Origin of the sequence: Asaccharospora irregularis DSM 2635, assembly GCF_900129815.1 — a bacterium.
GTDB classification, from domain to species: domain Bacteria; phylum Bacillota; class Clostridia; order Peptostreptococcales; family Peptostreptococcaceae; genus Asaccharospora; species Asaccharospora irregularis.
This window is the reverse complement of sequence record NZ_FQWX01000002.1, coordinates 1-57,671: the sequence shown is the minus strand read 5'-3', so window position 1 is coordinate 57,671 and position 57,671 is coordinate 1. Positions and strand designations below refer to the sequence as shown.

Below are 57,671 nucleotides of genomic sequence, written 5' to 3'. Positions count from 1 at the left end.
ATAGATCTTAGAAGCATCATAATACCTAAATCTTTTGGGCAAGTCTCTATTATATCCGTTTTTATTCCAACATCCATTTGCGGAACTCCTAGGTATGATCCTGCTATTTCATTACGTTCATCTATTAATCCTACCTTTATTCCTCTAAACTTATAATTTCTATTTCCATTGCTCAAATTTCTAACTATATCCCTAATTAAAGTAGTCTTTCCGCATTGTGGAGGAGAAATTATTAATGTGTTGTTTACCTGATTATTCTCTCCTAATATATGTCTTAAAATTTTATCTGAACATCCAATTATTTGTCTTGAAATCCTAATATTTAAAGATGATATATTTTTTATATTTTTTATTTGCTCATCTTCTGCTATAACCTTTCCAACTAATCCCACTCTATGACCGCCTCTTAAAGTTATAAATCCCTTTTTTATATCGTCCATAAATGAGTGTATTGAGTACTTACATATTATTTGAAATGTCTGTTCTACATCTTCTCGTGACACTATATATGGGTTGTCTATTTTTAAGTCCAATTTATCCAAACTCTCATTATAAAAGTAATCTCTATTTCCTGCATTTATTATCAATGGCTTTTCTGATCTTATTCTTATTTCTTCTATATTTGTATGTTCATCAGAAATTCTTTTTACTCTTTCCCTTATATTTACACTAAGAGAATTTAATACTTCATCACAAAGTTTATTCATACCCTGTCCTCCTCTCTTGTTTATATAAGCTTATTTAAATAATTTATAAAATATTACATATTTTTTTGCACAAAAAATGCCTACTATTTAATCTGTAAATAGTAGGCATTTTATTTTTTTGATATTATTACTTTATAACTATTGCAATTCCTTTATCAGACCTTTTTTGTAAGCCATTAAAAGTAATTTTAAGTCATCTATTTCTTCTTGAATTTTTATTCCATTATCTGTATCTCTTACTCTTTTTCTCTCAGCTTTATGTTCAACTACTACTGTCGTAGATAAAATATCACTCTCATTTACAATAGCTTCCTCTGCACAATTAAACGGTTCATGCGACACTAATTGCAAACTATAAGAATTATATATCAGAGTATACCCTGCTATCCCCGTCTTATTTTGATAAGCCCTAGAGAATCCTCCGTCGATTACAAGTATTTTACCATTTGCCTTTATAGGGCTTTCTCCCTTTTTACTTTCAACTGGAACGTGCCCATTTATTATATGAGAACCCTCTACCTCAAGTCCAAATTCCTCGAATATCTTTTCACATATACTCTCGTCTTCTCTAAATTTAAAATATGGATTCTTATTTTCCTTGTGTGTTTCTTTTTCATTTATAAAATATCTTTCAAATGTTGTCATATCGTCTTTTCCAAACAGAGATGAACATTTCCCAGTCCATAAATACCACATAATATCCATTCCATATTGTTTTTGATTAGATTTACTTTCAAAGAAATACCCCTCTCTAGATAAGGCTTCCATCTTATCCATCAAGGCTTTTCCACTGTATTCTTTTCCTTTTATTTTCATGGACATAAAGCTTCCATCTTCATTTAGTGGGATACAGCCGTGTATTAAAAGATTTGAATTGGCTTTTAAGTATATACTTCCTTTTGAAAATAAAAATGAAACATGCTTTTGTAGCTTCTCACTTCTCTTAAATGAAATTACCAGCTTATCAATTATATTTTTTTCTTCATTTGTGAGTTTATATGGATTGTTTTTATCTATAGTAGGGAAATACGTATCCTTTAATTTATACTCTTTTCCCTTTATATTTATTGTTCCATTATCGTAGTTTATATTATTTAAAAGAAGTCTATGATCCATCTCAAATTCAGGTCTTCTATTTATTACTTCCCCTTCTAATTTAAACTGAATTATACTTATTGCCTTATGCATCTTAGCTATTAATGATTTTTCTCTACTTGTAAAGCTCTGGTCATTAGTTTTCGGCATAAAATCCTTGCAAGGATCGTCTTTGTACATATCCATTGCAAATGTAGCAAGCGGAAGTAAGTTTATTCCATAAATATCCTCTATTATATCTAAATTTGCGTATCTAGCTGATATCCTAAGTGCATTTGCTATACAAGTTTTTTCTCCAGAAGCAGCACCCATCCATAATATATCATGGTTTCCCCATTGTATATCTACACAGTGGTGTTCTATTAATTTATCTACTATTATATCTGGTCTCGGTCCTCTATCATAAATATCTCCAATAATGTGAAGCTTATCTACAACTAGTTTCTGTATCGCTGTGGATATAGCTATTATAAATTCTTTTGCTCTATCTATTTGTATTATTGTTTCTACAATGCTTTTGTAGTACTCTTTTTTGTGTTGGCTGTTCATATGCTCGTGTAGTAGCTCTTCTATTATATACTTAAAATCATCCGGTAAAAGCTTTCTTACCTTAGATCTTGTATACTTACTAGATGCATACCTACAAAGCTCTATAAGCCTATATATATTTTTTCTATAAAAATCCTCTATATTATCTTCTTGTTTAGTAATTAACTCTATTTTTTCTTCTGGATAATAAACAAGGGTAGCCAACATTTTCTTTTCACTTTCATCTAATGTGTCTGAAAATAATTCTTCTATCTTTCTTTTTATTACACCAGATCCATTTTTAAGCACATGAACAAATGGTTCGTACTCCCCATGTATATCTGTTATAAAATGCTCTGTTCCCTTTGGAAGATTTAGTATTGCCTCTAAATTTATAATTTCAGTACTTGCCTTTGATATGCTAGGATACTGTTTTGCGAGTAATTTTAAATATTTAATTTTATTTTCTAAATATCCATCTGATACTTTAGATAGATTCTTCATAACTGTTCCTCCAAATCTATATTTCTAATCTCAAGTACAATTATACCACACTTGAAATGTTATTTTTTACATTAAAGGGCTTTATCTAATGAAGATACAATCATATATTATAACACAATAAACTTGTATGTACTCTAATACTACTTTATTGAATGCTACTATATCTAATAGTACTCTATTTCAACAATTTTTCCTAAATCAACAAGAACATCTTTTAGTGAATTTAATACATACACCTTTATATTTAACTCTCTAGGAAAATCTGGGTTTTGGTGAGCAGGATTTATAGCTCTACCAACCAACATTTTTATATGAGTACAATCTTCGTACAACATTTTAGCCAATCTAGATGCCCCATCCTCACCATCTAATATTTTTAAATCCGTAGATGATTTTAACATTTTTAATTTTTCTGTCGCCTTTCTTATTGTCAATACTCCCTCTGTCAATAAGTCTATTCCTTCTAGATACCCCATAGGAGGTACTTCTTTATCTACTATTCTAAAATTTGTTTTTATATCTCTTCCTAACTCTCTAGCTACAATATTTCCTGCAGATCCTCCACAAACTATTTTTTTACCTTTAGTGTTCATTATTTTCTCAACTATTAACTTATCCATATCCTTATCTATAGGTGGCCCTGAAAATAAAACGGCCTTTTGTGATTTAGTAATTTTTATAACAGCTACTGTAGTATCATCTTGTGGTTTTTGCATATAAAGCTGATCACACACACCTAATAACTCGTTGGCCACTGACCTTGCCGACATATCATTATTGGTAAATCTCTTTAAATACCTTGCAATATCATCCCATCTCCAATCTAAATTTAATGTGGGTCCTGTTCCCGCATAAATAGCTCCATCACTCACAGATACTATTATGTCTTTTTCCTGTAATTTAAAATTAGTTTCTCTTATTTTTTGTCCATTAATCTCTTTATAAATCCAGTCTAATTTTTTTATTGCATTATTTCTCATAAAAAATACACTCGGATTATCAAACTCTGCTATATATGCCATTCCATCCTTTGCTATTTTTATAATTGTAAAGGTTGAATAAGCTACATTTCTTATAGAACACACTGGAAGAGTTTTTAATATTGTGTCCACTACTTCTTCAATTAATAGTCCATCTCTCAGCATTGTTACAGCTATCTTAGCCGTTAGAGTGGCTAGAATATTTGCTTTTACACCACTACCTAATCCATCAGACAGTACGACAATAAAATCGCCATCTTTGTTATAAAATTCTACTTTGTCACCACATAATTCTTCTGTATATTTATTTAAACTACCACTTGCAAAGTCGACAAAAATTCCACTATTCATCCACCTGTTCCTCTTCTTCCTCTAAAATAAGTTTTTTAAGATTAGTTAATGTTACTTTTGTTTCGGCAGTCGTTTCACCTAGAAGACTTGCAATTTCTTGTGCAACAGTCATCTGCTTATTTATAACATGCTGTGCCATATCCATTGCATCTATTTTCATTTTTTGAACTTTCTTCTCCTTTTTTTCATTTTCCGTAATATCATCTGCTATCCACAACATAAGCTGCTCTTTTTCTAACCATATTACACTTTGGATAACCGTTGCCATCTTATTCTTAATGACAACCTTTTCTCTAAATATGTTTTTTCTAGTCATCCTTACTTTACTGAAAATTTTGTCATCTAAAAACATTACTATAGGCATACCTTTTTCTATTCCCTCTTCTATTCCTAAAAATTCTCTAGCAGATGGATTTAGCTGTAAAATATCAAGTTCCTTGTTTAAAATAACAATCATATTGGGAGTTGTCTCAAAAATTATATTAGCTAAATTTTCCGCTTTCTCTCTCATAAAAGGAAGGCACATATTTACCTCCGCCATATTGTTATACACAGCTATGGCTTTTTCCTTGCAAGTATGATACCCACAACTCCCACAATTTAGTTCATCTTTAAGTGTATATTTGCCCATTGTGTTTAGGATTTTTTTTATTTCTATATCAGTTGGTATTTTAAGAGGTATATTTAGCGATGTAAACAATTTGTAAGTATCTATATTGCAATCCTCTTTTAACAATCTCTTAGACTTATCATCTAGTTTTTTTGGTATATTGACCTGACTACTAGAATATTTTCTAATCCTTTGTTCTCTCTCATAGCAGCTTACATTATCCCTCGGCATACCAAATCCGCCCAGGCAACTATGTCTGCAACAGCTCATATCAATAAAAGTATTTTTTAGTCTTCCTTTTTGAATAGATTTTAATACCTCCATACATTCCTCTAGTCCGTCTACTTCTATAACATCTTTTTTAGGATTTCTATGTGATATTGACTGCCCTAATCCACCTAATATAGGAAATACTCTTTTATCCTCACTAAAATATCCAAATGGTTCTTCGTCTAAACTATCCAGTTCTATATTTTCCTCTCTTATCCATCTAATCAATTCTTTAAAGGTAATCACTGCATCAATAGAATATTCCTCTTGGCACTCAGTTTTTTTGGATATACAAGGCCCTATGAAAACAACTTTAACATTTTCCCCATACTTTTCTTTAAGAACCCTTCCATGATAAACAGCAGGAGATACTACTGGTACTAAGTTTTTAATTAAATCAGGGTAATGCTTTTGAACAAGTAAGTTTACAGATGGACAAAAACTAGTTATATATGTATCCTCATCATCTTTGTTAGCATAATTCTCATATTCATCTATAATAGGATCTATTCCAGCCAAAGTCTCCTCGAAATAGTCAAATCCTAGCATTTTAAGAACTCTTGGAAGCTTATCGCTGTTTTTCCCAAAAACTGCAGGAAAGCTAGGTGATACAGACGCAACTACTGTATCCTTATTTTCCAAATACCTCTTAACAAGCCTAAGTTCAGACCTTATTATCTTTATCCCTTGAGGACATGCCTTAGAACATCTCCCGCATAATATGCATCTATCTCGCATTATCTGTGCCTGTTCATTTTTAACTTCTATAGCATGAATTGGGCAGGATCTTATACATGCATAACAATTCTTGCAAGTTGTCTTCTTTAAATTCATAAACCACATTATCTTATCCCCCTTAGAAGTAAGATTATAAAAAGTCCACCACAGTATAAACTTAAATTAAAATTTATAATATGCTGAACTTAATAAATCTAAAAATCCTATATATCCTTTTTACATAATTTTATATAACTTTTATATCATTTTTATACAACTTTATTTTTTCCAATTTTTTTAGCCATATATAAATTTTTGTCTGCTATCTCTACTACGTTTTTATCTCCTTTAAATTCTGCTACCCCTAGACTTATAGTCACAACGATGTCCTCTTTCCACACTTTAGATTCAACTGCACTTCTTATTTTTTCTGCTATCTTAAATACCTGCTCTATAGGTTTGTCTTTTATTAATATAATAAATTCTTCTCCACCATACCTAAATTCCTTATCCTCTTCATCTAATAGATTTCCTATAGTCTCAGTTATCCCTTTTATTACAGTATCGCCAAACTCATGACCATAGGTATCGTTGATGGCCTTAAAATTATCAATATCTACCATCATAACAGAAAACTTTTCTTTTCTCTCTATGTATTTATTATAAATTATATCAAAATAATGTCTATTATAAACACCCGTTAAACCATCTATACAGCTTTGTTTTTGGGATTTTCTCAGTTGCATACCTAAAAATACAAATATTAGTGTAGCAAGAAAAACAATTATCGAAGCTACTTTATAAAATGCCAACTCTTTTTTAGCCCTTTCTAGCATTTTCTCTTCACTATCTACCTTCTCTAAAATATAAGAAACATTTTCTTCATTTCTTGTATTTTTATTATTTTTGTATTCTGCGATTAAAAGCTTCTGATATTTATCTTCTTGTTCTCTGTCGCCTTGTTTGTCATATAGTGAAAATAAACGCTCAAGCACATCTAATTTCTTTATGCTAACTTCTTTTTCATTGCTCTCTTTTAGCGCCTTTTCATAATTTTTTATTGCATTTTCATAATTTCCAATTGCTTCATCGTACTGACCTAATGCCTCGTAGTAATATATCTCTTTATCCCAGAAAAATATATATTCATCTGTTTTGAAAATCTCCTCTACCTCATCTAAGCATTGCTTAGCTCTATTAAGGTCCCCCTTATGCATATAAGATTGTGCCATAAAAATATTTCCGAGTATAGATATATCATTGTATATATCCCAGTCTACATCATCTTCGTACTGGGGTAATTGTTTTCCATACTTTAGTACATCATCATATTGTTCTAATTTTACATATGCCTCCATCAAACTCGATATTGCATATACCTTAGATTCTGCATTAGCTCCTACACCCTCAATATTGACTTGTAGTGCTTCTTTGATAAGCTTTTCTGCACGGGCATATTCATCGAATTGAAATATCATAGATGCCAAATCTATTTTTAAAACAGATTCTTTAAAGTCATCACCCTGATCTTTGGCTAGTGCAATAGCCTTTGCAGTCAAATATACCGCTTGAGAATAATTTCTCTTTAACCTATGTACAGAAGACAATCGTTCATATATATATAATTGCTGCTCTTTTCCTAGATTACGATCTATGCTCATAATATCATTTAAGGCATATATTATTAAATCATAACCGCCCTCTAAATACCCAATCGGATAAAGTAACCCCCATATATGTTCTAATAGTTCTTCATAACTGCCTTTTGGTATTGAGTCAAATGTATTTTTCACCACATTAATAGCCTCTTTATCATTTCCTTCTTCAATGTTTATTTGTGCTAAAAATTTACCTGTATATATTTTTATCAAAGGGTCTGTACTTCTACTGAACTCTTTACTGACTAATTTAAAATACTTTTTTGCCTCTTTGTTATTTCCATTTGCATAATTACTAAATCCAACTAAAAATTCTTTGTCCACTCCATCACTCATATGTCGGATAGTCTCATTTAATTTTTTTAAGTCTTTACTGTCGAGTTTATTTTCTCTAAGGTATGTTTGATAAATTTTGTCTAATGTAATTCGTGGATCTGAGTTATTCGGATTGTATTTAATAAATATAGCAATAGAACCTATAATTACAGATATGCTAGCCATCACTATTAACAGTTTTTTACTCACAGACTATTTCCCCCTTAAGTCTTAGAAATAATAAGGTACTTAAATTGCCAATTTATTTTAAATTTTAATCTATTTTAAAGAAAGTTTATCACATATTTGGTTCATTTTTCAAGTATTTAAGCTATATTTGCATAATATGATTAATTGCCTAAATACAGGTAATATTAAAAGGAGTAAAACCTCCCATTTTTGTAGGAAATCTTACTCCTTTTAATATTTTTTAACTACATATTATCTTTTATACATATTTTTTTAATATTATAGTAGCATTATGACCACCAAATCCTAAAGAATTTGACATTGCATATCTAATCTCTCTATCTCTTCCATTATCTAATACATAATCTAAGTCTAACTCTTCATCTAAGTTTTGTACATTTATAGTAGGGGGAACAAATCCATCCTTTACACTCATAGCACAAATAATAGCCTCTACTGCACCTGACGCTCCAAGTAAATGACCTGTCATAGATTTTGTTGAAGATACGCACAAATCATATGCTTTTTCTTTGAACACATTTTTTATTGCCAATGTTTCTAATCTATCATTATACGGTGTTGAAGTACCGTGGGCATTTATATAATCTACTTCATCAATAGATACATCCCCATCTCTCAGTGCCATTTCCATAGCCCTTGTTGCACCTTCACCATCTTCTGCTGGAGTAGTCATGTGGTAAGCATCTGCTGTCAAACCATATCCTACAACCTCAGCATATATCTTAGCTCCTCTTTTTAAAGCATGTTCAAGTTCTTCTAGTATAACTATACCCGCACCTTCTCCCATTACAAAACCATCTCTATCTTTGTCAAAAGGACGAGAAGCAGTTTTAGGATCATCATTTCTAACTGACATAGCCTTCATATTACAAAATCCTGCAAATGAAAGTGGTGTTATTCCTGCTTCAGAGCCTCCCGCTACCATTATAGTAGCATCTCCTCTTTGAACAATTTTAAAAGCATCTCCTATTGAATGAGTACCTGATGCACAAGCTGTACATACATTTGTGTTTGGTCCTTTTGCACCCAGAAATATTGAAACTTGACCTGCAGCCATATTTCCTATCATCATAGGTACAAGAAACGGAGTTACCCTTTTATTTCCTTTTTTCATAAGTACTTCATGTTGTTCTTCCATAGTCCCAACTCCACCTATACCAGAACCAACGATAACTCCCATATTATTTTTATCTACCTTATCTAGATCTAAATCTGCATCCTCTACCGCCATTTTAGAGGCAGCTATTGCATATTGAGCAAATCTATCTAATCTTTTTAATTCTTTTTTACTTATATATTCTTCTCCATTAAAATCTTTAACTTCTGCTGCTATCTGAGTTTGGAAAGTGCTAGCATCAAATCTAGTAATCTTTTCAATACCACATACTCCTGATTTTATATTGTTCCAGAACTCTTGTTTTCCTATCCCAACAGGAGTTACACATCCTAATCCAGTTATAACTACTCTCTTTTTCATAGAGATACCTCCACTATTTATTAGCTTCTATATATTTAACTATATCACCTATAGACTTAAATTTTTCAGCCTCTGTATCAGGTATTTCTATATCAAATTCATCTTCTAAGGCCATTATTATTTCTACTGCATCTAATGAGTCTGCCTCTAAATCTTTCATTAAAGAAGTTTCCATAGTTATTTCTTTATCTTCAACTCCTAATTGATCCTTTATTATTTCTACAACTTTATTAAACATACAATTACCTCCTGATTTTTTTAATAACTTATATTAATATTTTTATTACATAACCATTCCACCATCTACATTTATAACTTGACCTGTTACATACCTAGACATTGAACTCGCTAAAAATGCCACTACATTTGCAACATCTTCTGGTTTACCAAATTCATTTTTAGGAATACTTTTTAACATAGTATTTTTTAAATCATCACTTAATACATTTGTCATATCAGTATCTATAAATCCTGGTGCAATAGCATTTATATTTATATTTCTTGATGCTAGTTCTTTTGCCGTAGCCTTAGTAAAACCTATAACTCCTGCCTTTGATGCACAGTAATTAGCCTGACCTGGGTTTCCTACTATACCAACTACAGATGACATATTAATTATTTTTCCAAACTTCTTTTTCATCATAGGCTTAGATACAGCCTTTGTACAATTAAAGACTCCTTTAAGATTTATATCTATTACCTTGTCGAAATCCTCTTCTTTCATCCTCATAAGAAGCCCATCTCTTGTTATACCAGCATTGTTTACCAGTATATCTATTTGGCCAAATTCCTTTATTACATCATCTACCATCAAGTTAACTTCTTCTGACTTTGATACATCACATTTTACAACCATGCATTTCACACCAAAATCTTCTATTTCTTTTTTTGTTTCTAGTGCAGATTCCTCTCTAGATGTGTAGTTTATTATAAGGTTTGCTCCAAAAGATGCTAGTTTTTTTGCTACTTCTTTTCCTATTCCTCTAGATCCTCCAGTTACTAAAGCTACTTTTCCTTTAATATCTAACATTTTATTTCCCCATTTCTATAAATTTCTATAAACTCGTTTAAAGAGTTTAAACTATCTATGTTGAAAATATTTACATCTACATTTTTATTAGAAGCTATTTTTTTAATAAAAGATTTCAATGTTTTTCCTGGTCCTATTTCCACAAAATTGTCATATCCTTCTTCTAATAACTTTTCTATAGAATTCTCCCAAAGTACAGATGAACTCACCTGCTTTATAAGTAAATCTCTAACTTCTTCTTGATAATAATCTGCATTTACGTTTGCTACTACATCTATTTTAGGTTTTGATATATCTATCTTATCTAATTCTTTGGATAACCTAACTCCTGCATCTTTTAGCATGGATGAGTGAAAAGCTCCACTTACTTTTAGCTTGACTGCTCTTTTGGCTCCTCTTTCTTTACACTTTATAATTGCGTCATCTATTAACATAGTTTCACCAGATATTACTATTTGACCTGGTGAATTGTAATTTGCTACTTCTATAATTCCATCATCTATATTATTTATAATTCCTTGTAATATTTCTCTATCTAGCCCTAATATAGCTGCCATAGCGCCTTTTCCTAAAGGAACTGCATCTTGCATAAACTTTCCTCTTTTTTTAACTAGTTTTACAGCCTCCAAAAAATCTATGCTTCCTGCGGCTACTAATGCACTATACTCTCCTAAAGACAAACCTAAACACCCATCAAACTTAAAATCTACCTCTGCCTTTAATGCTTCTAATGCAGCTATACTGTGTGTAAGTATGGCTGGTTGGGTATTCTCTGTTTTGCTTAACTCTTCATCACTGCCTTCAAACATAATATTCCTTAAATCTACTCCTAGAGATTCACAGGCGTCATCTATAACTTTTTTTGATATACTATTTTTTTCATATAAATCCTTAGCCATGCCCACATATTGAGCTCCTTGCCCAGGAAATACTAATGCTAATTTTCCCATTGCTTACCTCCTGAATTATAACTCTATGTTAGGCATAATAGCCTTGGCTTGACTTACCATATCTTCTATAATTTCTTTGCATGGTTTTATATCTTTTATAATTGAAGCTATTTGACCAGCCATAAATGACCCTCTTTCAAGATCTCCATCCACAGTTGCAAGTCTAAGTGCTCCACTTCCTTTTTTATCTAACTCCTCAATAGAAGCTCCTTCTTTTTCCATCTTTAAAAATTCTTTTGATAGTTTATTTTTTAGTGTTCTTACAGGATGACCTGTACTTCTTCCTGTAACTACAGCATCTCTATCCTTAGCCTTTATAACTAAATTTTTATAGTTTTCATGCACACTACATTCTTCACTACATATAAATCTAGTTCCAATTTGTACAGCACTAGCCCCTAGTGCAAATGATGCTACTATACCTCTTCCATCGGCTACTCCTCCGGCCGCAATTACAGGTATACCAACTTCATCTACAATCTGAGGTACCAATACCATTGTAGTTAAATCACCTATATGTCCTCCAGCTTCTGTTCCCTCTGCTATTATGGCATCTGCTCCTAACTTTTCCATTCTTTTTGCAAGTGATATAGTTGGAACTACTGGTATTATTTTTACTCCAGCGCCTTTAAGTTTTTCTATATACTTTGCAGGGTTTCCCGCTCCAGTAGTTATTACCTCTATTTTTTCTTCTATTACCAAATCGATTATTTCTTCAACAAATGGAGACATCAACATTACATTGACCCCAAAAGGTTTATCTGTTAACTTCTTACATTTATTTATTTCACTTTTTATAATATCCTTTGGTGCATTTCCAGCAGCTATTATTCCTAACCCTCCAGCATTCGATACAGCACTAGCTAAAGAAGCATTTGCTACCCATGCCATTCCACCTTGAATTATAGGATATTTTATATTTAGTAATTTACAAATTTGATTCATACTCTCCTCCTTATAAACTCCAATTAACAACAGAGGAACCCCAGGTTAATCCTCCTCCAAAGCCTACTAGAACTATATTGTCACCTTTTTTGATTTTTCCACTTCTATATGCTTCATCTAGAGCGATTGGTACAGATGCCGCTGATACATTACCGTATTTGTCTAGGTTTATGTATACCTTGTCTAAGTCTAACTTAAGCCTCTTGGCTGAAGCCTCTATTATCCTTATATTAGCTTGATGAGGAATAAGGCAGTCTATATCATCTGTAGTCATATTTGCCTTTTCAAGTGCCCTTAAAGAGGCCTCTCCCATTATTCTAACTGCAAATTTGTATACATCGCTTCCAGACATCTTTATCGTGTGTAGTTTTTTGTCTACACTTTCGTGGGTAGCCGGATTTCTAGAACCTCCTCCTGGTATCCCCAAGAAGTCCTTGCCACTTCCATCTGATCCCAGGTAGGTAGATAATATTCCTCCTTCTTTAACCCTTCCTATTATAGCTGCTCCTGCACCATCGCCAAATAGTATTGATGTTGTTCTGTCACTATAGTCTAAAGCCCTTGAAAGGGTCTCTGCACCAATTACCAGTACATTGTTATATGTATTGTTATCAACAAATTGCTTAGCTATTGTTAGTGCATATATAAATCCTGAGCATGCCGCTGATATATCAAAAGCAACTGCATTTGATGCCTTTAGATTTTCTTGTACCAGACAAGCTGTTGACGGAAAAAACATATCTGGTGTAGCTGATGCCACTATTATAAGTTCAATGTCTTTTGGGTTTAATTTAGCACATTCAATAGCCTTTCTTGCGGCCTCAGTTGCTAAATCGGAAGTTGCCTGACTGTCATCTGCTATTCTTCTTTCTCTTATACCTGTTCTTTCTCTTATCCACTTATCTGATGTGTCCATAATTTTTTCAAGATGGAAATTATCTAGTATCTTGTCTGGCAGATAACTTCCAACACCTAATATACCAGCTTTTGTGTTCATATATATAACCCTCCAAAAGGAATATATCTAAAGAGTGAGTAATATCAATCAAATATGCTTATACTAATCTAATTATTATTCTTTATCATTTTTATTGTCATCATTTTCTTTGCCATAACTTTCTATAAATTCTTTTATAGACTCAATGACATTGCCCTCTGAAAATCTTATACCTTGTCTTATGGCATTCTTTATAGCTAATGAGTTAGAACTGCCATGAGCTTTTATGACACCTCCATTAACTCCTAAAAGCGGTGCACCTCCATACTCTGAGTAATCCATAAAACTCTTTAATTTTTTCAAATCTTCTTTTAAAAGTAATGCTCCCATCTTTCCTTTCGTACTAGACATGAATGTTTCTTTTAAAAGTCCCATAACTGACATGGCCACACCTTCGGCAGACTTTAATAATATATTTCCTGTAAATCCATCACATACAATTATATCTGTATAAGCATTGATAACATCTCTAGCTTCGATATTTCCTATAAAATTTAAATCTAATTTCTTAAGTTCTTCATAAGACTTTTTAACTAAGTCATTTCCTTTTCCTTCTTCTATACCTACATTTGCAAGTGCTAACTTAGGATTTTTATGACCTAGTACTTTTCTAGCATAAATATCACTCATGGCTGCAAATTCCACTAAGTTCTTAGGTTTGCAGTCTGCATTTGCTCCACCATCTGCTATTATTGTCATACCACGTTTTACATTTGGTATTGCAGGGCATAGACAAGGTCTGTCAATTCCCTTTATTCTACCTACGATAAATAGTCCTCCAGCAAGTAATGCTCCTGTATTTCCAGCAGATATCACTGCATCTGCTCTACCTTCTTTCACAAGATTTAGTGCAACAACCATAGATGAATCTTTTTTAGATCTTATTGCCTTTACTGGCTTATCTTCATTTTCTATTATCTCTGTAGTATTCACTATTTCCAATTTACTTCTATCAAATTCATATTTTGAAAATTCTTCCTCTAATAGTTTTTTATCTCCAGTTATTATTAAATCAACATTGTATTCCTTTATAGCATTTACTACACCCTCTACATTAGACTTTGGTGCATTATCTCCACCCATTCCATCTATTACTATTCTCATGACATTTCCTCCTAATCTAATTCCTCAAATATAAATTTTCCTCTAAATATCTGCTCTTGAGACTTGTTATTTACAATAACTTTTACATAGTGCTTTCTGTCTACTTTTCTATAGACCTCTGCCTTAGCTATTAGTCTATCTTTTTGCTCTATTAACTTTAAGCACTTTATGTTGGCAACCCTCATTATAACTTTAGGTGCATCTATTGTTGCCATTGCTAATGAATTAGCTAAAGAAAATATATAAGTATCTCTCAGAGTATTAGTCTTAGAATAAATCATGTCCTCAGTAATCTCTAACATAGATATTCCTAAGCTACCTACTGATAAATCAATTATTTCTCCTGTAATCTCCTTTACACCCAGAGTTTTTACCTTTGATGTCTCTGTTTCTGCTATTAGTTTTACCCTTTCTCTTAACTCAGGTATATTCAAACTCATTCTATCGAGCCTTATAGTTTGAATACTAACACCAAACAAATTTGCCAACTCCTCATCTGTGTAAAAAGGATCTGTTTTTAACATATCAATAAGTTCCTTCTGTCTTTGGGCTCTGCTTTTCTTTTTCATGTTCCCTCCAAAAATTTATAGCTGTAATTAGTACCAGCTACTAATAGTAGTATATAATACGAATTATTTTTTTTCAATACCTATATTATTTATTTTTTATATTTTTATATAATACAGGCTTTATATCTATATCCTTTGCTTCTGTAAAATCCTTTATACCCTAATATCTAGTGTATATATTAATTTGTATACATAAAGATATATATACAAAAAAAACATGTAGAGTATTCTACATGTTTTTAAAAGTTATTACTTAGATACAACTTCTTTACCTTTATAATATCCACAGTCTGGACATACTCTATGTGGTAATACTGGCTCATGACATTGTGGGCAACTTACAAATCCTGTTGCTACCATCTTTGAGTTAGCTGCTCTTCTCATTTTAGTTTTTGATTTAGACGTTTTACGCTTTGGTACTGCCATTTACGCCACCTCCTTAGTCAGTTTTAAACAAATCTTTTAATTTAGCAAAACGGGGATCTATATTCTCCTCGTCGTTCGTATGTTCATTGCATGAGCATCCTTCTATATTTAAGTTGGCTCCGCATCCTTGACAAAGACCTTTACATTCTTGACTACATGTAACTGCACTTGGTGCATTAAATTCTAGTGTTTGTCCTATTATTTCAATCAAATCGACCTCTTGGTCATCGATTATAAATGCATCAAAGTCTTCGAACTCATCTTCGTCATAATTATCTTCTTTTACTAAAAAACCTTCGATAGAATATTCTAATGGTACTTCTACCTGATCTAAACATCTTGCACAATGGTCAAGAATTGTAAAATCAACATCTACTTTAAGGTATAAACCTTTATTTGTATTTGCTATTTTACCTTTTATATTTACAGGTGAAGCTAATTCATAAATCTTATCACAATAACTAATAGTATCAATTTTCTCAAAAAAACTCAAGTCTATTTTATCGGTTTCTCTTCTAATTAGTTTATCTAGACTAACTTTCATTAATTTCACCTCAATATATCACCAAATTTATTATACAAATCTAGCATTTGTTTGTCAAGTATTTTTACTTGATAGATATAGCGGTAAATTGAAATACCTTTAAAAAACTTAAGGTAGGTGTTACCCTACCTTAAAATATATTATGTCCAATTAAGACTATTTTACTAAATTTAAAGTGTCTCTAGCTATCATTAACTCTTCGTTAGTTGGTATTAATAACATCTTAACTTTAGAGTCTGTTGTAGATATTACTCTTTCTTTTCCTCTAACCTTGTTAGATTCTTCATCTAACTTCATTCCTAAGAATTCCATGTTAGAAGCTATTCTTCCTCTTAGGTCTATACCATTTTCTCCAACACCTGCAGTAAATACTACAACATCTACTCCGTTCATTTCAGCAGCATATGAACCTATGTATTTTTGAACTTTTTTAACGTAAGCATCTAAAGCTACTTGTGCTTTTTCATCACCTTTTTCAGCTGCTCCTTCTATATCTCTGAAGTCACTTGATATTCCAGTCATACCGTATACTCCAGATTGTTTGTTCATTAGGTTACTTAATCCATCTGCATCTAGACCTTCTTTTTGCATTAAAAATGGTAATATAGCAGAGTCTATATCTCCACATCTAGTTCCCATTATTAAACCTTCTAATGGAGTGAATCCCATTGAAGTATCTATACATTTACCACCATCTACAGCTGCTATTGAAGCACCGTTTCCTAAGTGACAAGTTATTATTTTTAAGTCTTTTATATCTTTTCCTAACATCTCAGCTGCTCTTTGAGATACATATTTGTGAGAAGTTCCATGGAATCCGTATCTTCTTACACCGTATTTAGTGTATAATTCATGAGGTAATCCATATAAATAAGAAGATTTAGGCATTGTTTGATGGAAAGCTGTATCAAACACTGCAACCATAGGAACATTTGGAAGTATAGCTTTACAAGCGTCTATTCCCATTATGTTAGCTGGGTTATGAAGTGGTGCTAAATCTACACATTCTTTTATAGCTTTTTCAACTTCTTCAGTTATTAATACTGATGAAGCGAATTTTTCTCCACCGTGAACAACTCTGTGTCCTACAGCTTCTATTTCACTCATTTCTTTAACTCCACCGAACTCTGGGTGTAAAACAGCTTCTAATACTAATTTGATAGCATCTTGATGGTTTTTCATAGGTTCTTCTTTTATTAATTTACCTTCTACTCCATCTTTTTCTTGTTTTAATATAGATCCATCTATACCTATTCTTTCAACTAATCCTATACATAAAACTTCTTCATTGTTCATATCGATTAATTGATATTTTAATGAAGAACTACCACAGTTTAATACTAATATTTTCATTAGTATACCTCCTTAAATTTTTATCAATAATATGTAATAAGCTCTTAAACTCCAAAAAATCAGCTAAAAACTTAATTTTTTACAATATCTTTAATTTGTATACATTGAACATAAATAATATACCACTTTTTTTTATAAAAGTATATAGTGTTTGTACAATAATTTACATAGATTATTTTTATCGATTTGCTATAATAATATAATATAATTGCTTAATTTTTATATTATCCAATATATACTATTATATTACTTTTTTTGTATTTTTATAATACCTAATAGCTATATTGTCTTTTATTTTTTAAATTTTGATTAAAAAGGAGGGTTTTTATGAATTTAACAGGACTTATTGTTGAGTATAATCCCTTTCACAATGGTCATTTATACCATTTACATAAATCCAAACAAATAACTAATGCCACACATACTATCGCTATTATGAGCGGAAACTTTTTGCAAAGGGGTGAACCTGCTTTATTCGATAAATATACAAGGGCAAAGATGGCCGTTGAAAATGGAGTTGATTTGGTTGTTGAACTTCCAACACTATTTGCATGCCAAAGTGCAGAAATATTTGCCCAAGGAGCAGTTACTCTTCTAAATTCTTTAAATTGTGTAAACTCTATTTGCTTTGGCAGTGAAGAGGGAGATACAGATATTCTCTATACCTTAGCAAAAATACTAGTTGAAGAACCAGAAGAATTTAAACTGTATCTTAAGAATTTTCTAGATGATGGCATGCTGTTTCCTGTTGCAAGAGGACAGGCCTTGTATTCATATATTGAAAATAATAATTTAATAAACAATATATCTAGTGATAGGCTTTTTGATATTTTAAACTCCTCAAATAACATATTAGGTCTAGAATACCTAAAAAGCCTAATAAAATTGAAAAGTCCTATAAAACCTTATACAATTACTAGAATTCAATCACAATATAATTCAGATACTATAGATGGTAGTATATGTTCTGCTACGGCAATAAGGAAATTACTAAAAGAAAGTAGCGATATATCTCAAATTCAATCTGTAGTTCCAAAACCTACTTTTGATAATCTAGTAGACAAATTAAATAACAAATTTAGACCTGTGTTCGAAGATTTATTTTTTGATAATTTGTCCTCAATTGTGATTAGAGACAAAAATAACCTTAAAAAATACTTCGAAGTAAACGAGGGAATTGAAAATAAAATATACCAAAATATTTTTACCTCTTCTTCTACAGATGAGCTTCAATTTTCCATAAAGTCCAAAAGATATACTCTGACAAAAATAAAGCGTACTCTTAATAATATCTTGCTTGGAATAACAAAAGATGATATTAATCTTGTAAAAGATATTTCATATATGCCGTATATTAGAGTACTCGCTTTTAATGATAAGGGCCGCGAAATACTAAAAAACATAAAAAATAATTCTGATATTAATATAATAAATAAGTTTTCAAATATATCACACTCAAATACAAATGATATCTTTAATACACTAATAGATTATGATATAAAGTCTACTAACATCTATAATCTTATTTATTATAAAAACAATAAAAATTTAGTTAAAGGTCCTATGGATTTTTATACTTCTCCTGTATATATAAAATAATATATCGTAATGATTGATACAGCCTAAAGGAAGATACCTTTAGGTTTTTTATTATTCATATATATCTAGTTCAAATAATATAATATTTTATATTATTTAATAAGGTGATGTTATGAAAAAAAGTAAAGTTATCATTTTCTTCATTCCGATGTTTATAGTTATGTTATTAGTCTTTGGTATAATTCTTTTTCCAAATGAATCTATACTTGCAGCTAAAGAAGGTTTTGGTATATGGTCTAATATACTTGTCCCGTCTTTATTACCTTTTATAATCGGCGCAAACTTAATTGTCGATTTAAAGGTTATAGATATAATTGGACTAATAATAAACCCTATAACTAGGATTATTTTCAATGTTTCTGGAAAAAGTGCACTAGTTTTTGCAATATCTACAGTATCTGGGTATCCTATTGGCGCAAAGTTAGCATCTCAGCTTAGAGAAACTAATCAAATATCTAAACATGAAGCCCAAAGATTAGTCTCATTTTGTTCTACATCAGGTCCTCTATTTATAATAGGCTCCGTATCTGTAGGAATGTTTGGCAGTTCATCTCTTGGCTATTTAATGATTATTTGTCATTATCTAGGATCTATATTAGTAGGTTTGCTTTTTAGAAACTACGGTAATGAAATATTACCTAGATCTAATTACAAACTAAAGGATAGTTTAGCTAATATTATTGACTCTAGGAATTCTAACAACAATGGATTCTTTATACTGTTTGGAAATGCTGTATTTAGTGGAGTAAACACGCTTCTTAATGTAGGTGGGTTTGTAATAGTCTTTTTCGTCGTATTTAAAATCTTATCTATATTTAATATTATTTCTATAATATCAAATGTTATGTACTTACCTCTATCTATTTTTGGAGTACCTAAAGAACTGTGTGAATCCTTTATTAGTGGTTTATTTGAAATCACACTCGGATGTAGTAAAGTTTCTAGTGTGTCATATGTATCTGAGGCTCTTAGAGCTTGTTTATGCAGTTTCTTAATTGGTTTTAGTGGTTTGTCTATACTAGCACAATGTTGTAGCTTTCTAGCTAAAGCAAACATAAATTTAAATGTCTACATATTTAGTAAATTTCTACATGGTATTTTTGCTTCTATATTCACTTTTTTGTTCTACCCATTATTAAAATCATCAGTAGTTGTTTCTAACTTTAATATTGGATATGACAATCTCTTTAACAATTTTATTTGGAATTTTTATATAAGTAATTATAATATAATCGCTTCAATGATTATTATAATATATATTATTTCATCTATATTTATAGCCAAAAAGAAATTTACAGTAATATAATCAAATATTTTATATACATATGTTTCATAATATACACATGTTTTATATCTAAAACACACATCAAAAAGGTCAACTACCTATATCTCAATTAAGGTAGCTGACCTTTTTTATTTTTATCTAGCATCTAAATTAATTTTTATTTTTTTGGATTTAGCTCTCTTCTATCTCTTTCAACTTCTTCTAAAATTCCCTTTAAGTTATATTCAACACTAGTAAGAACATCCTCTGCATACTCTATGGCCCCTAATCTTATTTCTTTGGCTACACTTTCAGCTTTTTCTAATATTTCCTTTGCTCTTTCATCAGCTTTTGTCACAGGCTCGCTCGATTCAACATATGCTTTAAGTGCTTCCTCAGAATTTTTCTTTATTAGTTCCATGTTATTGTTGCACTCTTCTTCAATTCTACTAGCTTCTTTATTTGCTTGTTCAATTATTTCCTCTGCCTCTTGCTTGGCCTTATTAATTATTTTATGTCTTTCCTTGTTTACCCATACAGCTTGTGTAACTTCCTCTGGTATCAATGATCTTATATCTGCTAATAACTGCAAAACATACTGCTTATCTATACTACACTTATGAGAAAATGGGTTTGTAGAAGCATTCTTCACAGTTTCTTCTAATTCTTCAAATAAATCCATCATTTCTAAATCTACCTTCATCTTTATTTCCCCCTGTTAGTTTTTCTTTTTAACTCCTTAAGAACTACCTCTGGAACTAATCTTTTTATGTCTGCATCAAAACTCAAAACTTCCTTTATTAAAGAGGAACTTATAAAAGAATAAATCGTATTTGTAGGTAAAATGATTGTTTCAATATTAGGATTTAACTCTCTATTCATATGAGCCATTTGAAGTTCATATTCAACATCAGCTCCACTTCTTACACCTCTTACAAGAGTATCTATTCCATTTTCCTCACAATACCTAACTAGTAATCCATCAAAACTTACAACCTTTACGTTGTCTATATGACTTGTTGATGCTTTAATTAAATTTACTCTTTCTTCAAAAGTAAATAAACATTTTTTATTTGGATTATTTAGTACTCCTATTTGTAACTCATCAAATATTTTTGATGATCTTGTTATTATATCTAAATGTCCATTTGTTATTGGATCAAAACTTCCTGCGAACATAGCTTTTTTGATTTTCGTCTTCATCTTATTCCTCCATCTTATAAAAAGTCAACGCAGTATTCCCATACTTTTTATGTCTACTCTTCTCTAGTTTCCCTATTTTTTCTGGAAATTCATCTTTTATATCATGTTCTATTACCAAAATTCCTTCTTCTGCTAATAACTCTAAGCCATTAATTCGGTCAATAGCTTCTATGAACATATTCTTATAGTATGGAGGATCCATAAAAATTATATCAAATTTATTTTTTTGTACATAAAGTTTATTTGTTGCATCCTTAAAATCTGAGTTTATGATTATACTGCTCTCTTCGAATCTTGCTTTTTTTATATTAGATTTAACTATTTCTATGCTTTCTTTGCTGTTATCTACAAAAACACACTTATTTGCTCCTCTAGATAGGCATTCTATTCCTAATGAACCTGTCCCAGCAAATAAATCTAAAACATTACTTTCCATTACATATGAACTTATTATATTAAATAAAGACTCTTTTACCCTGTCAGTAGTCGGTCTTACATCTTCATTTTTGGGAGTATTTAACTTTAACCCTCGTACTTTTCCTGATATTACTCTCAATGTTATTCTCCTCTCAGTCTATTTTACCATAACTCTAATTTAATTTAATGAGATTTCTTCTAATGTATACTTAAATTTATCAAAAATTTCATTTTTTAGCAATTTATTTTCCTCAAAATTGAGATTTTTGTCTTCTCCTAGTATATATCTAGCCTCTTGTTGAGCCAATTTTAATATTTTCATATGTTTAAATATATTGGCTACCTTTAACTCCGGAATTCCGTGTTGTCTTGTACCAAAAAATTCTCCTGGACCTCTTATCTCTAAGTCTTTTTCTGATATTTTGAATCCATCATTTGTTTCTTCCATTATAGACATCCTTTGTCTACATACTTCTGATTTTGATGCATATATTAAAATACAATACGACTTGTGAACACCTCTTCCAACTCTTCCTCTAAGTTGGTGAAGTTGGGCCAGTCCAAATCTTTCTGAGTTTTCTATTATCATAAGAGTAGCATTTGGAACATTTACACCTACTTCTATAACTGTAGTAGAAACCAGTATATCTATTTCCTTGTTTTTAAACATTTTCATTATATTATCTTTCTCACTAGATTTCATCTTACCATGTAAAAGTCCAACTCTTAAGTCACTAAAATATTGTGATTTTAATTCTTCTACTAATTCCGTTGCAGCTTTAGCTTCTATAGCCTCACTCTCTTCTACTAATGGACAAACAATATAAACCTGTCTTCCCTTTTGTACCTCATCTCTAACCAAGTTATTATACACTCTTTCTCTTTTTTTCTTATCAATTGCAATAGTTTCTATTGGCTGTCTTCCAGGTGGAAGTTCATCGATAATAGAAATATCTAAGTCACCATATAAAATAAGTGCTAAAGTCCTTGGTATAGGTGTTGCAGTCATTACTATTATATCCGGATTCTTACCTTTATCTGATAACCTACTTCTTTGTCTAACTCCAAATCTATGCTGTTCATCAGTTATTACAAGCCCTATATTACTAAACTCTACAGTATCTTCTATAAGTGCATGTGTTCCTATTAATATATCAATCTCATTGTTTTTTACTCTCTTTAAAATATTTTCTTTTTGCTTTTTAGTACAGCTGCCTACTAAAAGTTCTACATTTATATTAAATTCTTCTAAAGTATCTGATAAATATGCATAGTGCTGTTCTGCTAAAATTTCTGTAGGAGCCATCAGTGCACCCTGATATCCATTTAAAACGCAGTTAGCTAGTGAAAGTAGGGCAACAACAGTTTTACCGCTCCCCACGTCTCCTTGTACCAACCTATTCATAATTTTATCTGAGGCCATATCGTCTATTATTTCATTTAAAGCTCTAGATTGGGCTTTTGTTAATTTGAATGGTAGTGAGCTTCTTATATTATCTAAGTTTTCATTTTTATTAAATTTTATACCTTTACAGTCATTTATCCCACTCTTAAATAGAAATAATCCCATCTGTAAAATTAAGAATTCCTCAAATATAATTCTGTATAATGCAACTTTTAAAGAATCTTTGCTCTGTGGACTATGTATATTTTTAATAGCATAGTCTATACTACATAAATTGTATTTTTTAATTATATTTATAGGCAGATACTCCTTTATTTTAAGCTCTTCACTGTCTAAAACAGTCTTCATTATGCTCATAATTTCTTTATTAGTTACACCATATGTCAATGGGTATATAGGCATAACCTTGCAAGTATTCTTAGGGGATTTAGTGAAGAATTCTATTTCACAAGATGTCAATTCTACATTCTTGTAGCTTTTTTTTACTTTACCAAAAACTAACACCATGTCTCCTACCCTAAATGCATTTTTTATATGAGGTTGATTGAAAAACACTAACTTAGCAGAACTTGTCTCATCTTTTACACAAACCTTTGTCAACGTCATTCCTTTCTTAGGAGATGATGTCTCTATACCAGTTATGACTGCCTTTATAGTGGCCTTTTCATCATTATCCAACTGTGCTATTTTCTTTAAGTTATTTCTATCTTCAAACTGTCTTGGGAAATAGTATATTAAGTCCTTCAATGTAAATATTCCTAATTTATTTAACTTATATGCTCTCTTAGGTCCAATTCCCTTTACATACTGAACATCCTTATTTAATTCTTCCACGCTTAACCACCTACTAAATAGAAATTTCGCCTCGCCTATATATCCAAACTTTGATTTATAAGCTTGATATATTGTTTAGAGTAAATAAAAAGCCCTGTATAATCACTTTATAAAGTAGAGATTACACAGGACTTCAAAATTATTATTCAACTGAAATTAAGTAATAGTAAAGAGGCTGTCCTCCATAATATAACTCTACATCTATATCTTCAAATTTTTCCTCTAATTTGTCACGAAGTGTATTTGCCTGATCCTCAGTTACATCTTCCCCATAGAATAGAGTTATTATTGCAGTATCTTCATCAACTAATTTATCAATAAGGTCTGTAGTTATTTTATCTACATTTTCACCAGAAGCCAGCAATTTCCCCTCTGCTATACCTATTATATTTCCTTCCTTAACTTCAATATCGTTCATAACTGTGTCTCTCACAGCAAAAGTTACTTGACCAGACTTAACCAATCCTAAAGAATCAATCATAGCCTCTTCATTTTCTTCCTCACTTAAGCTTGAGTCAAAGTTTACTAATGCAGTAAATCCTTGTGGAGTATTTTTAGTAGGAATAACTATTATATTCTTATCACTTAACTCTTTTGCTTGATTTGCAGCCATTATTATATTGCTATTATTAGGGAATATAAATATGTTTTTAGCATTTATATTTTCTATAGCTCTCATGAAATCTTCTGTACTTGGATTCATAGTTTGACCGCCCTCTATTATATGGTCAACTCCAAAATCCTTAAAGATTTTAGCTAAACCTTCACCCATAGAAGTCGCTATAAATCCATATTCCTTTTCTTCTTCTTGAGATATAGCACTATCATCTGGCACTTCTAACAATGTATTCTCATGTTGAACTCTCATATTTTCTATTTTTATAGTTAATAATTGACCGTATTTTAAAGCTTCTTGTATCGCATTTCCTGGGTCATTAGTATGAACATGAACTTTTATTACTCCCTCATCTCCAACTACAGCTAAACTATCTCCATAAGGCATCATTATGTCCCTTATAGCAGAGTCATCTATTTTGTCACTTTCCAATATAAATTCCGTGCAGTAACCATATTTTATATCTTCAGAAGAAACACTATTTTTAGATATTTCTATATTACCTACATTGCTTGAACTAGAATCTCTTAAAACTACAGGGGAACCTTGTAATGCTTTGTGCATACCTTCATATATAAGAACTAGACCTTTTCCTCCTGAGTCAACAACTCCTGCATCCTTTAAGTTCTTTAAAAGATCTGGAGTTCTCTCTAATGATTCATTGGCTTCTTTTATAAATAACTCTAAGAATTTCAATAAATCTTTTTCTTTTTTGGATATCTTTATTGCATAGTCTCCACTTTCTCTAACTACAGTAAGTATAGTACCTTCTATTGGTTTTATTACAGCTTTATAAGCCGTATCTGCGCCGTTTTTGAAGGCCTCTGCTAAATCCTCAGAAGAAAGCTTGTCTTTACCTTCTACAGACTTTGCTATACCCCTAATTATTTGTGAAAGTATAACCCCAGAGTTCCCTCTAGCTCCCATCAGTGAACCCTTAGATAATGCCTTGCCTATATCTGTTATATTATCATCATTTACTTTTAATAATTCCTTTATTGCATATGATATAGTTAATGACATATTAGTACCTGTGTCTCCATCTGGAACTGGGAATACATTTAACTTATCTACTAAATCCTGGTGGTTTTGAAGATTGTTTGCTCCTGATACAAACATCTCCCTTAGTTTTTTCCCATCTATATACTGAATCATATTTGTCCTCCTATATTACTTAACTCTAATTCCTTGTACATTGATATCTATCTTACTTACCTTTACTGCCGTCATGTTTTCAACTGTATATTTTACCCTATCTATGATATTATTTGCAACTGTAGATATATTTGTTCCGTACTGTATTATAACATACAGTTCTATTGCTATGGTATCATCTTCTAATTCTTCTACTCTAACACCTTTTGTAGCATTTTCACCTTTTAATAATTCTACTATACCCTTAGATTTAAATGCTAAACCTACTAGTCCATAACTTTCCATAGCAGCTCTATATACTATTTGTGCTATTACTTCTTTATCTATTTCTATATTTCCATATTTGTTAGTTACCTTTGCACTCATGTTTGACCCCCTTAAATTCATTTTATTTTCTATTTCTATTTTGCTCAAAATACAGCAAAACTTTCCTTGTTTTTATTGTCTAAGAACCTTGTATATATAGGTTATGTAAATCCTATTACTTTTTATTACCCATAAATATAATTTCTATATCTATATTATTTTTGTAAAAAATAATTGTATATATTTTTATAATATGGATGAAATTATAGCTAGATTAAGGGTTTTAATGAAAAATTTAAATAAAATAAACAACAAGATTTATTTTTAATATTTACTTTATATAAAATTATATATATAATTCTATATGATAACAAGAATTTGTTCAATACATGTAAGGCAAATATATATTTCTATTGCAAATTTTTAATATTTATGTTAATATAAATATGTTTTTAGTCTTTAATACTTATCATTTTAAGGAGGTGTACGTAAATGGCAAAAGTATGTAGCGTATGTGGTAAAGGCAAGGTTTCTGGAAACCAAGTATCACACTCAAATAGACACAGTAGAAGAACATGGTCAGCGAACTTAAGAAGCGTTAGAGCTATAATAGATGGAACTCCTAAGAGAGTAAAAGTTTGTACAAGATGTTTACGTTCTGGAAAAGTTGAAAGAGCATAATAGTTAAATATTATTTTTTAAAAGCCTACTTCCGAAAGTAGGCTTTTATTCTTTGAGATATCATTTGTTTTTTCTCATAAAACGTAAAACTATGTTAGAAACCCACTTTGGTAATTTTATTGTTACCATCTTCATAATTCATCCCCCCAATAGCTTACTAGTGATTGCATTTTTATATATTTCTTATAAAAATAATAATACCCCACAACCAATAAGAAGTAGTGCTATTAAACTCGACCAAATCCAATTAGGCAATACTATAGACAAGATAAGCGCTATTCCGCTTGCTACACATAGTACCCCTAATAATACTTGTGATTGGTTTCGCATAAAACACCCCCTACTGTATATGAATATAACCTCTCGGTACCCTCTATACACTTTAAATTTATGCAAAATAATATATATTTAGACCTGTCCTAAATATTTTTTACAAATTTTTTTATATTATCTTTAGTAAGCAGCATCCACTATATCGCTAACTAGACTCTTTTCTGTAAAGTCAACTGGATTTTTAAATGCATCTAACATTCCCCTGGCATCATCATCTAATTCCTCTTCCTTTTTATTGAGAAATACTTTCTTCATCATATTCATCATAACCTTATCTACCAAACCTAATTCGTCATAATTAAATGCCCCCCTTAGATAAAACAGTTGTACATTTTGTCTTATTTCTTCACTAAAATTATTTTCTAGTATTTTCTCTATAACTTCTTTCTTTTCTGATGCCAACCCAACTGCAAAAATTATAATTTTTTTATTTTTTATTTTATCGTAGTTTTTGTTTATAATATTTATTCCTTTTATTTTGCCTGCACACAATGGCCCGCCGTATATTATTGTTTTGTACGATTTTAAATCTTTATCTCTTATATCTGACACTTCATATAAGTCAGCATCTAGTTTAATTGCTATCCATCCCGCATATCGCTTAGTACTGCCGTATTTACTCTTATATATAACAGCTACTTGCTTATTTTTATTATTCATGTTAACCTTCCCCTTCAAATATATATTACCCGTGTATGACAAAAAGATGGCATATACCATCTTTTGTCGCTTTCATATTTTATACTCTTCCTTTTATATATTCTTGATTATTATTAAATTCCCTTTTTTTACTTTTACTTTGCACTCATTAGATAACATTACATTTGACATACCTATAGGAACACCGTATTTCATGTAGTAATTATCTAGAGGATACTCTAAATTTTTAAGAGTTACTCCATCTGCATCACCATTTATAGCTATAACAGAAACAATATCCCCTACATTTCCTGATATAGTAATCTCCTCATTTACGGCTATATACATCTCTTCTTTTTCAGAGATTATTCTCGGTATTATATCCATTTCCTTTAGATAGTAAAGTAAATTAATATTTGTGATAGTATGGTCTATTCTACCTCCCAGAGCCGCTATAAAATCGATTCTAGTCGCCTTTAAGTCTCTAGCTAAGTAAATACATAATTCTGTGTCTGTTTCATCCTTTTTAGCAGGAAATTTTTCAAATTTAACGCCTGTATTTTTATAATATGATACTAGTTTTTCATCAACTGAGTCCAAATCTCCTATTATATAGTCCGGTGTTATCTCCATATAATATGTATGATTGGCCCCTCCATCTGCACATATTATATAATCGTAATCTTCTTTAGTGATAAAATCTCTTATTTTAGTATAATTTTCTACTTCACCATTTAAAACTATGCATATCTTCATATCAATCAAGCGTTATAAATAGGCGTTCTTTCTAAATAAGGCTACTGTTTCTTCTATATTATCACTATTGAATATTGCAGACCCTGCCACTACTATGTTTGCACCGGCTTGTACTACTTTGGCCACGTTTTTAGGATTTATTCCTCCATCAACTTGTATATCTACCTTTAAGTTTCTACTATCTATTAATTGCTTAACTTCCTTTATTTTTTCTATCATAGGTTCTATAAAACTTTGTCCACCAAATCCAGGGTTAACGGACATTATAAGAACCATATCCAAATCTTGTATTATATACTTTAAAGTTTCAACGGGTGTCGCCGGGTTTAGTACTACACCAGCTTTCATATTGTGTGATTTTATATTTTGTATAGTTCTATGTAAGTGTGTACACGCTTCTTGGTGTACAGTTATTATATCGCATCCAGCTTCTGCAAATGCAGGTATATAGCTATCTGGATTTTCTATCATAAGATGAGCGTCAAACACCATATTGATATTTTCTTTTTTTAAATTTTTAACTACTAATGGGCCTATAGTTATATTAGGAACAAAATGACCATCCATTACATCTATGTGCAAGTATTCACATCCTGCCTTTTCTACCTTCCTTACATCCTCTAACAATCTAGCGAAATCCGCCGATAATATCGATGGGGCTAATTTCATCATTTTTAGTACCTCCTATTATTTTGTCTAACTTCATTTAATAACTGTATATAGCTTTCATATCTTTCCTTAGATATTTCACCTTTTTCTACAGCCTCTTTAACACTACAATTCGGTTCATTTTCATGTACACATTTAGAACCAAATCTACATCCATCAAAATTCTCAAACTCTATAAAATAATCCTTAAGTTCACTTTCTTCTACATCATCTAATGTAAGTGAACTAAATCCAGGGGTATCTGCCACGACACCACCACATTCTAATTTTAAAAGTTCAGCATGACGAGTTGTGTGTTTTCCTCTTTTTATTTTATCACTTACTTCTCCAATTTGAAGCTTAAAGTTTTCATCTATTTCATTTAGCAAGCTAGATTTGCCTACTCCTGACGGACCTGCAAAAACTACTACGTTATTTTTTAACTCTTCTTTTATTTTGTCTATGTTTAATTTCGTTTTATTACTTACAGGTATTACCTTATATCCACTACTTTCATATATGCCCTTTATCTTTTCTAAGCTATTCTCATCATCTAAATCAGCCTTTGTAAGCACAATTACTATTTCTAAATTCTCTTTTTCAGCAAGTACAATAAATCTATCTAAAAGGGATAAATGAAGCTTGGGATTTTTTATAGCAAATACAATCAAAACTTTATCTACGTTTGCTATAGGTGGTCTTATAAGTTCTGTTTTTCTATCATGTATTTCCTCTACCACGCCCTTTTTATTTTCCTCATCGACCACACTAATACTAACTAAATCTCCGACCAACGGCGTTATTTTTTGCTTTCTAAATATTCCCCTAGCCCTACACTCGTAGATTTCAGAATCTGTATCTACATAATAAAATCCACCTATTCCTTTTATAATCTTTCCGTCTACCATTTATTTCCTCCTTAATGCTAAAAATAGCATTATTATTTTATCCTATTTTATAAAAATGTAACATCTTTTAATCCAAGAATCTATATTTTTACAAATTGTTTACCTAAAAGAAGCTATCTCTATTAAAAAATCAATTTTTATTTTGAGATAGCTTCAATTATAACATATATTATTTTCTAATAACTATGCTTTTTATTCACTTGTCTATTCATCTAATACTAAAAATATTAATCTTCAGGTTCTACTTCAGGAGTTGTAGGTTCCCCTGTATTTCCGCCAGAATTGTTTCCTTCTGAATCATTATTTCCACCTCCGGAGCTTGATCCTCCTCCTGAGTTAGTTCCGCCACCTGGTTTTGTTCCACTTCCTGGTTTTGTTCCACTTCCTGGTTTTGTTCCTCCCCCTGAGTTTGTTCCTCCTGGATTAGTTGTGTTGCCAGAGTTCGATCCACTACCTGTATTTGTTCCACTTCCTGGTTTTGTAGTGCTGTTAGGTTCTTCAGTATTCGGTCTTTCAGTATCAATATTTTCTGGCGATTTAACTTGTTCTGGACCTTTGCTTACAACAAGATTTATTTTTTCACCTTCCTGAATATTAGATGCCCCTGGAGTAGGGCTTTGACTTAACACTACACCTTCTTTGTATACAGCATTGTATTCATACTTTGTATCTCCTACTTTAAGATTGTTATCTGATAACATCCTCTTTGCCTCACTTAAAGACACTCCTATTACATTAGGTACATGAGTAGTATTTCCACCCTTGCTCACTACTACAGTTATAATATCGCCTTCCTCAACCTCTGTTCCTTCTACCGGTGTTTGTGATATTATATGATCTCTTTCTACACTGCTATCGTACTCTTCCCTTCTTACCTTGAGTGTCAATCCATATTTCTCTAGTTCTTCTTGAGCATCATCTAAACTCATGTTCACTATATTAGGTGCCTGGAATACCCCTTTGTTCTTAGAGAACAGTCCATTTGAAGAAAACAGCTTATAGAAAACAAATACTTGGGCAGCTAAAATCATAATCAATACTAAAGCTGCAATCTTTAGCCTTCTTCTTGTTTTAGGATTATCTTGTTTTTTTGAATTCTTTTTAGCTTTGTTCTGTTTTTTCTTAGGTTTGGTTTCTCTTCGTTGATCCATAAATTCATCCTCATCATCTAAATCTGCTATTGGTGTTGGCCTTATTGCCTTATTTATTTTATTTTCATCCACCTTTTTAGTAGCAAAATTATCATACTCTTTTATAAAATCTAAATCTATATTTTTTTCTATATATTCTATATCCTCAATTAGCTCATCAGCATTTTGATATCTATCAGGACTAGACTTTTCTGTTAGTTTTTTTATTATAGTTCTAACACTTTGAGGTATATTTACCTTTTCTTCTGAGGTAAATTCTATAGGATCATTAATGTGTTGTAATGCTATAGATATAGGGCTATCTCCTCTAAAAGGAACCTTGCCTATAAGCATTTCATATAAAACTATACCTAAAGAATAAAGATCTGCATTGCTGGAGACAAATTTCCCCTTGGCCTGTTCTGGAGAAAAATAGTGAACAGAACCAATTATACTGCCAATGCTAGTCATTGTAGAATTTGAGACTGCTTTAGCTATCCCGAAATCCGCTACCTTTACTGCTCTTCCCTCATTTGATATAAGTATATTATGAGGCTTTATATCCCTATGTATAATACCCTTTTTATGGGCAGCCCCAAGAGCTCTTGCTATCTGCTTGGTTATATCAAGAGCAGTATATTCATCCAACGTACCTTCATCATTTATTATTTCTTTTAAATTTTGTCCGTCTATATATTCCATTACTATATAATGGACTTTTCCATCTTCCCCAACGTCGTATACATTAACTATGTTAGGATGTGAAAGACTTGCTACTGCTTCGGCTTCTCTCTTAAACTTCATTAGAAATTCTTCATCATCAACAAACTCTGGTCTAAGCACTTTTACAGCAACAGTCCTATTTAATAATCTATCTTTAGCCTTATAGACAAAGGCCATCCCTCCATCACCAACTTTATTGATGATCTCATATCTATTTCCTAAAATTGTATCTCCCACTTTACCACCATCCTAGTTATGCTTTTATTAGTATAACCGAAACATTATCCTTCCCAGAAATGTCATTGGCTATATTTATTAAGTTTTTGCTTATAGTGTCTATATCCTCACCATTTAATATTATATCTTTTATTTGTTTATCTTCAACAAATCCTGTCAATCCATCTGTCGCGAGAAGTATCGTATCTTCTTTTTTTAACTTGCACTTGAATATATCTACTAAAACCATTTCTTCCGTTCCCATAGCTCTAGTTATATGATTTCTACGGGGATGAATTCTTGCTTCCTCTTCTGTTATTACATTCGCTCTTACAAGTTCTTCAACAAGAGAATGATCTATAGTTATTTTGTCAAATCTATCGTTATCCAATAAATAGCACCTGCTGTCCCCAACATTAGCCACGTATAAATTGTCTTTGTAGACTATAGCCGTAGTTAATGTTGTTCCCATTCCCTCAAATTCTTCACTATCCAGGGATTTATTGTAAACAATAGAATTAACATTATTATAAGCTTGTTTTAGTATATCATCTATATAATCTATCTTTATGCTATTATTTTGCAATAAATTCTCTTTCAAAAAACATATTATATTCTCAACTGATAGCTTACTTGCTACTTCACCTTTTTTATGACCACCCATTCCATCTGCAATAGCAAATATACCTATAGAACCGGTTTCTAGCTCTATAACTTCTCCTTTGCAGTAATCTTCATTATTCTTTCTTATTTTTCCTATATGGGAGGCACAACTATAAATCATACGACTTCCCCCTTAACATTACTTATATTTTCTTCTTAACTGTCCACAAGCTCCACTAATATCAGAACCCATAGATATTCTTACTGTTGCAGGTATATTATTTTTCTCTAAACTATCTCTAAATTTATAGATAAAAGATTTATCTGGCTTTTCATATTCTCGCTCTTCTACTGCATTTATAGGTATTAAATTTACATGGCATAACATTCCCTTTAATAATTTAGCTAATGAGGCCGCTTCATTTTCTGAGTCATTTACCCCTTTTATTAGGGAATACTCAAATGTTACCCTTCTGTTAGTCTTTTTTATATAATATCTACATGCATCCAATATATCTTTTATTGAATATGCATTTGCAACCGGCATTATCTCTTTTCTTCCTTCATCATAAGGTGAGTGAAGGGATAGTGCTAAGTTTATAGGTATTTCTAAGTCTGCCAACTCATATATTTTAGGTACTATACCACATGTCGATAAAGTTATATGTCTATACCCTATATTTAGACCATTTTTTTCGTTTATAATTTTCAAGAACTGTTTAGTATTCTCAAAATTATCTAGAGGCTCACCACTACCCATTAAAACAATATTCGACACCCTTTTACCAGTATCTTCTTGAATTTTAATAACCTGATCTAGAATTTCCCATGGTTCCAGGTTTCTAAGCAGTCCATCTATTGTAGATGCACAAAATTTACATCCCATTCTACAACCCACTTGATTTGAAACACATACCGTAACTCTGCTATCATAATTCATCATTACAGTTTCTATTATATTTCCATCGTTTAATAAAAACAAATATTTTTTTGTACCATCTACCTTAGACTCCAATTTTAATTCTATATCAATATTTCCTATGTAGGATACTTTTTCTAATTTTTCTCTTAAACTCTTGGGAATATTGTTCATATCGTCAAAACTTTTTGCTCCCTTATATATCCACGTGAAAACTTGACTTCCCCTAAAAGATTTTTCCCCTATAGTCTTCATAAACTCTTTTAATTGCTCTTCTGTAAAGTTTTTTAATGCTACTTTTTTAGTCTCCATATTATCACTACCTTATTCTTTTTAATTTTGCTATAAAGAAACCGTCCATCCCATGGATATTTGGGTATATTTTTAAATATCCTTTTTCCTGATTTTCTAAATCTACATTAACCTCGTCTATTTTTACAAGTTCAAAATTTTCGTTTTCTTCAATAAATTTTTTAACTATATCTATATTCTCAGTGTCGAAAATAGTACATGTACTATATACTATTATTCCCCCTATTTTAACATATCTAGATGCATTGTCTAAGATTTTTTTCTGTATAATTGTTATATCTTTTATTTCTTTTTCTTCTTTGTATTTTATTTCCGGTTTTCTTCTAATTATACCCATCCCAGAACAAGGAACATCTGCTAGTACATAGTCAAATTTTTCTATACTGTTATTGTCTAATCTAGTTGCATCAAATTTTTCAACTTCAATATTTTTTAAACCAAGTCTATCCACACTAGACTTTATAAGCTTTAATTTATGTTCAAATATATCTCTAGATACTACATTCCCTGTATTCTTCATTAAAGTCGCTATATGCGTGCTTTTCCCTCCTGGAGCACTGCATACATCTATAACTTTAGAATTTTCACTTGGATTAATTACCTTTCCTACTAACATAGAACTTATATCTTGAATAGTAAATAATCCTTCCTTGAATAGCTTGTTATTTTCTATATTTTTTAGGTTTTCAACCCTTATAGCTTCTTCTATACCAGACACCTTATAACATTTTACATCTAGATCTTCTAATTGTTTCATAAGAGTATCTCTATCGATTTTTAGTGTGTTTACTCTTATATAAATACTCGGTTTTTCGCTATTTGCCTCTAATAAATCCTCTGTAAATTCTATACCAAATTTCTCAATGCAGTTTTTTATTATCCAAGGATTATACGAGTATTTTATAGATAGATATTTTAGCTTGTCCTTTTCTTCTATAGTTTTTATGTTGTCTTTTCCTCTTATTACATTTCTAAGAATAGCGTTTACAAACCCTGATGACCTCTTGTCGTATTTTTTGACTAAATTTACAGTCTCGTTTACTGCTGCATAATCTGAAACACTGTCTAAAAATAGGATTTGGTAAATACCCATTCTTAAGAGAATTTTAACATATGCAGACATCTTTTTTGTCTTTATTTTAGAAAGTTTATTTATAATATAATCTAAATAATATTTATTTTCTATTACCCCATATATCAGTTCTGTTGCAAGTCCCCTATCTATATCTTTGATGTCTAAATCTTTAAAATGCTTATTTATAGATATATTAGAGTAATTATTGTTTTTTTCTATGTCATACAGTACCTTAAATCCTATTTCTCTAGCTCTCATATATGTTCTCCTTATTTTTACTATATAGTTAATTAAACAGAAATAGTCCTAGAAATACTAGGACACTTCCTCTAATCGTTACGTCTATTTGATATTAATACTAATCTAACTAATTGAAGTATTGAACTTAATGCAGCTGCAACATAAGTAAGAGCTGCTGCTATAAGTACTTTTCTGCTCTTACGAACTTCCATTCCATCTACTATTCCTAAATCACCAAGTTGTACCAATGCCCTTCTAGATGCATTAAACTCAACTGGCAAGGTTATTATCTGAAATAATACAGATGCTGAAAACAGTATTATTCCTAACTTCAAAAATGGACCTGTCATAATAAATCCCATCAATATAAATATCCATGAAATATTAGATGCAAAGTTCACTACTGGAACCATATTGTTTCTTATGCTAAGAGGAGCGTACCCTCTTGCATGTTGTATTGCGTGGCCACACTCATGTGCTGCTACAGCAACAGATGTAACTGACGTGCCGTAGTACACATCCTCTGATAATCTAAGTGTCTTGTTTCTAGGATCATAGTGATCTGTTAGATGTCCTCTAACCACTCCTATACGAACATCATAAAGTCCATTTGAATCTAATATTGTTCTAGCTGTTCTCTCTCCAGTATAGCCTCTACTGGTATTTACTCTTAAATATCTATTTGTTGTAGAGCTCACTTTAAACTGAGCATACATCGCAAAAATTATTGCTGGTAGAAGTATATACATTGTGGGATCAAATCCCCAATAAGGATTATATGGATACATATTAAAAGCCTCCTCTTAAAATTCGTTTCAATTGTTAAATCAATGTTCACTCATCCACTTCAGTGTAACATTATCTTTACTTGAGACTAGCCTTGTAAACTTATTTTGATGTGAAGAAATTTATTGCATCCTCAACTTCGTTTATATCTAGATTTGTGTCTACGCAAGGTCCATTGGGTCTTTTGTTAAATACACCTAAAACAGGGATATTGCTTACTTCCTGAACTCCAGATGTCAAATCTCTCTCGCATGCTATTGCAATCACTGCTTTTGGCCTATTGTCTATTATAATTTTTCTCGCCAATGTACCTCCCGTTGCTACAAATACATTTACCCCTCTTTTTTCTTTTAACCCTACTAATTCACATATGTTGCATAATCCACACCTTGCGCAATTATCTATATTGCTAGTTACTCTGAACTTACAGTTACTTTTTTGTATGCAGTGCGGTATAAGAATTAGTATATCCTCTGGGTCTAAGTTATATTTATTGTTGTATATATATATATTATTTAATTTTATATATATTCTTCTTATTCCATCACGAGGTATATTTACCAAGGATGATATCGCTATTATAATAGGAAACATGAAGTTTACTATTTTAAAGTTTACCTTCATCAAGCTTTTATTAACTTTTTTATCTACAACTACATTGTAGGTAATTATAGTTGAAAATATTATTATAGTTATTAATAGTTCTGCTAAAATGTTTATTAATAGTGAAAATAATTGCGTCAAGCTAGTTATAAATATGTTAGTAGCAAATACCCCTAGTATAATTGTGACTAGTAAAATAGCCACTACACTAAGATACTTTTTTATATCTATCATATTTATCCTAAAATCGCACCGGATTCTATAGTGTTTCCTTTTATATATTCAGATACTAATACCCTCTTTTTACCTGGCATTTGTATCTCTTTGACTAGTATAATGTTGTCCTCAGTACTTATTCTTATACCATCTTTGTCAACCTTAAGTATAGTTCCCGGTGTCTTATCACTTCTTTCACCTAATACTTCAGTTTTCCAAATCTTCATTGTATCTCCATTATATATAGTATAAGCACTTGGCCATGGATTTACACCTCTAACTAGGTTGTGTATTTCTTTTGCACTATTATTCCATTTTATATTCCCCAAAGATTTATTCATTATCGGTGCATATGAAAACTCATCATGATTTTGAGGCTCTCTTGGTGCACACCCTTTTTCTATCAAATCCATTGTTTGTTTTAAAGTATCTGCTCCTATTTCCATCATTTTATCATGCAGTTCTCCAGCCGTTATATTATCATCAAGATCAACCTCTGATTTTAAAATCATATCTCCAGTATCTAGACCTTCATCCATATACATAGTAGTTACTCCAGTTTTTTGTTCTCCATTTATTATGACCCAGTTTATAGGGGCGGCACCTCTATACTTAGGAAGCAATGAAACATGCACATTTATGCACCCTAGCTTCGGTATATCAAGTATTGCTTTTGGAAGTATCTGCCCAAATGCAACCACAACTATCAACTCCGGATTTAGATGTTTTAAAGTTTGTACAAATTCATCATCCCTAGCTCTTATTGGTTGATAAACAGGTATATCGTACTTTAGAGCAAGCTCTTTTACAGGTGACATACCTAATTTTTTTCCTCTCCCTTTTGGTTTATCAGGTTGAGTTACAACTCCTATAACCTCATGCCCCTCATCTATTATCTTTTGTAAGCATGGAACAGCTATATCTGGAGTTCCCATAAATACTATCTTCATTTAATCAACTCCTATTAATCTTCAATTTTGTCCACAAACAGTATGCCTTCTAAATGATCTATTTCATGACAAAATGCTCTAGCTAAAAGATCTTCACCTTCTATTTCTATAACCTGACCTTCTCTATTTAACGCTCTCACCTTTACTAGATATGGTCTTGTTACTTCACCAGATCTACCTACTACACTTAAGCACCCTTCTGAATCTGTTTGTTCTCCAGAGGTTTCTATTATTTCTGGGTTTATAAGTTCTATAAGACCCTCTCCTATATCTATTACTACTACTCTCTTTAATATTCCAACTTGAGGTGCAGCAAGTCCAACTCCATCAGCATCATACATTGTATCTGCCATATCGTCTAATAATTGTATTATTTTTTTATCTATTTTTTCGACCTTTTTTGATTTTTTTCTTAATACAGGTTCTCCTATTTGGACTATTTGTCTTAACGCCATTTTATTTCCTCCTAAATTTATAATACACTGTTTGGGTTAATATCAATAGATATATTAACTCCCTTTCTAAATACAACTTCTCTTTTCGTTATACATATATATTTTATTATACCCTTTAATAAATTAATTTCAATATTATCATCCTTAAACAAAAGCTGCCATCTGTAGTTTTTATCTATTTTTGATATTGAACATGGGTTTGGTCCTAGTATAAAGTCAAAGTTATTTATACCTCTATTTTCTAATAAATAAACAATTGAATTGTACATATTTTTTGCAGATTCTATGACTGTTTTCTCGTTTTTTCCACTTATAACAACACTCAACATATTGTTAAATGGGGTATATCCAAATGCTTTTCTTATTTTTATCTCATCTTCATAAAACCCATCAAAATCATAGTTTATAGCTCGCCTGATTGCATAATGGTTTGTATCATAGGTCTGAAGTATGACATTTCCTTCTTTTTCAGCTCTTCCAGCCCTTCCTGAAACCTGTGTGACTAATTGAAATGTACTTTCAAAACTTTTAAAATCCGGAAAGTTTAACATCATATCAGCTGATAAAATCCCTACCAACGTAACATTAGCAAAATCAAGTCCCTTGCTAATCATTTGAGTTCCTATTAAAATCTGAGCCTCTCCACTCTCAAATTTATTTAGAATTTCTTCCAATGATCCTTTTTTAGATGTATTATCTTTGTCTACTCTTAAAATATTAACATTTGGGAATATCCCTTGTAGCTCTTCTTCTATTTTTTGAGTTCCTACTCCAAAAGGTTTTAGGTATTCACTATCACATTCCGGACATTTTTTAGGAATTTTCACTTCATATCCGCAGTAATGACATCTACCTGTGTTGCTTTCCTTGTGATAAGTCAAAGATATATCGCAATTTTCACATTGAAATAAAAAACCACAGCTTCTACATGATACAAAGTTTGCATAACCTCTTCTATTTAAAAATAAAATAACCTGATTACCACTTTCTACAGTTCTCTTAATTTCTTCTTGAAGTCTAAAACTAAATATACTTTTATTCCCATTAGTCAGTTCTTTTTTCATGTCAACAACTTCTATTTTAGGAAGCGGCTTTTTATTTGCCCTCTGCCTTATATTTATAAGGTTGTACTGCCCTGATTTAGCCCTGTAATATTCGTCTACTGATGGTGTTGCAGATCCCAATACTACAGATACTTTGTTTTTTAACCCAATAAACTTAGCAACTTCTATGGTGCTAAACTTAGGATTTTGTTCTGATTTATAAGATCCCTCATGAAACTCATCTATTATTATTACTCCCAATGAGTTAAAAGGTGCAAACAGTGCTGATCTAGGACCTATTAGTATCCTTACTCTTCCTTCTCTAACAGCTCTATATACATCGTGTCTTTGACCTTCAGAAAGTTTACTATGGAATACACCTACAATACTTCCAAATCTATTTTTTAATCTATCTATTACCTGAGGGGTAAGTGATATTTCAGGAACCAAAAATATACTATCCAAACCCTGTTCTAGAGCATATTCTATTATTTCCATATAAACTTCCGTCTTACCACTTCCAGTTACTCCATTTATCATATAGGGTTTCTTATCGTCATTGAACATTTCTGACGTTATTTTTTGCACTGCACTAATCTGTTCTTCATTTAATTTAACTTTTTTGCTTTGTTGTGTAAAAATATGTTCTGGCTGTCTATAGTAATCTTTAAATTCTAGTGTAACCAATTTTTTCTTTTGAAGTGATGTTATACTTTGTCTGTGAACACTTAATAAATCCAATAAATCATTTATCTCAACATCATCATTATTTTCTAAAAAGTTTAGTATGTTTCTCTGAAGCTCTGTAACTCTTATTTTATTTTCTACTATATAATCATCAATTTTTTCTTTACTCATACTTAATGATACATAACATATCTTTTTTTCATTTTTTTTGCTTTCATAAGCCCAACTTAAATCAATAAGTTTTTCCTTATTCATCTTGTATATCTCATTAGTGTTTTTACATATAGATTCTAAATTATCAACCTTAAGTCTACCTTTACTATTTATAACTTTTTCTACTACTTCTTTTTGAGAATTATTTAGTTTTTCTAATTCTATATACAAATCTGTGTCACTTAAACTTCTTAAACTATCGCCTAAATTTATTATTCTATAACTATTTAATTTGTACCCCTTAGGATACATTAGATTTATACAATCCATATAAGTGCACAAATATCTATTTCTCATCCAATTTATTAACTCTAAATCTTCAACTCTAAGCATAGGATTTTCATCTAGTATATCTATAATTTGTTTTAGTTTTCCATCCTCTAATTTGGATTTGTCATTTATCTCAAATACAAAACCTTCTGTGGGTTTATTTCCTTGACCAAAGGGGACTAAAACTCTATGCCCTACTTTTAAATCACACAATAAAAACTCAGGAATTTTGTATGTAAACAAATCATCTATACTTACAGACTTACTCCTTACTACCAACTGTGCATATTTTTCCATATTATAACCTCTTTAAAATTGCTTCATTTAAAAATATAAGCATCTATTAATATAGATGCTTATTTATCTAGTAGTACTTTAATTTTATCTAATATAACATTGGCTACTTCTTCTTTTTTCATTTTAGGATATTCTGTTATATTACCTTGTGCATCTATAGTTTTTATAATATTAGTATCTACACCAAATCCTGCACCTTCTTGAGTTAGATCATTCGCCACGATAAAATCTAAGTTTTTACGTTTAATCTTACCCTTGGCATTTTCTATAAGGTCATTGGTCTCTGCTGCAAATCCAACTAATATTCTATTCTCTTTAAGTTTTCCTATTTCATATGCAATATCCTTGTTTCTATCTAATCTTATAACTAAATCATCATCACTTTTTTTGATTTTTTTGTCACTATAGTCTTTAGGCTTATAATCCGCTACTGCCGCACTCTTTATTATAACTTGGTTTTCTTCTAGATTTCTTACAACAGCTTCATACATTTCCTGAGCAGATTCTATTTGTATAAACTTTTTAAGGTTTTGAGGTGGGTTTAATTTTGTAGGTCCTGATACCAATGTTACATTTGCACCTCTTTTTACGGCCTCTCCTGCTATAGCATAACCCATTTTTCCAGATGATCTATTTGTCAAATATCTTACCGGATCAATCTTTTCCAAAGTTGGCCCTGCTGTTATTATTATATTTTTTCCCTTTAAGTCTTGATTTTTTGTAAGTAAACTCACTACCTCATCCACTATTACTTCTGGGGTACTAAGCTTACCCTTACCTGTATCACCACATGCAAGCCTTCCGCTATCTGGTTCAATAAACCTATATCCTAAACCTTTTAGGTTCTCTATATTTCTCTGAACTATAGGATTTTCATACATATTAGTATTCATAGCTGGAGCTATTAGAATTGGTGCTTTTGTCGCCATAACTGTAGTAGTAAGCATGTCATCTGATATACCATTTGCTATTTTTCCTATTACATTAGCAGTTGCAGGAACTATTAAAAATAGGTCTGCTTTTTTTGCCAAAGATATATGTTCTACTTCCCATGTTCTAGGCTCCTCAAACATATCAGAAACTACATAGTTTTGACTCAATGATTGAAATGTCAATGGTGAGACAAACTCAACAGACGACTTAGTCATTATTACATGTACATTGGCTCCTAGTTTTTTTAACTTACTGACAACATCACAAGCTTTGTATGCAGCTATTCCTCCACTTACACCGAGTACAATAGTTTTGTTTTTTAACATTTATTAGTCCTCTTTTATTTGGCTTGCTTGTTCTAATTGGTGTTTAGCTTCTTCTATTTCTATTTCTTCCTCTGTTAGTAATCTGTAAGTTATTTTTTCTTCTGAAACTTCTTGAGTAGCTATACAAACTGGCTTGTTTTCTTTACATTTATTTGCAACCATTGGCTCTGATCCATCTACTATTTCCCTAGCTCTTTTTGCAACAGTCCCTACTAGGTAGTATCTGTTGTCTATCTTTGATAATACCTCATTAATTGATGGTTTTAACATAATTATAATTCCTCCTTAAATTTCTCTATTATATTGTTTTTATATCTACTAACTTTATTTTTCTCTGATGATATTATACATTCTACTTCTTTAACTGAAGTATCTACATCCTCATTAAATATAAAATAGTCATAATCGCTTATTAAATTGATTTCTTTGTATGCACAGCTAAATCTTTTTTCTATTTCTTCCTGTGTTTCCGTTCCTCTTCCAACTATTCTGTTTTTTAGCTCTTCAAGAGATGGAGGAAGTACAAATATAAATACCCCTTCTGGATAAACATCTTTTATTTGCTTAGCACCTTGCATCTCTATTTCAAGTAAGACATCTTGACCTTTATCTAAAGTTTCAATTATTGATGCCTTTGGAGTCCCATAAAAATTATCATATATTTGAGCATGTTCCAAAAATTCTCCATTGTCTATCATAGACTTAAATTTTTCCTTAGATATAAAGAAATAATTTACTCCTTCAACCTCACCTGTCCTTGGGCTCCTAGTTGTTGCTGAAACTGAAAGCTTTATTTTATCATTTGATTTTAATAATTCCTTGCATATGGTCCCTTTTCCTGCTCCAGATGGTCCAGATACAACTAGTAGTATTCCTTTTCTCTTAAGCATTATAGTTACTTCCTTTCCATTTTTATGTATTATTCTATGTTTTGTATTTGTTCTCTTATCTTTTCCAATTCACTTTTTAACTCAACCACTAAATTAGTTATATTTAAATCAGAAGATTTAGACCCTATAGTATTAGTTTCTCTGTTCATTTCTTGAATTAAGAAGTCTATCTTTCTACCAATAGATTCTTGTTTTGATACAGTATTTTTAAGTTGAATTATATGACTTTTAAACCTAACTATTTCCTCTGTTATACTGCTTTTATCTGCGTATATTGCTACTTCTTGTGCTAATCTGTTTTCATCTATTATACTAGGATTTTCTAATATCTCACTTATCCTATTTGTTAATTTTTCCTTGTAGTCAATAACAACATTATATGAATATTTCTCTATTTCTTCAATATAATTATTCAGAAGATCACATCTCATCTTAATATCCTCTGCTAATTTTTGACCTTCTTCAGTTCTCATATCTTTTAGATTTATTAAAGCTTCTTCTAATGCTCCTTTAAGCATAGACCAAACTAAATCTTCATCCTCTTCTTTTTCTTCTGTTTTTATTATTTCTGGAAACTTGGCTATGTTCATCACGCTTATATCATCCATTAAGCCAAATTTGTTTTTTATATTATTTAGTATCTCTACGTACTGAATTGCTAAGCCTTCGTCAAATTTAAGACTTACATCTTCGCTTCCTAATAAATCAAATTTTATATATAAGTCAGCTCTTCCTCTTTTAACATAGTCTTTTACTAAATTTCTTGCTTTATCCTCTAAAAAGGAAATTTTCCTAGGAAGACGTATATTTATATCTGAATATTTATGATTTATAGTCTTACATTCTACTAAAAAATAGTAGTTATCATCTTTATATTCTCCTCTTCCAAAGCCTGTCATACTAATAGCCATATTAAACCTCCATAGTACCTTCACATATTTTCACTGCCGGTCCTGTCATATAAACAAAATCCTCTATATCTATTTTAACCTTGCCTCCCTCAGATGTAACGTTGACACTTTTACAAACCTTTTTTAGATGATTGCATACTATAGCAGATGCAGTCATACCTGTCCCACATCCTAGGGTATATCCACAACCCCTTTCCCATGTATGTACAATTATATTGTTCTCATCTTCTACCTTAACGAAATTTACATTTGTTCCCTGAGAGAATATTTTATTTTTTTCTATTTCTTTGCCGTATTTACACACATCTTCAAAGCTTATATCATCTGCAACTATTACAGTATGGGGAACTCCCATAAGCATAGAAGTCATTTTGAATTTTTTATCTAAAACCTCAATCTCTTCCTCTATAAAATTGTCCTTATTCCAATTAAGGCCTATATCCTGTTTTGAGAAACTACCCTTTCCCATGTTTACTTTTATAGAATCTATTTTTTTATCTATAACATTAAGTTTTATCTTTTTTACTCCATCTAATGTATAAACGTCAAATTCTTTTTTGTTAACTATATTGTTGTCATAAACAAACTTACAAAAACATCTTAATCCATTTCCGCACATAGCAGCTCTTGAACCATCCGAGTTATAATAGACCATTTCTACATCACATTCTTCAGAGTTCTTAACAACTAACAGTCCATCTGCTCCAACCGAAAATCGTCTGTGACATACTCTTTGGGCTAAATCGGAGTAATCTGATGCTAGTATTTTATCAAATCTACCATCTATAGCAATAAAATCATTTCCTACTCCATGTAACTTCCAAAATTTCATAAGTATCTCCCCTTTTAATTTTAGTCACTAACTTATAATTATACAATATTTCTAACAGAAAAGAAATTGAATACAAGCTATTTATTATTTTTTTTACAAAATATCCTATTCACAATAAATATGTTATGTGTAATAATTAGTTTATTGACGTGTTTTTTCGTCTATGAAAGGAGAGATATTTATGGCCTTAGATGGTTTAGTTATACATTCTATAGTAGATGAGTTATCATCAAAACTTACAGGAGGTAAAATAGATAAAATATACCAACCTGAAGACGATGAAATAATTTTGCATATAAGAAACAATAAAGAGAATTTCAAATTAGTGCTTAGTGCTAGCGCCTCTAATCCTAGGATTTATTTGACTAGCAACTATAAAAAAGAAAACCCTATAAGCGCACCAATGTTTTGTATGTTGCTTAGAAAATATATACAGGGTGGTAGTATAACAAATGTATGTCAAATTGAATTTGAGAGAATTATAAAAATCACAGTTGAGTCTTTTGATGAACTAAAAGAAAAAACTAGCAAAGATATAATAATAGAAATTATGGGAAGACACAGCAATATAATACTCGTAAATAACACTCAGACTATTTTAGATTCAATAAAAAGAATCCCAACTAGCATTAGTAGAGTGCGTCAAATACTCCCTGGACATACTTACTCTTTGCCACCTAAACAAGATAAGTTAAACCCTATTGATAGTATATCCATAGATACGTTTGTAAGTACCTTAAATTCCTTTGAGGGCCCTATTTTTAAGGCTATATACTCTAAGTTCTTAGGAATAAGCCCCATAGTAGCAAAAGAAATATGTTTTAGAGCATCTGTTGATCATAAATCAAATACCATAGATCTATCATCAGAGCAACTTAACTCTATATATAGTGAATTTATCAATTTGTTTAGTGATATAAAAAACAATAAATTTTCTCCATCAATCGTAGTAGATGAGAAACTTGATAAGGTTGTTGATTTTAGTTGTATTAACTTAAGTCTATTTAAAGAACTGTCCTTTATAAATAAAGATAGTATGTCTGAAGTATTAGAAGACTTTTATAGAACAAAGGATATAAAGGATAGAATAAATCAGCGTGCCTCAAACCTAAAAAAGAGTATATCAGTTAAACTTGATAGACTTTATAACAAATTAAAGAAACAAGAAGAAGAGCTCTTAGAGTCTGAGAATGCAGATATATATAAGGTAAAAGGTGAATTAATAACGTCTTATATCTATATGATAAAAAAAGGTATGGATGGTATAAATGTCCAAAACTTCTACGATCCTAATTGTGAGAATGTATTTATAGAATTAAATAAAAACCTTACTCCTTCTGAAAACGCTCAAAAGTACTTTAAAAAATATACAAAAATGAAGCATGCTAAGGTAGAAATAAAAAATCAAATAGCCATAAACAAAGAAGAAATAGACTATCTTGAAAATATTATTTTGGCTATAGAAAATTGTGAGAATCTAGCAGAATTGCAAGATATAAAAGAAGAGCTTGGTAAAGTTGGGTACATAAAATCCCAAAGTAAAAGCAAGAAAGAAACTAAGCTTACTACAAAACCTCATGAATTTATATCATCTGATGGATTCAAAATACTTGTAGGTAAAAATAACAAGCAAAACGATTATTTGACTTTAAGACTTGCTGATAACGACGATTTGTGGATGCATACTAAAAATATTCCAGGATCTCATGTTATTATAAAATGTGCTGGTAAATATGTCCCAGATAGTACTATATTTGAAGGTGCTATGTTAGCAGCATTCTTTAGTAAATCTAAAATGTCATCTCAGGTTCCCGTTGACTACACTAAAAAGAAAAATGTTAAAAAGCCTAGTGGCTCAAAACCTGGTATGGTAATCTATGAAACTAACAGTACTATCTACGTTACACCTGAGGAAGAATTGGTCGCTAAACTAAAAAATAAAGATATTTAGTGTCTAAGTTTTAAACTATATAAAATTTATAAAAAAGGATTTAATCTACATTTTTAAAAATACCCTATAGAGTGGACAATTAATAAAAAAGTCTACACTTTAGGGTACTTTTTATTTATAACTTAATAAAATTATAAATAAGGCTACTATTGGAGATTCCGTTATTAAACTAGCCTAAAATACTATATAATATAATCATAGTTTACAATTTCATATAATAAAAATATGAAATTAAAAAGGGGGATATAGAATGTTATTAACAATTATTATTTTTATTGGGGTATTAATGTTTATTCCTAGCGTCTATTTACTTATAAAAAACTATAAATATGGAAAGTATATAAAAACTTATGGATTACTTTCTTATTTAGGATTAGTTATATCTTATGTTGGAGTCCTATTGTCAATGGAGTCTGTATTTATAAGACTACCTGGGGCATTGCCTGGATTACTTCCTTTTTTTATAACTCTATTAGTTTTCAGCGTATTAGCCAAATTATTACTTAAACCAATATTTCTTAGAGATAAAAAACACAAATAACCGTATTATGAATTATTTATAAATAAATAACCGTATATTAGTACTCAAAACATTGAAAATACTAATATACGGTTATTTTTATTTCATATTTAGCACAAACTAGTCTAACGTAGTCTTTATTTTAATTATACTGTAGTAGTCTCTGGATTTATTTTTTCTACAGTAGTTTTTTTGATATTTTCTGATTTGAACTCTGAGTTATTTAAAACTCTATTTAGTACAATACCTACTATCGCAGCTAAACTAAGTCCAGTTATTTTTACACTTTCTGTTATAGGTATACCTATTGATATTCCCTGTTTTTCTAGATAAGATGTTCCTAGGCCTATTACTAGTATCGCCGCTATTACAACAATATTATTTTTATTTTCTATACAATCACTATTTTTTATAGTTTTAAAACCTACAAAAGTTATCATTGAGAATAATAATATACTTATTCCACCCATAACTGCACCTGGTATACTTTGTAAAAATCCACCAAATTTACCTACGCATGCAAGAAGCATAGCAAGTATTGCTGTACGTCTAAGTATTGATGGATCATAGTTTTTAGTTATTGCAAGCACTGCTGTATTTTCTCCATAAGTTGTATTTGCTGGTCCTCCCAACAAACCTGCCACTATTGTTGCCAACCCATCTCCAAGTAATGTTCTATTTAAGCCCGGATTCTTTATAAAGTCTTTTCCTACAACTGCTCCATTTGTAGTCATATCTCCTATATGCTCCATAAATACCGCTAAAACTACTGGTGCTATTACAACTATTGATTCTAAACTAAATTTAGGTAGTGAAAACTCTGGTACTGCAAACATAGCCGCATCTTTGATAATACTCGTATCTACTAAGTTCATCACCAAACATAATGCATAACCTGAAAATACTGCGATAAGTATACTTAGTTGCTTTATAAACCCTTTTCCAAATTTGTTTATACAAAGCGCAATCAATAATGTTAATCCTGCTACTATCATATTCGCCGAAGCCATTCCAATCGCTGTAGGTATTAGATTTAAACCTATAACAGCTATCATAGCTCCTGTAACCTGCGCTGGGAAATATCTTTGTATTTTTTCTATACCAACCATTTTTACAACAAAAGACATTATTACGTATAGTAATCCTGCTGCCATAATTCCGCCTTGGGCATAGGCTAAGTCACCATTATACATATCTTTTACTATTATTATTACTGGTATAAATGCAAAGCTAGATCCTAGAAATGCTGGTACCTTTCCATTTGTACATAAGTGGAATATTAAAGTTCCTAACCCTGCTGAAAATATTGCTACTGTAGGGTTAAATCCTGTTAATATAGGAACTAATACTGTAGCACCAAACATAGCTAATAGATGTTGTAAAGACATTATTGTTTTCTTCATAAAAAAACCTCCCATTTTTTTGTTAGGGAGAAATTATTCTCCCTTTTCCAGTCTCTCTGTACTGAATTAAAAGGTATACAAATTATCCTTTTATAGTTACTGAATCCTCACCATCAACTTCTAACAATTTTACTGATATTATTTCGCTTCTTGATGTAGGAACATTTTTACCTACATAATCGGCTCTTATAGGTAGTTCCCTATGACCTCTATCAACTAACACAGCTAGCTGTATTGCCTTTGGTCTACCCATATCCATTATAGCGTCTAGTGCCGCTCTAACGGTTCTTCCTGTGTATAAAACATCGTCTACCAAAATCACTATTTTATCATCTATATCAAAATCTATATATGAACCTTTTATTACAGGTTCTACATTTATCTTTTTCAAATCATCTCTATAAAGAGTTATATCTATATCACCAGTATTTACCTTTGTACCTTCTATCTGATCTATCTTATTACATATTCTACTTGCTATAGGTACTCCTCTAGTCTTGATTCCTACTAGTACAACATCTTCTGTACCTCTATTTCTCTCTATTATTTCGTGGCTTATTCTAGTAATAGCCCTTCCTATTGCCTTCTCATCCATTAATTGGGCTTTCTCTATCACAGCTGACCTCCTAATAAAATACATTTTCTTATTATATATTTAAATATAAAACAAAAAGCTTTACATCATAAGACGAAAGCTTTTACTTTTAACTGGAAATACTTATTCTCAGATGCCTTATGATATCTCTGTATCACTTAAAGGTGTTATATTTAAATTTTTTATTTACTGTTTATCTTTATTACTTATTATTTAAATTATATATTTTAAACTACTTTTTGGCAAGACTTATTTTAATTTAGCAATTATATCCTGAAAATAATCAGGTAACTCTGAATTAAATTCAACGTATTCCTTTGTTGTAGGATGTATAAATCCTAGTTTCCTAGCATGTAAAGTCTGACCATCTAATTTAAATTTACTGTTTTTTGGCCCATAAAGCGGATCTCCTAACAATGGGTGGTTTATATAAAGCGAGTGAACTCTTATCTGATGTGTTCTTCCAGTTTCTAATGTTGCCCTGACATGTGTAAAGTTTTCAAATCTTTCTATAACCTCAAAATGAGTCACAGCTCGTTTACCATCCTTTACTACAGCCATCTTTAATCTATCTTTTGGATTTCTTCCTATAGGCTTATCTACGGTTATTTTATCTTCTTTGACTACACCATGACATATAAACTCATACTCCCTAGTTATCGAATGGTCCTTTAGCTGCTCTGCCAAAAAATTATGGGAGTTGTTATTTTTGGCTATCATCAAAAGTCCAGATGTATCTTTATCTATTCTATGGACTATTCCCGGCCTTATTATACCATTTATAGATGATAGTTTATCCTCGCAGTGGTATAATACAGCATTCACCAAAGTATTTTCATAATTACCTGGTGCCGGATGAACTACCATTCCTTGTTTCTTATTAACAATCAAAAAATCTTTATCTTCATAAACAATATCTATAGGTATATCCTGAGGTATTACTTCTAAAACCTTTGGTGCTGGTATCTCAACTTCTATTTCATCACTTTCTTTTACCAAATACTTAGATTTTTCTACCTTACTATTAATTTTTACTTTTTGATCTTTAATTATTTTTTGTACATAGCTTCTAGACATATCCCCTAATTGATTTGATAAGTATACATCTAACCTATCTCCTTCTTCTTCTTCTGAAACTAAAAACTTTTTTATTTCTTCCATTTTATCACCTACTTCTTATTGTCCAAAAACATTATGTATATACACAACAATATTGTCCCTACTACTACAAATACATCTGCAATATTAAATACATATTCCCATACTATTGTAAAGTCAAAAAAGTCTACAACATAGCCTAGTCTAACTCTATCTATTAAATTACCTAAAGCCCCTGATATTATAAGTAGTATTCCACATTTTCCTACTATATTTACTTTTTTGTTATGCAAATAGTATAGTCCATACGCAGATGCTAATACTGCAACTATTACAAATATCCACTGATTGTTTTGCAATATACCAAATGCTGCCCCTCTATTTTCTACATATGTAAGATTAAATACATTTTCTATAACAGATATACTTTTTACATTTTTCAAAGAACTGATTGCCCACAATTTAGAGGCCTGATCTATACCTATTAGCAAAACTATTATAAATTCATATAACAATATTTTATCCTCCTAATAAAAACTATTTTTTACTACAACCTCTATTATACAAAAAAAGACTTCCTAATTGGAAGTCTCTTATTTTTTATATTTCTATTCATCGTGATTTTTAAGTTCTATTTTATTTAAATCAGTTAAGTTTGTTAAATAATCAGAATAAAAATGTCCTTTTTCATTTATTATATTTCTATCTGGATTTTCGTTCTCATCTGGCAAACTATCCTTTTTCTTGGCACACTGAGCACATAATGTAGTCTCAGGCATAAGTTCAAGTCGGGCTGTCCCTATACGCTTTTTACATATTTCGCAAATACCGTATGTTCCTTCTTCTATTTTAGATAAGGCCTCTGTCACCTGTTCAAGCATTCCCTCCTCATGTATCGTCAAACTATTTTGCATATTCTGCATAAATACATCTGTTCCTAAGTCCCCTATGTGATTATCATAGCTCGATAACTCCCCTGATGCATATTTTTCACTGGTATGTTTTGTAGTGTCACCAAAAAGAGTATTATCCTTCATACTTGTTACTAAGTTGTCTAGCTTTTCTTTTTTATTCTCTAGTTCTTTTTTATAGTTTTTTGTATCCATATACACACCTCTATTTCTTTCTATAAATATCAACTATATCTAATAGTTTTGCTATATATCTTCCTATTATTGGTAAATCTATCCATGCAGTTAGTATGTAAAATGTAATAGCTGCAAGAAATGTAAAACCTATCGCCTGACCAAATCCTCTTCCTACTCCCGCTACAAAATTGATTATAAACAAACGTCTCTTGCTGTCTGTTAGCATCATATAGTCTCTAATTCTACTTTTCTCTATCAACAATATAAGTCTTTTCAAATACTTTCTTATGATTCCTAAATCCTTTGCATAATCCTCTAAATTTAACTCATTTATAATCTGATCGAGTTCCTTCATATCTATAGTTTCTATATCTTGTTTTTTTGTATTTCTATCGTTCTTTATATCAACCACACCCTTTTATGAAAAAACTCAATTGATATTAATAGTATGTGAAAAACTTATATAAAAATTCAAATAAATTTTATATAAGTTTTCCACAATAATTCAGTTTATTTTAAATCAAATAAGGTGCATCAAAATCATTTTAATAATTTTGATGCACCTTATTTAATTTATTAATTTTAGTTATTATATTTATTTTTATTTACTTTGCTTCGTTTTTATCTTTTTTTTGTCCTAATAGGAATAGTATATAAAGTACTATACTTACTAACACTATAGGAATAGTATATAAAGTACTATACTTACTAACACTCCTACTATATTTGATATATTAGCTGGTAATCTAAATCCTTCGGGAGCTTGCATTATATAACTAAAAGTTACTATAGTCATAAATATAGCTGGTATAGTTGCTATATAGTGATTCTTTTTACTTTTAGATAGATACGCTGCCCCTGCCCATAACATTATCATAGCTAATGTTTGGTTTGCCCAAGAGAAGTACTTCCATATTATAGAGAAATCTATGAATGTAAGTCCAATACCTATTACGAATAAAGGTATAGCTATCACAAATCTATTTTTTATTTTATCTTGATTTATTCCAAATGCATCCGCTATTGTAAGTCTTGCACTTCTAAATGCTGTATCTCCAGAAGTGATAGGACATGATACAACACCAAGTATAGCTAGTGCTCCACCTATAGGACCCATCAAACCAACTGATATTGTATTTACAACTGTTGCTGCCCCTCCTTCTTGGAATATAGTATTAAGTTGTGGTATTCCTCCGAAATATGACATAGCTGCTGCTGCCCATACTAGAGCTATTATTCCCTCTGCAACCATAGAACCATAGAATATCGGTCTAGCCTCTGCTTCATGTTCTACACATCTAGCCATAAGAGGTGATTGAGTAGCATGGAACCCTGATATCGCTCCACAAGCTATTGTTATAAATAAATATGGGAATATAGGTGTTGAACTAGGATGGAAGTTTTGTAAAGTTACATTAGGTATATCGTAACCTTTTACTATAAGTCCTCCACCTACTCCTACAGCCATTATTATAAGAGCTGCTCCGAATAATGGATATATTTTCCCTATTAATTTATCTACTGGTAATACAGTAGCTAAAATATAGTAAACTATTATAATTCCTATCCATACGTTTGTTCCTATTCCTGTTAAAGTTTTTAAAAGTCCTGCTGGTCCTGTTATAAACACTACCCCAACTAAAACTAAAAGTACAACACTAAACACTCTCATTATATGTCTTGCAGTTTCACCTAAATAGATACCTACTATTTCAGATGCTGAAGTACCTTTGTTTTTCATTGATAAATACCCTGATAAGAAGTCATGCACTCCTCCTGCAAGTATTGTCCCAAATACTATCCATAAAAATGCTGCTGGACCAAATAACGCTCCTTGTATTGCCCCGAATATAGGACCAAGACCCGCTATATTTAAGAATTGGATTAAAAATATTTTCTTCCAGTTCATTGGTACATAGTCTACTCCATCTTTATAGGCTAATGCTGGCGTTTGATTTTCATTATTTATTCCAAACGTTCTTTCAACAAATTTACCATAAATAAAATAACCTACTATAAGTATTACTATTGCGCTTAAAAAACTTGTCATATCTTCCCCTCCTAAAATTAATTGTATAATTTCAGTATCAATTTATTGTCGAGATGGCCTTATTAATTAACTTTGTGAAAACATTATCCCATCTCTTAATAATATAATACTTTTTTTAGGGGAAAAAAGTTCATTTTTGTAATAGAATGCATTTTTTAATACATGAAATGCATTTATAGGTTCATAAGTTCCTTAAATTCTTTCATCTTACTTCTACTTACTGTAACTTCAAACTCTCCACCTTTTAACTTTAAAATATATGTATTGTTAAACCAAGGTACTATCTCCTCTATTTTTGTAAGATTTACAAGATATGATCTATGTGACTTGAAAAAATATTTGCTATTTATAGTTTTCTCTACTTCCGATATACTCTCTCTTAAAATAAATTGATCCTTCTCAGTATACACATAAGTATACCGCTCTTGAGCCTGGCAATAATATATATCCTCTACATCTACTACATATATTTTATTGTTTTTCCATAGACTTATTTTATTTTTTATTTCCGATATTCTTTCCTCTTTATTTGTATCTTCTTTTATATTCTCTAATTTTTTTAACATCATTATTATTCTGTCTTCTGAATATGGCTTTAGTATATAGTCAAATGCCTCTACTGAAAATGCATCCACCGCATATTTTTCATAAGCTGTTATAAACACTATCTTAGGCTTTTTACTAAACTTATTTATAGTTTTTGCTAACAACATTCCATCTAATTTCGGTATATTTATATCGAGAAAAATCACGTCTACCAGGTTCTCTTGTATAAATTCAAGAACATCTAATCCATTAGAAAATTCGTTTATTACTTCTATATTACTATTGTTTTCTATAAAGTATCTAAGCTCTTTTCTAGCAGGATACTCATCCTCTACTATGATTGCCTTCATAATCTTCCCTCCTAACGTCAAATTCTATAACTGTTCCCTTATCAAGCCTTTTTATTTTTAGACCGTGTCTATAAAACAGCTTAAGTCTTAAATGCACATTGTATAAACCGATTTTATTTTTTGGCATATTATCGCTATATAAATCATCTATCACCTTCTGACTTATACCTATACCATTATCAATTACTGATATTCTTACCCTATCTTTATGCTGTTTTACCGATATTTTTACACATCCTTCTTCTCCACCTTCTAGAATTCCATGTATAATTGCATTTTCGACCAAAGGTTGTATAATTAAACTCGGTATTTTCACATCTACCTTATCTACATCATACTCTACATTCAATAATTCTCCAAACCTAGCTTTTTCTATTTCAACATATGATTTAACTTGCTCTATTTCCTTATCTATACTTATTAGATTTTCACTAAACTCCAAATTATGTCTTAAATATGTAGATAGACTTATTATAAGATTTTTAGCCTTCTTTGGATCAAATCTTATAAAAGATGCTATTGTATTTAGTGAATTAAATAAAAAATGTGGATTAATTTGTCTCTGCAAAGCTCTAACTTCCGCTCTATTTCTAGCTTCTATTTCTCTTTTATCCCTTTCTATGCCCTCTACAATAGATACTACAAAACCTATTGCAATCTGACCAGACATCATAGGTGTATATATAGCACGTATTATATCAATAGCAATATCATGTGGTTGAGATATTAGATATATAAGTAAAATAGTGAAACTCTCGCAAACCATTCCAGCTATTATCCCACATATCAACTTATATGATTTTGGGATTTTCCCATACAAAAATCCCGACAGTAGTCCTGCTAATATACTTGATAAAAAACATGGAATTGATGTTATCCCTCCAATATCAATCAAGTACCTATGTGCTCCCGCTAAAAAGCCAGCTGGTATACTGACAACGGGGCCAAATAAAATTCCACTAGAAACTATAGCAATAACCCTTGTGTTTACAATAGATCCCATATACTCTATTCCATTATAGGTAGAAAAAATAGCTAAAAATGTAAATATTAAAGATATTATAATCAAATCTTTTAAATTATACTCGTCTTTTTGGAAAATCCTCTTGAAAATCTTCATCTTACTTATTAATAAAAACAGAACTACCAGCAAGCTAGCCTTTTCCAGCAGGTTGATTAATATAGAACCTCTCACAACACCACTCCTTTAAAAAATTCCCCTAAGAGATCAATATAATATTGTTCACTTAGGGGCAGAACTTGAGCAATCTATAAAAACTTTCTTTCTATTAGACCTACTTTTTTGTACACTTTTCTCAATGTTTTTCTGGCCTGTTTTTCAGCCTTATCTGCACCTATTGCATAAACATTTTCTAAATAGTCCTTGTTGTTAAGAAGGTCTATATACTTTTCTCTTATTGGTCTCAATGTCTCGACTATTACTTCGGCAACATCTTCTTTAAATTCACCATACCCTTTTCCTTCATATATAGATACTATTTCTTCTACAGTCTTATTATCTAACTGTGAGTATATTTCTAATAAATTCTTAATTCCAGGTTGTTCATCACTGTATCTTACAATTCCTAAAGAATCTGTAACACTTCTTTTTACTTTTCTTCTTATTGTATCTGAATCATCTGCAAGCAATATAAATGCATTTTCATTGCTATCTGACTTACTCATTTTTTTGGTAGGTTCTTGTAAACTCATTACCCTACCTACTTCCTTAGGTATATACCCCTCAGGAACTACAAATGTAGGAGAGTATCTATTGTTAAATCTACTTGCTAAATCACGAGCTAACTCTAGATGTTGTTTTTGGTCCTCTCCTACTGGAACCAAATCAGTTTGATATAGGAGTATATCTGCAGCCATAAGTACAGGATAAGTAAATAATCCAGCATTTAAGTTTGCCTCACTTTTTTGTGACTTATCCTTGAATTGAGTCATCCTACTTAATTCTCCCATATAAGTCATTGTATTTAATATCCACATAAGTTCTGCATGAGCACTTACATGAGATTGTATAAATATAGTATTTTTTTCAGGATCTAGCCCACATGCTAAATATTGTGCAAGCAATTCCATAGTATTTGCTCTTAATGTTTTTGCTTCCTGAGGTACTGTTATTGCATGTAGATTGACAACACTATAATAACAATCATACTCATCTTGAAGTTTTGTCCAGTTTTTTATAGCTCCTAAATAATTTCCTAAAGTCATCTTTCCAGATGGCTGAGCTCCACTAAATATTATTTTTTTATCACTCATCTAAACTCCTCCTGTCTATATTGCCTTTAACATTTTTAGTACTATATCTTTAGAGTTATTTGCTGCCTCTATTACAAATTCCTCGTATGTAACATCTGCACTACCGTCTGCTTTATCTGACATAGCCCTTATTATTACAAACGGAACATTGTTTAGATTACATACGTGTGCTATAGCTCCACCTTCCATTTCTCCACAATAAGCTTTAAAGTCATTTACTAACTCTTCTTTTAGATCTTTGGAACTTATAAATATGTCTCCAGTAACTACTCTCCCTTTTAAGACTTTATGAGATTTAGTTTCTTCGACTGATGATTTATATGCTGCATCAATAAGTCTTTCATCTGCCTTAAATACTGAAGTTTCCATTCTTGGTATTACACCTTTTTCATATCCAAAAGCTCTAGCATCTACATCGTACTGCAGTGCATCTGTTGAAATTACGATATCATTAACATCAAGGTCTTCATTTAACGCACCTGCAACACCAGTGTTTACTACAGCATCAACACCAAATTCACTTATTAAAATTTGAGCACATAGTGCTGAATTAACTTTTCCTATTCCACACTTAACTAAAACTACTTCTCTTCCCTCTAATTGTCCTTGGTAGAATTTTAGGCTTGCTTTTGTAAGAGTTTCTTTTACTTGCATCAACTCTACTAATATATCTACCTCTTCATCCATAGCTCCTATTATTCCTATTTTTCTCATATTGCCTCCTGTAATTAATAAAAGTTTCCTATTAAATTATAAAAATCCGCCCTTGTATAATGTAGTTGTAACATTTGATAGAAAACTTTCTAATAATCTAACGAACATTAACAACTTTTCTTAATTTTTAAATTTGTATAAAATCCTATCGGATCTTAATTCATTTCTTTAATTGTTTTCTATTAAAATTCTCCCTAATGGATGATTCAACTTTGACAAATATAGTATAATCTTTACTGAATAGAGGATAGATGTATCCCCCCTGGGTGATCTTAGAGATCCTATACCCGAAAAATAGCGTATCATTCCATCAGTAATAGTTCTATGTTTAGCTGGTTGAATTTCCCC

The 57,671-nt window shown here is 30.9% G+C and carries 58 protein-coding genes (1 of these 58 running past the window's edge); 5 read left to right on the top strand and 53 right to left on the bottom strand.

The annotated features are described in order from the left end of the window. The 16 genes from spoIIIAA to BUB34_RS01185 all read right to left on the bottom strand — a co-directional run. Positions 1–707, bottom strand: the 5' portion of a protein-coding gene (gene spoIIIAA / locus BUB34_RS01260) for a stage III sporulation protein AA (protein ID WP_073123450.1). 262 nt of this gene lie to the left of the window's left edge; the window shows 707 of its 969 coding nt (coding positions 1–707); its start codon is at positions 705–707; its stop codon lies off the left edge, out of view. Between the two features lie 138 nt (positions 708–845). Beyond that, positions 846–2,834 (bottom strand): fructose-1,6-bisphosphatase, encoded by a 1,989-nt coding sequence (locus BUB34_RS01255; protein ID WP_073123448.1) that lies wholly within the window; start codon positions 2,832–2,834, stop codon positions 846–848. Positions 2,835–2,998: 164 nt separating this feature from the next. Then, on the bottom strand, positions 2,999–4,165 hold the full coding sequence (locus tag BUB34_RS01250) for a SpoIIE family protein phosphatase (protein ID WP_073123446.1): 1,167 nt from the start codon (positions 4,163–4,165) through the stop codon (positions 2,999–3,001). After that, the gene (locus BUB34_RS01245; RefSeq protein ID WP_073123444.1) at positions 4,158–5,888 is read right to left on the bottom strand and encodes a [Fe-Fe] hydrogenase large subunit C-terminal domain-containing protein; all 1,731 of its coding nucleotides are present in this window, start codon (positions 5,886–5,888) and stop codon (positions 4,158–4,160) included. The genes BUB34_RS01250 and BUB34_RS01245 overlap by 8 nt, the downstream gene beginning before the upstream one ends. Before the next feature lie 143 nt (positions 5,889–6,031). After that, on the bottom strand, positions 6,032–7,945 hold the full coding sequence (locus BUB34_RS13020) for a GGDEF domain-containing protein (protein WP_143153280.1): 1,914 nt from the start codon (positions 7,943–7,945) through the stop codon (positions 6,032–6,034). A 238-nt stretch (positions 7,946–8,183) separates the two neighbouring features. Further along, positions 8,184–9,422, bottom strand: a complete 1,239-nt coding sequence (fabF, locus tag BUB34_RS01235; protein WP_073123443.1) for a beta-ketoacyl-ACP synthase II — start codon at positions 9,420–9,422, stop codon at positions 8,184–8,186. Positions 9,423–9,435: 13 nt separating this feature from the next. Beyond that, entirely contained in the window at positions 9,436–9,660 is a 225-nt protein-coding gene (gene acpP, locus BUB34_RS01230) for an acyl carrier protein (protein ID WP_073123441.1), read from the bottom strand. A 45-nt stretch (positions 9,661–9,705) separates the two neighbouring features. After that, entirely contained in the window at positions 9,706–10,452 is a 747-nt protein-coding gene (fabG, locus tag BUB34_RS01225; protein ID WP_073123439.1) for a 3-oxoacyl-[acyl-carrier-protein] reductase, read from the bottom strand. Further along, complete coding sequence (gene fabD, locus BUB34_RS01220) at positions 10,446–11,402, bottom strand: ACP S-malonyltransferase (RefSeq protein WP_073123437.1); 957 nt, start codon at positions 11,400–11,402, stop codon at positions 10,446–10,448. The genes fabG and fabD overlap by 7 nt, the downstream gene beginning before the upstream one ends. A 15-nt stretch (positions 11,403–11,417) precedes the next feature. Beyond that, positions 11,418–12,347: an enoyl-[acyl-carrier-protein] reductase FabK gene (gene fabK, locus BUB34_RS01215; RefSeq protein WP_073123728.1), complete on the bottom strand. Its 930-nt coding sequence runs from the start codon at positions 12,345–12,347 to the stop codon at positions 11,418–11,420. A gap of 10 nt (positions 12,348–12,357) precedes the next feature. After that, complete coding sequence (locus BUB34_RS01210) at positions 12,358–13,344, bottom strand: beta-ketoacyl-ACP synthase III (RefSeq protein WP_073123435.1); 987 nt, start codon at positions 13,342–13,344, stop codon at positions 12,358–12,360. A gap of 75 nt (positions 13,345–13,419) precedes the next feature. Beyond that, positions 13,420–14,448, bottom strand: a complete 1,029-nt coding sequence (plsX, locus tag BUB34_RS01205; protein WP_073123433.1) for a phosphate acyltransferase PlsX — start codon at positions 14,446–14,448, stop codon at positions 13,420–13,422. A gap of 11 nt (positions 14,449–14,459) precedes the next feature. After that, positions 14,460–15,017 carry a transcription factor FapR gene (gene fapR, locus BUB34_RS01200; RefSeq protein WP_073123431.1) on the bottom strand — a complete coding sequence of 186 codons (558 nt, stop codon included), beginning with the start codon at positions 15,015–15,017 and terminating at the stop codon, positions 14,460–14,462. Positions 15,018–15,266: 249 nt separating this feature from the next. Then, the gene (gene rpmF, locus BUB34_RS01195; protein WP_073123429.1) at positions 15,267–15,443 is read right to left on the bottom strand and encodes a 50S ribosomal protein L32; all 177 of its coding nucleotides are present in this window, start codon (positions 15,441–15,443) and stop codon (positions 15,267–15,269) included. A gap of 13 nt (positions 15,444–15,456) precedes the next feature. Next, a complete protein-coding gene (locus BUB34_RS01190; protein ID WP_073123427.1) occupies positions 15,457–15,987 on the bottom strand; it encodes a YceD family protein in 531 nt (176 codons plus the stop codon). Positions 15,988–16,143: 156 nt separating this feature from the next. Next, positions 16,144–17,340 carry an acetate/propionate family kinase gene (locus BUB34_RS01185; RefSeq protein ID WP_073123425.1) on the bottom strand — a complete coding sequence of 399 codons (1,197 nt, stop codon included), beginning with the start codon at positions 17,338–17,340 and terminating at the stop codon, positions 16,144–16,146. Positions 17,341–17,667: 327 nt separating this feature from the next. On the opposite strand from BUB34_RS01185, the gene BUB34_RS01180 reads away from it, so the two are divergent. Together BUB34_RS01180 and BUB34_RS01175 are read left to right on the top strand one after the other, a co-directional pair. Beyond that, complete coding sequence (locus tag BUB34_RS01180; RefSeq protein ID WP_073123423.1) at positions 17,668–18,939, top strand: nucleotidyltransferase; 1,272 nt, start codon at positions 17,668–17,670, stop codon at positions 18,937–18,939. Positions 18,940–19,051: 112 nt separating this feature from the next. Continuing rightward, the gene (locus BUB34_RS01175) at positions 19,052–20,245 is read left to right on the top strand and encodes a sporulation integral membrane protein YlbJ (protein ID WP_073123421.1); all 1,194 of its coding nucleotides are present in this window, start codon (positions 19,052–19,054) and stop codon (positions 20,243–20,245) included. A gap of 136 nt (positions 20,246–20,381) precedes the next feature. Here the strand turns inward: BUB34_RS01175 and BUB34_RS01170 are convergent, their stop codons facing one another. The 6 genes from BUB34_RS01170 to BUB34_RS01145 all read right to left on the bottom strand — a co-directional run bounded on the left by BUB34_RS01170 (position 20,382) and on the right by BUB34_RS01145 (position 26,199). Next, entirely contained in the window at positions 20,382–20,906 is a 525-nt protein-coding gene (locus BUB34_RS01170) for a hypothetical protein (RefSeq protein ID WP_073123419.1), read from the bottom strand. Positions 20,907–20,908: 2 nt separating this feature from the next. Continuing rightward, the gene (coaD, locus tag BUB34_RS01165) at positions 20,909–21,406 is read right to left on the bottom strand and encodes a pantetheine-phosphate adenylyltransferase (protein ID WP_073123417.1); all 498 of its coding nucleotides are present in this window, start codon (positions 21,404–21,406) and stop codon (positions 20,909–20,911) included. A gap of 1 nt (position 21,407) precedes the next feature. Beyond that, positions 21,408–21,962 carry a 16S rRNA (guanine(966)-N(2))-methyltransferase RsmD gene (gene rsmD / locus BUB34_RS01160; protein WP_073123415.1) on the bottom strand — a complete coding sequence of 185 codons (555 nt, stop codon included), beginning with the start codon at positions 21,960–21,962 and terminating at the stop codon, positions 21,408–21,410. Between the two features lie 39 nt (positions 21,963–22,001). Further along, positions 22,002–24,062, bottom strand: coding sequence for an ATP-dependent DNA helicase RecG (gene recG / locus BUB34_RS01155; RefSeq protein ID WP_073123413.1), 2,061 nt, complete (start codon positions 24,060–24,062; stop codon positions 22,002–22,004). 142 nt (positions 24,063–24,204) lie between these two features. Beyond that, positions 24,205–25,833, bottom strand: coding sequence for a DAK2 domain-containing protein (locus BUB34_RS01150; RefSeq protein ID WP_073123411.1), 1,629 nt, complete (start codon positions 25,831–25,833; stop codon positions 24,205–24,207). A 15-nt stretch (positions 25,834–25,848) separates the two neighbouring features. Then, complete coding sequence (locus BUB34_RS01145; protein ID WP_073123409.1) at positions 25,849–26,199, bottom strand: Asp23/Gls24 family envelope stress response protein; 351 nt, start codon at positions 26,197–26,199, stop codon at positions 25,849–25,851. 432 nt (positions 26,200–26,631) lie between these two features. On the opposite strand from BUB34_RS01145, the gene rpmB reads away from it, so the two are divergent. Then, complete coding sequence (gene rpmB, locus BUB34_RS01140) at positions 26,632–26,820, top strand: 50S ribosomal protein L28 (protein WP_073123407.1); 189 nt, start codon at positions 26,632–26,634, stop codon at positions 26,818–26,820. A 183-nt stretch (positions 26,821–27,003) separates the two neighbouring features. Here the strand turns inward: rpmB and BUB34_RS01135 are convergent, their stop codons facing one another. From BUB34_RS01135 to dapF, 19 genes are all read right to left on the bottom strand, one after another. Beyond that, positions 27,004–27,150, bottom strand: coding sequence for a 2-oxoglutarate translocator (locus BUB34_RS01135; RefSeq protein ID WP_073123405.1), 147 nt, complete (start codon positions 27,148–27,150; stop codon positions 27,004–27,006). 123 nt (positions 27,151–27,273) lie between these two features. Continuing rightward, positions 27,274–27,813, bottom strand: coding sequence for a flavodoxin domain-containing protein (locus BUB34_RS01130; protein ID WP_073123403.1), 540 nt, complete (start codon positions 27,811–27,813; stop codon positions 27,274–27,276). Positions 27,814–27,906: 93 nt separating this feature from the next. Then, a complete protein-coding gene (locus tag BUB34_RS01125) occupies positions 27,907–28,548 on the bottom strand; it encodes a thiamine diphosphokinase (RefSeq protein ID WP_073123402.1) in 642 nt (213 codons plus the stop codon). Between the two features lie 12 nt (positions 28,549–28,560). Beyond that, positions 28,561–29,220, bottom strand: coding sequence for a ribulose-phosphate 3-epimerase (rpe, locus tag BUB34_RS01120; protein WP_073123401.1), 660 nt, complete (start codon positions 29,218–29,220; stop codon positions 28,561–28,563). A 2-nt stretch (positions 29,221–29,222) separates the two neighbouring features. Further along, positions 29,223–30,104, bottom strand: coding sequence for a ribosome small subunit-dependent GTPase A (rsgA, locus tag BUB34_RS01115; RefSeq protein ID WP_073123399.1), 882 nt, complete (start codon positions 30,102–30,104; stop codon positions 29,223–29,225). 227 nt (positions 30,105–30,331) lie between these two features. Beyond that, the gene (pknB, locus tag BUB34_RS01110; protein ID WP_073123397.1) at positions 30,332–32,194 is read right to left on the bottom strand and encodes a Stk1 family PASTA domain-containing Ser/Thr kinase; all 1,863 of its coding nucleotides are present in this window, start codon (positions 32,192–32,194) and stop codon (positions 30,332–30,334) included. 16 nt (positions 32,195–32,210) lie between these two features. Next, positions 32,211–32,957: a Stp1/IreP family PP2C-type Ser/Thr phosphatase gene (locus tag BUB34_RS01105; protein ID WP_073123396.1), complete on the bottom strand. Its 747-nt coding sequence runs from the start codon at positions 32,955–32,957 to the stop codon at positions 32,211–32,213. Between the two features lie 18 nt (positions 32,958–32,975). Further along, positions 32,976–34,007: a 23S rRNA (adenine(2503)-C(2))-methyltransferase RlmN gene (gene rlmN, locus BUB34_RS01100; protein ID WP_073123395.1), complete on the bottom strand. Its 1,032-nt coding sequence runs from the start codon at positions 34,005–34,007 to the stop codon at positions 32,976–32,978. A gap of 7 nt (positions 34,008–34,014) precedes the next feature. Continuing rightward, positions 34,015–35,340 carry a 16S rRNA (cytosine(967)-C(5))-methyltransferase RsmB gene (gene rsmB, locus BUB34_RS01095; protein ID WP_073123393.1) on the bottom strand — a complete coding sequence of 442 codons (1,326 nt, stop codon included), beginning with the start codon at positions 35,338–35,340 and terminating at the stop codon, positions 34,015–34,017. Positions 35,341–35,411: 71 nt separating this feature from the next. After that, a complete protein-coding gene (locus BUB34_RS01090) occupies positions 35,412–36,110 on the bottom strand; it encodes a zinc metallopeptidase (RefSeq protein ID WP_073123392.1) in 699 nt (232 codons plus the stop codon). A 100-nt stretch (positions 36,111–36,210) separates the two neighbouring features. Beyond that, on the bottom strand, positions 36,211–36,945 hold the full coding sequence (locus BUB34_RS01085; protein ID WP_073123390.1) for a DUF116 domain-containing protein: 735 nt from the start codon (positions 36,943–36,945) through the stop codon (positions 36,211–36,213). Between the two features lie 2 nt (positions 36,946–36,947). After that, entirely contained in the window at positions 36,948–37,877 is a 930-nt protein-coding gene (gene fmt / locus BUB34_RS01080; protein ID WP_073123389.1) for a methionyl-tRNA formyltransferase, read from the bottom strand. A gap of 14 nt (positions 37,878–37,891) precedes the next feature. Further along, a complete protein-coding gene (gene def, locus BUB34_RS01075) occupies positions 37,892–38,332 on the bottom strand; it encodes a peptide deformylase (RefSeq protein WP_073123388.1) in 441 nt (146 codons plus the stop codon). Between the two features lie 17 nt (positions 38,333–38,349). Then, positions 38,350–40,842 carry a primosomal protein N' gene (gene priA, locus BUB34_RS01070; protein WP_073123386.1) on the bottom strand — a complete coding sequence of 831 codons (2,493 nt, stop codon included), beginning with the start codon at positions 40,840–40,842 and terminating at the stop codon, positions 38,350–38,352. Positions 40,843–40,901: 59 nt separating this feature from the next. Further along, positions 40,902–42,101 carry a bifunctional phosphopantothenoylcysteine decarboxylase/phosphopantothenate--cysteine ligase CoaBC gene (coaBC, locus tag BUB34_RS01065; RefSeq protein WP_073123385.1) on the bottom strand — a complete coding sequence of 400 codons (1,200 nt, stop codon included), beginning with the start codon at positions 42,099–42,101 and terminating at the stop codon, positions 40,902–40,904. A 3-nt stretch (positions 42,102–42,104) separates the two neighbouring features. Next, on the bottom strand, positions 42,105–42,371 hold the full coding sequence (gene rpoZ, locus BUB34_RS01060; protein ID WP_073123383.1) for a DNA-directed RNA polymerase subunit omega: 267 nt from the start codon (positions 42,369–42,371) through the stop codon (positions 42,105–42,107). Positions 42,372–42,373: 2 nt separating this feature from the next. Further along, on the bottom strand, positions 42,374–42,991 hold the full coding sequence (gene gmk / locus BUB34_RS01055) for a guanylate kinase (protein ID WP_073123382.1): 618 nt from the start codon (positions 42,989–42,991) through the stop codon (positions 42,374–42,376). A 29-nt stretch (positions 42,992–43,020) separates the two neighbouring features. Continuing rightward, a complete protein-coding gene (locus tag BUB34_RS01050) occupies positions 43,021–43,902 on the bottom strand; it encodes a YicC/YloC family endoribonuclease (RefSeq protein WP_073123380.1) in 882 nt (293 codons plus the stop codon). Between the two features lies 1 nt (position 43,903). Then, a complete protein-coding gene (gene dapF, locus BUB34_RS01045) occupies positions 43,904–44,734 on the bottom strand; it encodes a diaminopimelate epimerase (RefSeq protein WP_073123379.1) in 831 nt (276 codons plus the stop codon). A gap of 181 nt (positions 44,735–44,915) precedes the next feature. Between dapF and BUB34_RS01040 the strand changes: the two genes are divergently transcribed. Continuing rightward, positions 44,916–46,685 (top strand): Rqc2 family fibronectin-binding protein, encoded by a 1,770-nt coding sequence (locus tag BUB34_RS01040; protein WP_073123377.1) that lies wholly within the window; start codon positions 44,916–44,918, stop codon positions 46,683–46,685. Between the two features lie 250 nt (positions 46,686–46,935). Then, on the top strand, positions 46,936–47,226 hold the full coding sequence (locus BUB34_RS01035; protein ID WP_073123376.1) for a hypothetical protein: 291 nt from the start codon (positions 46,936–46,938) through the stop codon (positions 47,224–47,226). A gap of 125 nt (positions 47,227–47,351) precedes the next feature. On the opposite strand, the gene BUB34_RS01030 is transcribed toward BUB34_RS01035, so the two are convergent. From BUB34_RS01030 to BUB34_RS13380, 12 genes are all read right to left on the bottom strand, one after another. Next, positions 47,352–48,608 carry a uracil-xanthine permease family protein gene (locus tag BUB34_RS01030; RefSeq protein WP_073123375.1) on the bottom strand — a complete coding sequence of 419 codons (1,257 nt, stop codon included), beginning with the start codon at positions 48,606–48,608 and terminating at the stop codon, positions 47,352–47,354. An 82-nt stretch (positions 48,609–48,690) separates the two neighbouring features. After that, positions 48,691–49,224, bottom strand: a complete 534-nt coding sequence (gene pyrR, locus BUB34_RS01025) for a bifunctional pyr operon transcriptional regulator/uracil phosphoribosyltransferase PyrR (protein WP_143153279.1) — start codon at positions 49,222–49,224, stop codon at positions 48,691–48,693. A gap of 228 nt (positions 49,225–49,452) precedes the next feature. Then, on the bottom strand, positions 49,453–50,364 hold the full coding sequence (locus tag BUB34_RS01020; RefSeq protein WP_084120072.1) for an RluA family pseudouridine synthase: 912 nt from the start codon (positions 50,362–50,364) through the stop codon (positions 49,453–49,455). Between the two features lie 8 nt (positions 50,365–50,372). Further along, entirely contained in the window at positions 50,373–50,816 is a 444-nt protein-coding gene (gene lspA / locus BUB34_RS01015) for a signal peptidase II (RefSeq protein ID WP_073123372.1), read from the bottom strand. A gap of 93 nt (positions 50,817–50,909) precedes the next feature. Continuing rightward, the gene (locus tag BUB34_RS01010) at positions 50,910–51,407 is read right to left on the bottom strand and encodes a TraR/DksA family transcriptional regulator (RefSeq protein ID WP_073123724.1); all 498 of its coding nucleotides are present in this window, start codon (positions 51,405–51,407) and stop codon (positions 50,910–50,912) included. Between the two features lie 10 nt (positions 51,408–51,417). Beyond that, positions 51,418–51,801, bottom strand: a complete 384-nt coding sequence (locus tag BUB34_RS01005; RefSeq protein WP_084120070.1) for a DUF5665 domain-containing protein — start codon at positions 51,799–51,801, stop codon at positions 51,418–51,420. 264 nt (positions 51,802–52,065) lie between these two features. After that, positions 52,066–53,439: a carbon starvation CstA family protein gene (locus BUB34_RS01000; protein ID WP_073123370.1), complete on the bottom strand. Its 1,374-nt coding sequence runs from the start codon at positions 53,437–53,439 to the stop codon at positions 52,066–52,068. A 173-nt stretch (positions 53,440–53,612) separates the two neighbouring features. After that, positions 53,613–54,335 carry a LytR/AlgR family response regulator transcription factor gene (locus BUB34_RS00995; protein WP_073123369.1) on the bottom strand — a complete coding sequence of 241 codons (723 nt, stop codon included), beginning with the start codon at positions 54,333–54,335 and terminating at the stop codon, positions 53,613–53,615. Next, on the bottom strand, positions 54,310–55,530 hold the full coding sequence (locus tag BUB34_RS00990) for a sensor histidine kinase (RefSeq protein WP_073123367.1): 1,221 nt from the start codon (positions 55,528–55,530) through the stop codon (positions 54,310–54,312). Before BUB34_RS00990 ends, BUB34_RS00995 begins: the two co-directional genes overlap by 26 nt. 74 nt (positions 55,531–55,604) lie before the next feature. After that, the gene (gene trpS / locus BUB34_RS00985; protein ID WP_073123366.1) at positions 55,605–56,609 is read right to left on the bottom strand and encodes a tryptophan--tRNA ligase; all 1,005 of its coding nucleotides are present in this window, start codon (positions 56,607–56,609) and stop codon (positions 55,605–55,607) included. Positions 56,610–56,624: 15 nt separating this feature from the next. Next, positions 56,625–57,323, bottom strand: coding sequence for a 5'-methylthioadenosine/adenosylhomocysteine nucleosidase (locus BUB34_RS00980; protein WP_073123365.1), 699 nt, complete (start codon positions 57,321–57,323; stop codon positions 56,625–56,627). 168 nt (positions 57,324–57,491) lie between these two features. Beyond that, the coding region (locus BUB34_RS13380) for a hypothetical protein (RefSeq protein ID WP_207647848.1) at positions 57,492–57,671 on the bottom strand (180 nt) is incomplete at its 5' end.

Bases quoted from the DNA above. Each gene is read 5' to 3' on its own strand.
- BUB34_RS01255 (WP_073123448.1), bottom strand. From the start codon at position 2,834: ATGAAGAATCTATCTAAAGTATCAGATGGATATTTAGAAAATAAAATT.
- BUB34_RS01250 (WP_073123446.1), bottom strand. From the start codon at position 4,165: ATGAATAGTGGAATTTTTGTCGACTTTGCAAGTGGTAGTTTAAATAAA.
- BUB34_RS01245 (WP_073123444.1), bottom strand. From the start codon at position 5,888: ATGTGGTTTATGAATTTAAAGAAGACAACTTGCAAGAATTGTTATGCA.
- fabF (WP_073123443.1), bottom strand. From the start codon at position 9,422: ATGAAAAAGAGAGTAGTTATAACTGGATTAGGATGTGTAACTCCTGTT.
- acpP (WP_073123441.1), bottom strand. From the start codon at position 9,660: ATGTTTAATAAAGTTGTAGAAATAATAAAGGATCAATTAGGAGTTGAA.
- fabG (WP_073123439.1), bottom strand. From the start codon at position 10,452: ATGTTAGATATTAAAGGAAAAGTAGCTTTAGTAACTGGAGGATCTAGA.
- fabD (WP_073123437.1), bottom strand. From the start codon at position 11,402: ATGGGAAAATTAGCATTAGTATTTCCTGGGCAAGGAGCTCAATATGTG.
- fabK (WP_073123728.1), bottom strand. From the start codon at position 12,347: ATGAATCAAATTTGTAAATTACTAAATATAAAATATCCTATAATTCAA.
- BUB34_RS01210 (WP_073123435.1), bottom strand. From the start codon at position 13,344: ATGAACACAAAAGCTGGTATATTAGGTGTTGGAAGTTATCTGCCAGAC.
- plsX (WP_073123433.1), bottom strand. From the start codon at position 14,448: ATGAGAATAGTAATAGATGGAATGGGTGGAGATAATGCACCAAAGTCT.
- fapR (WP_073123431.1), bottom strand. From the start codon at position 15,017: ATGAAAAAGAAAAGCAGAGCCCAAAGACAGAAGGAACTTATTGATATG.
- rpmF (WP_073123429.1), bottom strand. From the start codon at position 15,443: ATGGCAGTACCAAAGCGTAAAACGTCTAAATCAAAAACTAAAATGAGA.
- BUB34_RS01190 (WP_073123427.1), bottom strand. From the start codon at position 15,987: ATGAAAGTTAGTCTAGATAAACTAATTAGAAGAGAAACCGATAAAATA.
- BUB34_RS01185 (WP_073123425.1), bottom strand. From the start codon at position 17,340: ATGAAAATATTAGTATTAAACTGTGGTAGTTCTTCATTAAAATATCAA.
- BUB34_RS01180 (WP_073123423.1), top strand. From the start codon at position 17,668: ATGAATTTAACAGGACTTATTGTTGAGTATAATCCCTTTCACAATGGT.
- BUB34_RS01175 (WP_073123421.1), top strand. From the start codon at position 19,052: ATGAAAAAAAGTAAAGTTATCATTTTCTTCATTCCGATGTTTATAGTT.
- BUB34_RS01170 (WP_073123419.1), bottom strand. From the start codon at position 20,906: ATGAAGGTAGATTTAGAAATGATGGATTTATTTGAAGAATTAGAAGAA.
- coaD (WP_073123417.1), bottom strand. From the start codon at position 21,406: ATGAAGACGAAAATCAAAAAAGCTATGTTCGCAGGAAGTTTTGATCCA.
- BUB34_RS01150 (WP_073123411.1), bottom strand. From the start codon at position 25,833: ATGATTCAGTATATAGATGGGAAAAAACTAAGGGAGATGTTTGTATCA.
- BUB34_RS01145 (WP_073123409.1), bottom strand. From the start codon at position 26,199: ATGAGTGCAAAGGTAACTAACAAATATGGAAATATAGAAATAGATAAA.
- rpmB (WP_073123407.1), top strand. From the start codon at position 26,632: ATGGCAAAAGTATGTAGCGTATGTGGTAAAGGCAAGGTTTCTGGAAAC.
- BUB34_RS01135 (WP_073123405.1), bottom strand. From the start codon at position 27,150: ATGCGAAACCAATCACAAGTATTATTAGGGGTACTATGTGTAGCAAGC.
- BUB34_RS01130 (WP_073123403.1), bottom strand. From the start codon at position 27,813: ATGAATAATAAAAATAAGCAAGTAGCTGTTATATATAAGAGTAAATAC.
- BUB34_RS01125 (WP_073123402.1), bottom strand. From the start codon at position 28,548: ATGAAGATATGCATAGTTTTAAATGGTGAAGTAGAAAATTATACTAAA.
- rpe (WP_073123401.1), bottom strand. From the start codon at position 29,220: ATGATGAAATTAGCCCCATCGATATTATCGGCGGATTTCGCTAGATTG.
- rsgA (WP_073123399.1), bottom strand. From the start codon at position 30,104: ATGGTAGACGGAAAGATTATAAAAGGAATAGGTGGATTTTATTATGTA.
- BUB34_RS01105 (WP_073123396.1), bottom strand. From the start codon at position 32,957: ATGATTTATAGTTGTGCCTCCCATATAGGAAAAATAAGAAAGAATAAT.
- rlmN (WP_073123395.1), bottom strand. From the start codon at position 34,007: ATGGAGACTAAAAAAGTAGCATTAAAAAACTTTACAGAAGAGCAATTA.
- rsmB (WP_073123393.1), bottom strand. From the start codon at position 35,340: ATGAGAGCTAGAGAAATAGGATTTAAGGTACTGTATGACATAGAAAAA.
- BUB34_RS01090 (WP_073123392.1), bottom strand. From the start codon at position 36,110: ATGTATCCATATAATCCTTATTGGGGATTTGATCCCACAATGTATATA.
- BUB34_RS01085 (WP_073123390.1), bottom strand. From the start codon at position 36,945: ATGATAGATATAAAAAAGTATCTTAGTGTAGTGGCTATTTTACTAGTC.
- fmt (WP_073123389.1), bottom strand. From the start codon at position 37,877: ATGAAGATAGTATTTATGGGAACTCCAGATATAGCTGTTCCATGCTTA.
- def (WP_073123388.1), bottom strand. From the start codon at position 38,332: ATGGCGTTAAGACAAATAGTCCAAATAGGAGAACCTGTATTAAGAAAA.
- priA (WP_073123386.1), bottom strand. From the start codon at position 40,842: ATGGAAAAATATGCACAGTTGGTAGTAAGGAGTAAGTCTGTAAGTATA.
- coaBC (WP_073123385.1), bottom strand. From the start codon at position 42,101: ATGTTAAAAAACAAAACTATTGTACTCGGTGTAAGTGGAGGAATAGCT.
- rpoZ (WP_073123383.1), bottom strand. From the start codon at position 42,371: ATGTTAAAACCATCAATTAATGAGGTATTATCAAAGATAGACAACAGA.
- gmk (WP_073123382.1), bottom strand. From the start codon at position 42,991: ATGCTTAAGAGAAAAGGAATACTACTAGTTGTATCTGGACCATCTGGA.
- BUB34_RS01050 (WP_073123380.1), bottom strand. From the start codon at position 43,902: ATGGCTATTAGTATGACAGGCTTTGGAAGAGGAGAATATAAAGATGAT.
- dapF (WP_073123379.1), bottom strand. From the start codon at position 44,734: ATGAAATTTTGGAAGTTACATGGAGTAGGAAATGATTTTATTGCTATA.
- BUB34_RS01040 (WP_073123377.1), top strand. From the start codon at position 44,916: ATGGCCTTAGATGGTTTAGTTATACATTCTATAGTAGATGAGTTATCA.
- BUB34_RS01035 (WP_073123376.1), top strand. From the start codon at position 46,936: ATGTTATTAACAATTATTATTTTTATTGGGGTATTAATGTTTATTCCT.
- BUB34_RS01030 (WP_073123375.1), bottom strand. From the start codon at position 48,608: ATGAAGAAAACAATAATGTCTTTACAACATCTATTAGCTATGTTTGGT.
- BUB34_RS01020 (WP_084120072.1), bottom strand. From the start codon at position 50,364: ATGGAAGAAATAAAAAAGTTTTTAGTTTCAGAAGAAGAAGAAGGAGAT.
- BUB34_RS01010 (WP_073123724.1), bottom strand. From the start codon at position 51,407: ATGGATACAAAAAACTATAAAAAAGAACTAGAGAATAAAAAAGAAAAG.
- BUB34_RS01000 (WP_073123370.1), bottom strand. From the start codon at position 53,439: ATGACAAGTTTTTTAAGCGCAATAGTAATACTTATAGTAGGTTATTTT.
- BUB34_RS00995 (WP_073123369.1), bottom strand. From the start codon at position 54,335: ATGAAGGCAATCATAGTAGAGGATGAGTATCCTGCTAGAAAAGAGCTT.
- trpS (WP_073123366.1), bottom strand. From the start codon at position 56,609: ATGAGTGATAAAAAAATAATATTTAGTGGAGCTCAGCCATCTGGAAAG.
- BUB34_RS00980 (WP_073123365.1), bottom strand. From the start codon at position 57,323: ATGAGAAAAATAGGAATAATAGGAGCTATGGATGAAGAGGTAGATATA.